This window comes from Flagellimonas aequoris (assembly GCF_003584165.1).
GTDB lineage: Bacteria > Bacteroidota > Bacteroidia > Flavobacteriales > Flavobacteriaceae > Flagellimonas > Flagellimonas aequoris.
Map to the genome: position 1 here is coordinate 1 of NZ_QXFJ01000019.1, position 57671 is coordinate 57671.

Below are 57671 nucleotides of genomic sequence, written 5' to 3' on the forward strand. Positions count from 1 at the left end.
CCGAACTATACCTTTTACCGGTACAATATGAACATCTATAACCCCGCTTTTGCGGGAAGTTCGGAGTCGGCAGAACTCTCGTTGGGCATCAGGAGCCAATGGGCGGGCATCCAAGGGGCACCGGAGAGCCAAAGTGCGATCTTCGGGATGCCGATGGGCAGGAACCTTGGCCTCGGGGTCTCCATCCTGAACGACAAGACCTTTATAGAGCACCAGACCTGGGTGGCCATCGATGTGTCCTATCACATACAGTTGGATGGGGACCATACATTGTACTTTGGTATCAAGGGGAGCGCGAATTCCTACGATGCCAATACCGATGGATTGATCACCTACGGAGTGGGGCAGGACGGGGCACTTGTGGGCTACGAGAGCCGTTTCACGCCCAATGTGGGCGCCGGGGTGTTCTTGAAGCACGACAGGTATTTTGTTTCGGTGTCGGCACCGAAGCTGTTGACCCCTGACCGTCTCCAGGAGCGTGATGGCAATGCCTACCTGGGTGTGGACCGTATGCACGCCTATCTGAGCGGGGGGTACACCTTTCTCCTCGGCAAGACCCTGGATCTGAAGACCATGGGGATGTTCCGTTACGCGGATGCCTCGCCCATGTCCCTGGAACTTACGGGGATCTTGGATTTCGGGGAGCGTTTTGAATTCGGTGCCTCCTACCGTTTCGATGAGAGTGTCAGTGGCCTGGTGCTGTTCAATATCAGCAACGGGCTGAACATAGGATATGCCTATGAGACCGCCCTGCAGAGCCCGATCAATGGGTTGGACAACAATACCCACGAGCTTTTCATGAGATTGAGGATGTAATTAAATAAATCGTTTGGTCTGTTTTGATTATTCCTTGAAAAGACAAGTTTTATGAACGTTAACCGCTTCCTGTACTCTTTTGAAATCGGTTACCTTTTTAGGTTAGGGAACTTAACATGGAAATAAGCTTTTCCTTGCTCAATGGTTTTACAATATAATCGGTGACCTCGCTTATGGCCTTGGCACGTTCCATGTCCGTAGGGTCAATGGAGGATGAGATTACATATATGGTTATTTTCTTGCCTATCCGGGGCTTAAGAAGGAGATAATTCTCAAGAAACTGCCATCCATCCATAACGGGCATGGTCAGGTCCAACAATATGATATCGGGAATCTGGTCAGGGTTGCCTATGGCGGCTTCCAAAAAATCGATGGCCAATTTTCCATTGGAAAAGATCTTAATGGATTTCACAAAATCAAGACTGGCCAAGGTCCTTTCAACAATGAATTGGTAGGTATCGTCATCATCCACCAAATAGAGGGTGTCAATTGCTTTCATATGGAATCGTTTTTAATGAATTGGACATAAAAGGAGCTTCCCTTCCCAAGTTCGCTCTCCGCATGGATGGAGCCTCCCATGGTCTCCACTTGGGTCTTGGTGATGAAAAGGCCGAAGCCCTTGGCATCATGGTTATGGTGAAAGGTCTTCCGTAGGCCGAATAATTTCTTTCCATTCGCCTTCATGTCTATGCCAATCCCATTGTCCTTCACTTCCATCCAAATGGAACCGTTTTTTACATAGCTTTTCACTTCCACTTTCAATTTTCTATCGGGCGAACCATATCGAATGGCATTGCTGAGAAGGTTCTGCATAATGCTCAATAAATATTTTTTGGGATAATGGATGGTAGGTACCTTGGTAAAATTGGAACGTATGGTACTATCGGGATGGATGATATTGATATTGAGGGATTCCACTACTTTGTCAAAGCAGTCCTGAAAGAAAAGGTGTTCCCTTGCTATTTCACCATCCTGACGAATCTGAAGTGATTCTATGAGTTCATTGAATATTTCATTGAGGAGATTGACGGGTTTGGCTACCCTATCAACAAGGAGTTTTTGCTCTTCAAAGCTTTCACATTCCTCGATCATAGATGTCAATAAAAGAAGGTTGGAAAGTGGCGCCCTTAGGTTGTGGGAAACGATAAAACAAAAATCTTCCAACTGTTTGGTCCTGTGTTTCAGTTCAAGTTCCTGTTTTTTCTGCTTGGTGATGTCAAACCGAATGGAGACATATTGATATGGTTTGCCACGGGCATCGAGATAGGGCACTATGGTAGTGGCGACCCAGTAATATGAACCATCCTTTGCCTTGTTCCGGATATCGCCGTTCCAGACCTTGCCCTTGGCTATAGTCCTCCATAGGTTGGTGAAGAATTCCGGCTCATGGTAGCCGGAATTGATAATACGATGATTTTGTCCGATCAGTTCGTCGTGTGAAAATTTGGAAATCTCACAAAACTTGTCATTGACGTAAGTGATATTGCCTTTGGTGTCCGTGAAGGCTACAATGGCGGATTGGTCCAGCGCAATCTTTTGTTGTTCCAAATCCGTAAAGACACTTTCCAGGTATTTGAACAATTGTCCTTTGTCCGGTTCCTTGTCTAACATAAGCTATTTTACTGCTTAAATTGGTTAAGGGGAGAACATTACACCCTAAAATTACATAAAAAAATGAAATGATTTCCTTTGAGGTCTGTAAGACAATTTTTATGCACTGATGCATTTAGAGATTTTGAGGATGAAAGAGCTTCCCGCACCATTCATAGTTTGTGCTACTTTTTTTATAAAAGTTATGATAGGAATTTAATCATCCCTAATGTGCACCTACTATGGTTCATTGGAATTTCCTGGACGTTTTAACGGATTAAAAAGCTTTGGTATTGTATCTTCATTTTCAGCAATTGATTTGACCAAAAGGCTTCAATTGGCCCAAATTGAATTCCTCGGAAATTGTTTCTGTTTTAATAGATGTTTTCAATTTTAAGTTCTTCCAATACCATTGTTTGAAGCATTTTTAACTCCTTGTTGTAATCCACGGTTTCGGCCTCGCTTTTCTTCAGTTCGGACAAGACTTCGAATTCGAAATGGCTCTCCCCATATTTGTTCCAATCATGTTGCAATTCTTTGATCCTGTGGTTCCCTAACTTGAGCTCCATTTTATGCCGGTTCCATTTCGACTCCATGTCAACACTATTGTCGATTAATACCCTACCGTTGACCAGATTTTTTACTTGGTAAACCCCCATGGGAAATTGCATTTGTTTATATGCGTCTTTAAATTCCTTTTTTGTCTTCATTTACTTAAACCAATCGTTTCATTACTGTTTTTCTATCTATAATCTGGATATGGACACCGACCCAATGATCCAAAAGGTGAAAATGGCCGTTCCTTTCGTTTCGATTTTTTGTTTTTTCAAGGAATGTCACAATTCCACAAAGGTTTTTTCCGGTCTTCATCCAAGTGGCCGCAATATAATGATCTTCCTCAATGGTAGCGATAATCTCATTCATATCAAGGAAAGGGTCATATGGGCCAATGCGTTTGATATATTCCGCATGGGTATACTGCTCAACTTTTCAAATCTGTTCCGTATTTTTCCCATAAAACCTCTTAGGAATAAGTCATTGTTTCTTGCCAGTTGTGCTTTCAAATTCAGCGGTTCTTTTTATTTGATCGTCCAAGTTCCATTCCAAGGGGAACCTTCTATTTTTCAAATATTGGGTCATTGGCTCCAGTCCAATTTCAGCACGTCTTTTATCGACATTTTCCGGGTCAACAATGGGCCAAACATCAAAGGTTTTGGTCTTGGGGTAATATTTAATTTGTCCTCCGTAGACCTGAAGCTCCCCGCGATCGGTAGCGATCCTGTCCTCCGTCCTTGCCAACAACCAGGGGCTTAAACGCTTATTCTTTGTGGCTTGTCGCATAAGTGTAAGGTAACCAAGGCGTATTTCAGGACTGCTGTGCTGAATTACGTTACAAATGGTCAAATTACCTTGTTCACCAATTTCTTCGTAATCTGGCCATCCATCTTTTAAGATTTCGGCTATTTTTTGTTCATTGACCTTATGGTTCCTTTTATATAGGGCTTGATATTTTTTATACGCCTCGGATTCATCGCCGGATGCATGGAATGCCGAATCCCTTTTTCTAATGGGGATTTGCTCGTTTTGCCATATTGTATCCAAGATTGTGGCCAAATCCATGGGGGTTGGTTGTTTTGTTTTTTTTTGTTCTTTAGGTTCGATTTTTCCATTGCAGGCCATCACGATCAACGCCAATAGGAAAATCCCTGTCCCGATTTTATTCATTGTTGATTTGTTTTTATGGTGCATTATATATTTCAACCGCTTTTCGGATAACCTTCATTTGGGTTTGAATGGAGTTTCTTCTTCGATAGATGCTATTGGTCTTAAAGGCCAAAACCACATCGATCTCTGGATAGACGGTAATGTTCTGTCCAAGGGCGCCTTGAGCGGAATAGGCATTTTTGAGCCTCAGATCCGTGGTATTTTCTATAAGCCACCACATGTAGCCATATCCCAAATCAAGCCCGTCTTTTTTTAGTAGTGGCACGCTTTTCTGTGCCTCCAAATAGGATGTCCGTTGTTTTAGAACCTCATGGACCCAGTCTTTGGGGATTATTTGTTTCTCTTTCCATTTACCGTTACGGAGCATTAAGAGTCCCATACGAGCCATGTCCCTGGTGGAAAACCACATATGGTATGCAGGGAACTTTGATAGTTCTTTATTACCGCTTTTCTTTTGTAGTCCCCTGTCCCAATCTTGCATTTGCAAGGGAAGGGCCAGTTGGGAATTGATTTCATCATAGATATTGCTTTGGGTCTCTTGTTCAAAAATATATCCCGCTACATTAAAGTCCCAATTGTTGTACAGCCAATGACTTCCTGGTTCGACCGAACCCCGCTCCGGGGCAAACCTTCTGAAATCTCCACCATTTGAAGCTCTTAAATAGACTCCTGAGCGGGCAGAAATCAGATCTTTTATGGTAGCCCTTTTTTCTATGGGCAGAAGCTTGGTAACATCATTGATTTTAAGGTCCTCCAAGGTCATATCCAAATCAATCATGCCATTATCAACATATTTGCCGTACAACAAGGCAAGGACACTTTTTCTACAGGAGGCGATGTAACTGTTTTCACTGATGTTTCCGTACTCCATTACAATTTGTCCTTTATGGACAAGCACCAAACCGGTTATATTGGTACTGTCTGCTATGAACCTTGTAAATTCAGAGCACGCAGTATTGGGCCAGCCCATGGCTTCTCGATTTTCCATACTTGACCATGTATTTCCCGGATAGATTTGTGCTTTGCTTTCGCAGCTTAACAATAGAAAACAGAATGAATAAATCATCCACAGTATTTTATGCATATCAGGTATGGTTCAAATTGGTTAGAATTTTATTGAGCGTAAGTTGCAGTTGTGCCAATTCTTCTTCGGTTATTCCAGCAAACGCCCTTTTTCTGTTTTCGGCTATGACCGGAGTCAGTTTTTCCAGTATTTCTTTTCCTTTAGAAGTTAATTCAATGTTGAATCGTCTACGATCCTCTGGTCTGATGGACCGCTTTAAGAACCTTTTCCTGACCATAAGTTCAATCATTCTGGTCAAAGATGCATTGTCTTTAAAAACCAATTCGGCTATTTCATTTTGACTAAGTTCAGGACGGTCATTTAAATACTGCAGTATCAACTTTTGATCTACGGTAATATCATTGACCACTTTTGAAAAATTTTGCTTGGAGAACCTTCTATACGTTTTAATGGTACGTTCGATGGTGTAGAAAACCGTTTTGGCAGGAATTTCCATGGTCTATATTTGATATATTTATAATTGATATATCAAATATATGAAAACCATATTTATAAAATCGATTTATGGATCGGTTGGCGCATGCTGGATAGTTTTGCTACGCAAATGTTACTGAAATAATCAAAAAAACAATTAGGGTTTTTTGTGGGTTAGTTGTCATAGTATTGAGCTACAATCAACTATGCTTGTGGCTACACTAATCAACCTCCATTATGCAAAAGCTATCCATTGCTTATGTAAAAAAAGCTTTTTTGTCCTTTTTCGGGACAAAGGCTGCTACCATCTATATTGCCCTATTTGCACTCAGCATAGGGGTGGCCACTTTTATTGAGAATGATTTTGGAACCAGTTCTGCCCAAAAATATGTTTATAAAACAGGTTGGTTCGAATTGCTCCTGTTACTATTTGCTGGTTCCATAATCTATAATATCATCCAATTCAGGATGATTCAGCAACGAAAGTGGGCCTTGTTCCTTTTTCATGCTGCCATTTTGGTCATCCTTTTAGGTGCTTTCATCACCCGATATTTTAGCTATGAGGGGGTTATGCATATTAGGGAGCACACCACATCCAATTCGTTTTTGTCTTCGGATAGTTATCTAAAGTTCAAGGTCCGGTCCAGTGGGCAGGATTATGATATGCAGGAACCGGTACTTTTTGCTTCCATGGGCAAGAACAAATGGAAGGAAAGTTATTTGGTGGACAATCATCTAATCAATATCGAATTGAAGGAATTTGTGCCCAACCCTGTTCAAAAAATCACCTCTGGTCTTATGGGTAAACCAACCCTAAAACTTGTGGTGGCCGGGAACAATGGTCGTGAAGAATATTTTTTGACACAAGGAGAAAACAAGCGCATTGGATCTGTACTTTATAATTTTAGTTCAGCAAAGATGCCCAATGCATTTAATATTGATTTTAGGGATGGGCAATTGATGTTCGATTCCAACAAGGATATGACCGTAACGGTCATGGCCACCCAAACCAGGGACACCATTCTGGCCCATGAACCTTCAAAACCTCTTCAATTAAGGGCCCTTTATTCTGATGGGACCAACAATGTGGTTTTTCCAGAATTCAATGAAAATGCGTCCACCACGTTGGTTTCAGCATCTCCAAAGGTCAGGAACGACAGCCAAGTGGCCATCCTTTTAAATGTTTCAGTGGATGGCGCGGAAAAGGAAGTACATATTTACGGGAACCGAGGTTATGAGGGAAAACCGGAGATCGTCAATTTTGATGGAACAACCATTGCCATATCCTATGGTTCCAAAACCTATACCGTACCCTTTTATGTGAGACTCAATGATTTCATCATGGACAAGTATCCTGGTACCAGTAGTGCATCTTCCTATGCCAGTGAAGTGACCTTGTTGGATGAAAGCAACCAGGTAAACATGGATTTTAGAATTTACATGAACCATATTCTAAACTATAAGGGGTACCGATTTTTTCAATCTTCGTTTGATCGGGATGAGCAGGGAACCTATTTGAGTGTCAACCATGATTTTTGGGGCACTACTATTTCTTACTTGGGATATGCGCTGCTCACTTTGGGCATGATCATGACCTTGTTCAGCAAAAAATCAAGGTTTTATGAATTGTCACAAAAAATAAGGAAGATAAGGTCCAAATCGGTGCTTTTGTTCCTGCTACTTTTTGGTACAAGTGTTTTTGCACAGAACCGATCAACAGTAGCTGAACCTATCCAAAAGGAACATGCCCAGGCTTTTAGTAAACTGGTGGTGCAGGATTATAAGGGAAGGATGAAACCGATGCACACCCTGAGCAGGGAAATTTTGCGTAAAACCTATCGAAAGGAAAGCTTTGATGGTTTAAATGCCGACCAAGTGATATTGGGTATGTTCTCCAGGCCACAGGAATGGTACCACAAAAAATTGATCAAGCTCGGGGAACATAAAGAAATTCAAAAAAAAATCAGTACCGGTGGCGGTTATGCTTCTTATGCCGATTTTTTTGACCAGGCCGGAAAATATAAATTGAACTCGGAGGTACAGCGTGCCTATGGGATGGATCCTGCGGATAGGGGTACTTTTGAAAAGGAATTGCTCAAAATTGATGAAAGGGTCAATATCCTCAATATGGTATTCTCGGGCACGCTTCTTCGATTGGTCCCAGATCCCGATAATTCCGACATGACCTGGTTGTCGGCACATACCCATCAATCGCATGGGAACGAGGCCACCGTTTCCGACCGGTTTTTTACCAATTATAAGGCAGCCTTGAACTCAGGATTGGATTCCGGAAATTATGCTGATGCGGATAAACTGGTTTCCGATTTAAAGGAATATCAAATTCAAAAGGGTGGGACCATAGTTCCATCCGACACCAAAATATCCCTTGAAATTTTATTGAACCAAATGAACATTTTTACCCGTTTGGCCATTTTCTATATCCTAATGGGATTGGTTCTTTTGTTCTTTCTGTTTTTATCCGTTTTTAAGCCGCAATTGAATCTTAAGAAGATACATGCGGTATTGTTGGTATTGGTGGTGGTAGGTTTTGTGTTCCATACCGTGGGATTGGGATTGAGGTGGTATGTGTCCGGACGAGCTCCTTGGAGCAATGGTTATGAATCCATGATTTATATTGGATGGACCTCTACCTTGGCGGGTTTGCTCTTTACCCGAAAATCGCTTGGAGGATTATCGGCGACCATGGTCTTGGCAGCCATTATTCATTTTGTGGCCACGTTGAGTTTTCTGGACCCTGAAATTACCCCATTGGTGCCCGTCCTGAAATCTTATTGGCTTACCATTCATGTTTCCTTGGAAGCAGGTAGCTATGGTTTTCTGATGCTTGGCGCCATCATAGGGTTGATCAACCTTATATTGATGCTGTTTCTGAACAAATCCAATTTGGACCGAATCAAGAAAATGATCACCGAAATGTCCTATATCAGTGAAATGACCTTGATTGGGGGACTGTTCATGGTAAGCATTGGAACCTATTTGGGTGGTGTTTGGGCCAACGAGTCCTGGGGTCGGTATTGGGGTTGGGATGCCAAGGAGACTTGGGCATTGGTCACCATTTTGGTGTATGCCTTTATTTTGCACATGAGGCTGGTCCCCCAGTTAAAAGGTTTGTTTGCCTATAACCTGGCCACCATATTTGGTTTATCATCCGTTATCATGACCTATTATGGGGTCAATTACTATCTCTCCGGTTTGCATTCCTATGCTACGGGAGATCCAGTACCTATTCCAACCTGGGTGTATATTGTAGTGGCATCCATAACCCTCATAAGCATTGGGTCATACCTTAAAAAAAGAAAGTTTCCGGAAATTTCTTAGTGGATCATTCTACAAGGACCCCATGCTCGAGGATAAGGTCATAGGCATAACCGGCACCAAAATCCTGATTCAGATGTACAACGGCACGCATGGTAAATTCCTTTCCCTCTGGGATATAGGAATCGGATGTGATCACTAGATCGTAATCATCCTTGCTTCCGTCTTTTACATGGATCCAGTTCCTATCCATGATGTTTGGGTTGATCTTGGTACATATTCCCTTAATTTGAATGGTATGGCCTTCAAACTTTTTTGGGTCGTTCACAACATCAGCAATCCTAACAGTTCCCTTGTGCACTAACTCTTGATCGGAATGCATGGGTATATCTTCCTTGGAATCCATGTTTGGAGATGGCATGTTCGAAGGACTGGCATTGTTGATATGTTTGGAATGATCTCTGGAAACCAAATTGGAAACCAGATAAATGGTATCGAACATGCGTTTGTACTCCTGGCTTTCAAAGTTGGTCTTTAATAGTCCACCTTGATAGAAGTAGTCTTCTCCAGGGGCCACTTCCATTTTTCGGGTTGCGATCCAGAAAGACTTACCAGCCTCCGTAACCTTAAGATAAACATAGCGAGTAGTGGGCAGCACTTCTTCCACCTTAACCTGATGAAGGGCATCTCCAAAGGGATTGGTGGCAGGTTTGACCTCGAGTTTTGGGTCTACTTGAAAAGGATTTTCCACATTGGCCACTCCTTTATCGGTACTCGGTTCTACTATTTTTGGACCATTGTTACAGGAGCTTGCCCAAACCGAAAGAGCAATCGTAATTCCTAGCTTATAGTGCATTTTATAAAACATTATCTTTTGTGTTTGCTGTGAAATCTTTGAACCAAACGGGTATAGACCCTATAGTTTTTGCTGTCATTGTACATGGAGAATTCTCCCGTGATACTGAATAAAAGTGTTCTGTTGATATTATAGGATACATCTGCCCCCATATAATGCTGCAACAGGTTATCCGTGATATTGGAATAATTGTACTGAACCAATCTATAGTAGAGATCCGTGTACAATCGATCATAAAAAAAAGAACGGGAATGCCGGACTGATGCTATATTGCTCAACAGGTAGTTCGATTCATTACGATTATAGGAAAATGACGTTCTTCCATCCATAAATGGGGTGTGGGATAAAGTCAGGTAACCGTAAATGTTGTCGGATTTGTTCTGTTGATCACTTTGGAATCTTTTACTATAACTAAAACCCGTTAAAATATTCTTGAAGGGTCTAAAATTCATTCTGCCCCGAATTCCTTGTCTGGCGAGGTCGTCATCCAACAATTGATCTAGATCGGTTCGGTAGGTTTCATAATATATGATTCGTTTTCGTGTATCATAGGAAACCATAAGGTTCACCGCCTTCGAAAAGCGATACCGCAAGGAGGAATAAAGGCTGGTCAACCTCAATTCATTTTTTGTGGTATAATCCACTTTGCTGTACAGGTCAAGTTCGGCGGAGGTGAAAAAGTTCAGATTTTTTGATAGGGTACTGGTATGCTGAACATAGGCATATCTTCTGTCAATATCGCCGTTTCCCCGTTGCTCTATTAAACCCAAAGTGGTTTGGGCGTTAATGTTTTTGGAATTGGTGTTAAAGCCATAATAAGCACCATACTCCAACAGGTCGGGGTTATAACCAAAATTGAAAATATCGGGCCTGGAACCCACCAGAAGCCCCACATAACTATTTCCAAATTGTTTTTCTGCCTGTAAACCATCTATGGCCCCCAACGAAGAAATCTTTGGGTTGATGTTACGGCCTAGCAGCAGATTAAGGGTAGGGGAGGCATCATAACCTACGGAAAAATTATAAACCCTTAAAAGTGAAGTGTTCTGCAGGTTGCTGGTGGGCTCGTCAAAAATTTGCCGAAAGTTCAAATACACATCAGCGGAAACCTTGGAATCGTTGATATGATCGGCATCTATGGAAAGCCTACTCATCAACCGGTGCCTATCTGCCCGGTCGTTGGAAACCAAACTATAGGTAGAAGCAGAAATCCTGGCCCTGATTTCCTGTAAATAAACAGGGTCCTCTTCCGCAAGTTCCACGGTATCACGCAATGAAGAGGGAACAATTTTTTCTTCGGCAACCACTTTCCTCTGTCCAGTTGGGGGGATGAAGGTAACCTTGGCACCCTTTTCGGCACCACAATCAAATAAAGGTACACAGACACAGGATGTGGAGGACATACTGCTGACCAAGAGACATGGACTTCCTGTTTTTCCATCCAATCTTAAGGAGTCACCCACTTTTATGGAAGCGGTATTTTCAAACCGAACGTAGATGTTGTTGGAAGTAACAAAGGAAACTTGTCCTGTCACCACTCCGTCCTGTGCAGAAAGCAATGATCCCACAAATAGGAAAAATATCGTTATTGCAGGTTTAACCTTTTTCATCAACTTCTCCCGTTCGGATGGCATTCGTAACATGCCATACTATTATAACTGTATCCGTTTACTTCACTGTGGTCATTGTTGGTCTGTGATTGTCCATGGCATTGGAAACAGGAGAATTCCGCATAATTACTCGAATTAATGTGGCAATCGGTACAATCGCTCCATGCCTGTCGGTGTGTTCCCGAGTATATGGGAAAATATTGGCCGTCATGATCAAATTCCGCAGGGGTCCATCCTGGGTTTATAGTATGGCACGCGGCACAATCGGTTGGAAAATTGGCGGCCAAGTGATTGGGATTGGAGGTTTGATCATAATCACTTTGATGACAAGTGACGCATTCCGAGGATAATCCTGAATACGTACCGTTTGTATGACAACGGGTACAATCCTGAATGTCATGCCCTTGGGTCAAGGGGAAAAAGTCGTGGTTGATGGTTGCCGGTGTCCAGCCAGGGCTAGTGGAATGGCATGAGGCGCAATCCGTGGAGAAGCCACTGGTTTGATGATTTGGGTCCTGTGTTGCCAAATAATCATCCTGATGACAGGAAACACATTCAGGGGAAAGACCTGAGTAAGTGCCGTTGGTATGACATTGGGTACAATCCTGAATATCGTGTCCCTGGGTCAGTGGGAAAAAGTCATGGTTAATGGTGGCAGGTCTCCATCCAGGGGCTGTGGTATGGCAATTGACGCAATCTGTGGAAAATCCGCTGGCTTGATGGTCGGGATCTTGGGTCGCTGCATAGTCATTTTGATGACAACTTATACATTCAGGTGAAGCATCTGCAAAATTTCCGGTCGTATGGCATTGATTGCAGTCTTGTATATCGTGACCTTGGGTCAGTGGGAAAAAGTCATGATCAAGCATCGCAGGCCTCCATCCTGGCAAGGTGGAGTGGCAATTGGCACAATCCGTTGAAAAACCTGCAGTTCCGTGATTTGGGTTTTGCGTGCTCGCATAGTCGTTTTGGTGACAGCTAACACATTCAGGTGAAGCATCCGAATAATTGCCAGTGGTATGGCATTGGGTGCAATCCTTGATGTCGTGCCCTTGTGTCAATGGGAAAAAGTCGTGGTTGATGCTTTCCGAATCCCATCCAAAGCCAAGTGGGTTATGGCATTCGATACAATCCATGGAATAGCCTGATTGTTGGTGGTTGGGACTTTGGGTCGCCAAATAATCATCGCGGTGGCAAGAGACGCATTCATTCCCGATCCTGTCGAACCTTAAATTCGTTTCAGAGGTATGGCATTCTATACAACTTAGGTTTCCATGGGACCCTACAAGTGGAAAGCCATTGGATTCATGTATTTCCGGAATGTTGGCCACCAACCATGTTTCGGTATCATGGCAACGCATACAGTCATTACCTACGGATTGACTGTGCACATCGGTATGGCAGGATACACATTCCATTGGCGCCCCTTTGAAGGTAAGATCCTGATGGCACATTTTACAGTCCACCAATTCATGGGACCCTTCCAATGGATAATCGGTTTTATTATGATCGAACTGTAGCGTTCTGTAGTCTATTTTCCAACCAAAGGGATTATGGCATTTCTCACAGGCCATTTTAAAGTTTTTCCCATGGGGGGATTGTGCCGAAATCGAGATAAGGCCAACAAAGAATACTATTGCAAATGACAGTCGATACATCTAAATTTTCCCAGTTTATAAATGGTTTCTATTTCTCCGTCCGCATTGGCCACTTCATGGCATGCACTACAAGCAATTTTTTCATGTTTGCCTTCCAGTGGAAAGTTGGTTAGGTCATGATCAAAACGTTTCGGGAACCAGCTATCCGTAACATGGCACCGCGTACAATCTGTAACACCGTCAATCTCAAATACCCTACCATGAACATTTTCATGGCATGTATTACAATCTGTACTTAAATTAGCAAATTCTTGGGTCCAACCTTTTGATTCTGTGGTATTTTCGACAAAATGACACTGTCTGCATTCCACTTCAAGGTGTTTGCCGTCCAACGGCCAATGGGTCTTGCTATGATCAAATTGTACACCGGTCCAGTTGTCGTTTCCATGGCAATAGCGGCAATCATCCTTAGGATAATATTTGGCATCGATATAACCTTCATGAATGTCCTGGTGGCATTCCACACAGGTGTTGCCCAAATTCCTGAAAGACCATTTTTGGGTGCGCTCGTCCACGTGACATGCAAAACATGGGGTGGCCATATGGGCACCCTGTAAGGGGAAATTGGTCTTTTGATGTTGCTCCAACGTAAAAAGGCTGTAGTCAAAACCGTGTTCCAAAGAATGGCACTCCACGCAGTCTGGCTGGATGCCATTTTTGGTAAATTCCCCATGGTGGTAATCGGTATGGCAATTTTTACAATCCGTAAAATCAATGGGGTCTTTAAAGCGTTGTTTGTGGCATTCACGGCAATCCACTCCAATATGTTTGCCTTCCAATGGATAATCGGTGACCGTGTGGTCAAAAAAATCCATGTTCCGCATGGAGAGAAAGCTTGTTTCCCGATGACATTTGGCGCAATCCAGTCCGTAAACACCATTGTGCACATCCTGATGGCACGTGGCACATTTGTTTTCGCTTATACCTTTTTTATCTTGAAATATACGCAAGGGGTCATGGGATTGGGAATGACAGGCAAAACAATCCAAGCTTTGATGGCTTCCCCGGAGTTCAAAGTTGGTGGTGTTGTGATCAAAATTTCCTTGACCGGAGAAGGTCGTAAAAGAGTTTTCTGTATGGCACTGGGCACATTGTCCCGGTAATTGTGCGTTGTGCGGGTCTTCATGACAGCTTACACAATCATTAAAGGCAACACCGGCAAACTCTTGAAATGTTGCTCCGTTTTTGGTGGTCATTGGGTGGCACTGCTTGCATTCCACATTTTGATGTTCTCCTTTTAAGGCAAAATCCGTGGCATCATGGTTGAACAATGGGGCCGGCTTAAACCCTTCCATATCGTGGCATTGTTTGCAATCGCCGGGTAAAGTGGCCTGATGGTAGTCTGAATGGCAGGTAAGACAGGTTTCATCCAATCCAAGAAACGTTTTTGGTTTCTTTTTCAGTTCCTTGTCCTTTATGTTGCCTGAGGTGTGACATTCCTTACATTCAACGGTGGCATGACTTCCTTCAAGTTCATAACCGGTGATCAAATGGTCAAAAGTTGCTTCATCAAAGCGCAGCATGTCAAATTTACGACCGTTGTGTTCGCCATGACATTCGGCACAATTTTTTCGTACCACATCCGGGTTTCCATGTAGGCCAGTTTTTCGGTTTACCAAGGATTGAATTTCTTTATGGCATTCCAAACATTTGGTATCCAATACCTTGTCTCCTAATTTGTGGCATTTGGTACAATTGGTCAACCCTTCAAGTTCCGCATGTGCATCGGTAAGGGGACCAGGGGAGATTTGTCCGAAAACGGGCATTGCCATCAACATGATTAAAAGGGCGATATGTTGGGCAACGCGTTTCATTTATTTTTTGTGGGATTTCATCACATGTCCGAATCGCTTGGAGATTTTAACCCCCGCATTTTCTAAAAATTTGGTGGGCAATTCACCTCCGGCAAAAATATATACCAGGTCATTGTCCATCTCCTCGGGTTCTTCATTGGATACCTTTATTAAGATACTTTTATCCTTGATAGACACCAAGTTAGAATTAAAAATGACTTGTAGCAAGCCTTCATTTATGGCGTCTTGTATCTTATCCCTATTTTTTGGTTTCAATCTGGAAAAAGTATCATTTCGGTATGAAAGGGTGACCTCATTCTGTTGCATAAGCAGCATTGCGGATTCAATGGCGGAATCTCCTCCTCCGACCACAACGATTTTTTTGTCATGGATCAATTCAGGTTCCAACAGTCTATAGGCAACTTTCTGACTTTCCTCGCCCGGAATACCCAGTTTTCTGGGAGTTCCTCTCCTTCCAATGGACAAAAGGACCTGATGGCACAAAAATTCTTCCTCGGTGTTCGTCACGATTTTGAACACATCATTTTCAATGGGAACTATTTTATCCACCTTGGTTTGCTCCCTAATATCCAATTGGTGTTCGGATATCACCTTTTTCCAGAGCTGTAAAAGTTCGTCCTTGTTGGTATCGAACAGTTTGACTTTTCCATATAAAGGAAGGTCCATTGGCGCGGTCATCACAATTTTGGAACGTGGAAAGGTATAAACTGTACCACCTAAGGAATCCTGTTCCAAAGTTACCGAGGTAAGACCGTTTTCTTTTGCGGCCAAGGATGCTGAAATTCCGGCGGGTCCTGCACCAATGATCACTAGGTCCAATATGTTTTCCTTGGAAGGTTTTTTGGATTTAAGGATGCTTTGAACGGCCATCTGCCCTTGCTCAACGCTATTTTTTATCAGCCCCATTCCGCCGAGTTCCCCAGCTATGTACATGCCCTTTATATTGGTTTCATAATCCTCACTTACATGTGGCAGGTCTACTCCTCTGGATTCCGTACCGATGCGAAGCGTGATGGCTTCTACCGGGCAAGCGTGAAAGCAGGCACCGTGTCCTACACAATTAGATGTGTTGATCACCGTGGCAACACCGTCCACAATGCCCAGAATATCTTTTTCCGGGCATGCGGTAATGCAGGCACCGCTTCCGATACAACTTTTAAGATCAATATGCGGATGAAGGGAAACAGGTTCGAACAGACCCTCGATCTTGGCGATGGCTACCTTTTCTTTGGTTCGCTTGTATTTCTTGTTCTTTCCCCAGAGATAAAAGGATACGATCAAGCCGCAAAGGAAAAAAACCGTTCCGTAGATGATCAGCTGCTCCAAGAATAGTGAATCCATTAGAATATCCATTTATATCCAAGTGCTACGGTAACGGACACATGGATGATTACAATGATCAACATGATAATAGCAAATGGCATGTGCACCACATGCCAATATTTAAAGAGCCTTTGCATTTTTTGCAACCTTGAAATTCGTTTGGAAAGCTTGAGTTCTTTTTTTGCCATTCCCAAGATTTCGCGCCTATCGGATTTTGGGAGGTCTTTTCGTCCCAAAACTTTTCGGAGATAGGACAGTTTTGTAGCACTGTCCACATCATTGTCCTCGCTCATAAGATTGGAGACAATATCGATGGTGTTGGTGGCCAAATCGAATTTTTGGTGCAGGACCACGGCAAAATCTATTTTCAAATCCTGAAGCTCGGATAGTGTCAATTCCCTTCCTTCGATGGTCCTTGGGATTTGGTTGTAGATAAATCGACCAAGGACACCACTCAGAACAACTGCCGTCATACTCCAGAAGGCAATGGAAACGATTCCCCCAAACTTGAAGGCCGTATGGAATAAAATCAATATTGGTCCTAGGGTACAAAGGAAAATATGGAATTCGAGCAGGTGTTTGAGTCGAATAAAACGGCCCAAAAAATTGTATCGTTTCCTTGCAATGTAAAGGAACACTCCAAGTGCAATCATAAAGGTTCCAATGACACCAAGCCCTTGACCATGGATCCCACTGGGTTTAAACCAGTGATGTTGGGGATGGTAGAAACGGTCTTCCAAGGGCAATGAATAATAGGTAAACCCAGTATATCCCAAATAAAAGGTGACTGCCATGGTTACAAGTACCATGGTCGCAACATAGATTTTATGTAAACTGTTGCTCAAGGTTGGGGTTATTTTTACGCCACAATTCTGTTAACGTATTTCTATTTTATTGACTTTTCCAGGTTGTTCTATCTACAAGACAACTGAAACCGTACTTACCCTACCTGATTTCTTAAAAAAATATTAAAAATTTTAATTTATGCCCAAAGTTTATGGTAATCAACCTCATTTATTGAAAGTGAACGGTAATTGATCCATTTTATCATGAAGGCTAAGAGTCCCTTGGATGTCCTGGTAAAGGGAAAAATACTGAAAACGTTTTTTAGGATATTCCTGAAGATTATTTACTTGAATTCTAGGAGGTCAAAGCCCAGTGGGGCCTTGATATGTTCCTATAATGTCCAGGATTTCCAATGGTTTGCCAAAAGGTTTGGGCCAAGGGTTTCACCCAGATGAATCCACTACCTTGTTATTTTACGTTTTTGATCGGAACATATGCGATAGATCATCCTTTCGGTTATTGTTCCATGCGGTGGTTTTTAATCCTTGATTTCCAGTCTATAAAACTCTTCCAGGTCGGTATTACTGTTCATATTGACGCCAAGATCTTTAATGATACCGGTTCCGACCCCATATACCCAACCATGAAGATGTAGTACCTGTCCCTTTTTCCATGCGGTTTGCACAATGGAGGTCTTGGCCAGATCGAGCACCTGCTCCCTTGTATTGAACTCAACAAACCGGTCAAAACGTAATTCCGTGTCCTCAATACCTTCCAAACTGTTCTGGTGAAGTCTATAGACATCCCTTATATGTCGGATCCAATTGTCCACCAATCCGTAGGAATGATTTTCCATGGCAGCCTTTACACCTCCACATCCATAATGGCCGCATACGATGATATGGGTTATTTTGAGCGCATTTACCGCATAATCAAGGACACTCAACATGTTCATATCCGAATGCACGACCATATTGGCAATGTTGCGGTGAACGAAGACCTCGCTGGGTTGGGCACCAATAATTTCATTGGCCGGAACCCTACTGTCCGAACAGCCGATCCACAGGAGAGGGGGTTGTTGACCCTTCTCCAATTTCTTGAAGAATTCTGGGTCTTCGGCCAATTTGGATGCCACCCATTTTTTATTGTTCTCGATTAAATTTTTATAGAATTCTGAGGCCATTACTGTTTTTTATAATCCCATGTCTGGGTTCTTACTAAGATCGATAACTAATTCAATGCCGCCTTATAGGTTAGGTCAATACCACCAACATCAATGGAAACACCGGATCCATGTCTTTTGGTCAAATAGGTGAATTTTTCCCCCCATTTGATTTCGTTGGCTTTATAGGAAGATTTTGAATACACTGTTTGCGAAAAAGACTCATCAAAGGCCTTTATGAAGATTAGGAACTCGGTATCCCTTTCCATCATTTCATCTGGGGAAATCCCCAACAATGGACTGTTTTCGGTAATTGGATGTACAATGGTCCACATCGTGGGAAATAGGATCACCTTGGATCTTTCAAGTTCCAATAGATGGAACTCCCGGGAATCAGGGTTGTCCTTTCGCTGCATGGAAAGGGTCACGGAAGCTTCGACTTCAATGAGTTGGTTGTTTTTGGGATTAACCACCCGGAACATAAAACCATTAATGTCCAGATAGGGGGCAATCAAGCCAAAAGTACTATATTTTATGGAGGCATAGGGTTTGGAGAACCGCCCGTACATCAGTCCAGTGGCCAAGGCAAACAGTAAAAGCCCCAAGAGGGATTCGGTGGCGGCCACAATATTGGCAGGAAGGTTCAAAGGGGCTACTTGGCCGTATCCCAGTGTTGTAATGGTCTGGGCACTGAAGAAAAAGGAGTCCAGAAATTTTTCCATGGTCGTAGTCCCACGAATTCCCGTTAAATGCTCGGTGCCAATAATAACATAAAGGCTTGCAAAAAATAAATTTATTCCAAAATAGACAGTGACGAGTATCGCAAAAAAAGAAGGCCATGACATGGTTACCAAGGAGTGGAACATGTTGATGCGCTCCAGCAGGGGAACATTATGTTTTCTTACATTGAATGTTCCATCTTTGTTCAGGGCCCGATATCCAGTGGTACCTGTTCGGGTATCCAGCCCTAGATCCTCGTATTTTGCTTTTCGTCTGGGTCTCAAAACCTCATTTTATTAAAATCCGATTAACGATTTTAAAAATACACATTTTGGTTTTGAAATTTTATTTTCATTAAGTGCTATGTATGGGTTACCCTACCTTTTTTATTACACAAGCGTATAGTTCTTGCTGGATTGGGTTTTTGTTTTCTGCACTCTTTTTGTTGATCGGTATTGATTGAATGCTATAGTATCAAGTGGAATCCGGACATTGGCCACTTCTATCCTGATAGGGATTCCCTTTAAGAGGCACCAGTGGCCTGATTGGAAGCCGTCCGATTTGAAATCCGATTTTCTGGAGCATCTTTAAAGCGCAGGATAAAGTTGGTGCCGTGGTCAATTTCACTTTCGCAGATCATCTCACCCCCGTTCATTTCCACAAAATCCTTGGTGATCAGCAAGCCGAAACCTGTCCCTTTCTCGCCTTTCGTGCCTTTTCTGGTTTGGGGCCTTTCTTCATCTTTAAGCTTGTCGTACCAATGGATGTCCATACCCATCCCAAAATCCTGTACCCCTATATCGACACTGCTGGCATTGCGCTGGGACCATATGATTATTTTTTGTCCGTTGGAACTGAATTTTATGGCATTGGAAATCAAATTCCGTAGCATGACCTTTAACATGTTCTCATCGATAAAGAGCACCGGATGGGAAACCTTGAGTTCAATGGTTATATTTTTATCATCGGCCATTCTTGTAAATTCTTGTTTTACTGATTGAAAGACCTCTTTCAGGTCGCATATCGTTTTGTCCAACTTTACCCCATCCAATTGCTTGTAGGACCATTGTAGCAATCCATTGACCATGGAAATCTTATCGACAATCTCCCCTTTTAACTTTCCGGTAATGGCTTTTAGGTCCGTATCCTCCAATTCGGCTTCGATCAATTCGATGATTACGATGAAATTATTCAGCGGTGCCCTTACATCGTGGGCAAGTAAGGAAAACAATTTGTTTTTGAGTTCACCGATCTTTTCCAGTTCCTCGTTCTGGGTTTCCAACTCCCTCTTTGCCATTTGAAGGCCCTTGGTCTGTCGGTCCACTTCTTTTTTAAGCTTTATGTTGGCCTCAAGCTGAAGGGTCATATGCTCGTCTTCCAAGGCCTTGAACTTAAACCCGATGAGCAGTGAAAAAAGGATCAATTGTACCGTTACCAAAATAGAAGTGCCAAGGACTATCGGATTTGCGTTGAAATCGTAATACCTTTTCATGAACCAAGTTCCAATATATAGGAGTGCAGCGAGTAAGATAGGGGCATACGAATAGAGATAATACCGGTTCAGTTGATGGGCATGGAACAAACGGAACCCCGAAAAGATATTCAGGAAAACCGAGGCCATGGCGGTAATCGCGGCCAACAATACAAAAAAGTCGTTCAACCAGCCGATGCCTATAACCATCTTGTTCACAATGTGAAAAAAGGGTAGGCAGATCACGATCCAGATAAATACGGTATAGGTCCCCGATAATCTTGGGTGGTGATCTTTATCAATATTCAAGTAATTCTTGGCGAACAGCAACAACCCAAGCGTTGTGATCATGGCCGTTGTGAGGGAGGCTCTGTCCGCAATCACGGATGTGTCGCCACCGAAGGAGTTGGTCACAAAAAAATAAAGGCTCCAATGCAGGGCAAGACCCAGAATGAGAATGAAATAATAGAGTAGGATCTTATGCCTTAACACTAGGAACGAAAGAAGGTGGTAAATTCCGAAAATGGCAAAAATGGATATAAACACTATGGTTGTTACGTCCCTAAAATCAAAAACATCCATATTTGGGATAGTAATGGGTTATTGGTGTTCGTTGTCAAAAATAAAACAGGATAAATTCATTACAATGTTCAAAGCTAAGATTTTATCCGTTTTGTGTGCAAGTCCACATGCATGGTAAAGCATTTGTATCTAAAATTGGACTTTTATCAGGACATAAAAGGGTTGTGTTCCATACCGTGCAGCATGCATCTCGGCTATGATAGGGCCATTGCCCTTGTAGTTTTTTTGATAAAGGTCAAACCACGGTGTTTTGGGAAATGGACCTGTTTACATTCCGCAACGGATCTTTCTCTTGATATACTTCATCAAGGCCTTTGGCCATCTTGATTTCAAAGACAGTTCCCTTGTTCGGTGTGCTCTGGACATCGATTTCCCCGTTCATGGCTTCCAGTTGGTTCCTCACCAAATAGAGCCCCAAGCCTTTACCGCTGGTTTTTCCGCTCAAACGCCCGTACATGTCAAAGATTTTTTTTCTGTTCTCTGGGGTGAGTTTCATCCCTCTTCCATTGTCGCGGACCTTGATGGAGACATGGTCTGGATGGTCTTTTATGGACAGTTTGATTTGAGGGGTTTCATCGGGTTTGGAATAAATGATCGCATTGGATAAAAGATGGTAAAGGATATTCACGTAATAGCTCTTGATGCCCTTTATGGTTTTCCTGTTCGAATGTACCTTCAGTTGGGCACCGGAATCTTGGATTTCCTGTTGCAACAAAGCAGTGACATCATCCATGATATCATCAACTTCCACATCCGTGAAATGGTTGGCATCGACCTCCTTTAAGGTAAGGGAATGGTTCAAATCCTTTATGGTGCTATCAAGGTCCTCACAGGAAGTCTGGATATGTCCCAAAAGGAAATCGTTTTCCTGATGGTGGCCATGCTCATAAAGATTGGCCAAGGCTAGCAGGTTCGATAGGGGCCTCCTGACATTATGCGAAATGACGTTCACGAAATGGCGTAGTTCCTTGTTCTGTCTCTCAATTTTTTGGTTTGACAATACCTTCTCCGTAACATCCTGGATCGTACCTGCCATTCGAACGGGTCTACCGTTACCGTCATGGAAGATCCTACCCTGTTGATGAACGAACCTGGTTTGTTGATTCGCCAAGATTCGGTAGACCATATCAAAATGTTGTCTGTTTCTTTTTTTAAGGCAACGTCCCATGGCGTAGTCGAACGCCCTTCGGTCCTCAGGATGTATTAGGTTTTTCAAGGTTTCATGACGGGGGACAAAGTCACGTTTCTTCTGACCGAAAATGGTAAATAGGTGATCCGACCATTCGATTATATCGTTGGCCATGTCCCAGTTCCAACTTCCCATATTGGCTATTTCCTGTGCCTCCATAAGGGCTTCCCTTCCTTTTTTGATCTCATCGGTGACCTTTTCCCGTTCCGTGACATCGGATCGTCTTATGATACATCCGATTACCTGTCCATTTTTTACTACGGGATCTAACCTAGATTCGTATACCTTCTGCCCGATTTTTTCCTGCGATATGGTGGCCGAGCTATTTTTCAGGGTTTTGTCATAGGCCGCTTGGTGCAACCGGAAACAATCCATTCCGTTGATGTCCATATCCAGCCTGGGGGGCTCATGGTACCTGTTCACATAAAAGGTTTCGAAGGCGCTGTTGAACATGGATAGACGTCCATTTCTGTCCACGGACCAAATCAATTCTTCCGTGCTGTCCACCAATGCACTTAGACGTGTTTTTTGATCGATGATCTCTTCCAGGCTTTTTTTGAAGCCCGCCTGCATCGGACGTACGATAACCACATAGCTCATGTACGTGAGGAACAGAAAGGAGACGGCCAATCCGATGACAAATAATTTGAACCGTGACATGATATTTTCCCGCTCCAGCTGGTAATTGGCAACGAGCGTGTTCACTCCCCTAAGGTATTTGGATTCCCATCGGATCACGCTGTCCAAATTAACCTTATGGTCCATGTCCTTATTTTCCACATTGAAGAGAGCTGCCAGTTTCTTGTGTCCCATGTCCAGGTCTTGGTAAGCTTTTCTGGAAGATGCGATCCTGGATTCGTCCATAAGGGTCACCGTCTTCGTTCCATGGGCAATGAATGCCTTATGGTCATGGCTCCATTCTTCGAGCCTATCCTTGGATAGATTGGCACCTTGGCCCAATCGGTTCAGGGAATATTCGGTGACTACACTTTCACAATCTACACCAAGATCGGTGGTGTCCGCGATCCTTTGTGAGTTGTGATCGAGTATATCTAGGAAATAGGTCATGCCAACATATGAAAACACTGTCGCTATTAGGATAGCGATATGCTTTGCTTTCAAAGCAATCTTGTTTTTTCTGAAAAACGCTAATTGTTGGTGTTGGGTCGGTGCCATCTTGACCGTTTTTTATAGTGCTGTATGTTCACATCCCATGGGATGCCTATACATGTGAGGGTTCGAGGTTTTGGATGGTCGATCCATTTCCCAGAAACCTTTGGATGTCGCCAATGGTCAAAGGCTTGTCCAAATGGCCCCTTACGTATTTCGGATATGTGGTCACTTTTTTGTGGTCCCCAGGGTGGATGGAAGAGCTGATGATGACCACATCGATGGTCGTTGGCAGTTCCTCCAAGGACATGAACTCCAAGAATTCGAACCCGGTCATCTCAGGCATGTTGATATCCAAGAATAGTAGGATATGTTCTTCGGGGTTTTCCCGGAACCGAAGGTGGTCCAGGGCAAGTTCAGGATTGGTGAAGCTTCTGACTTTATCCTCAAGGCCCATTTTCCGGAACATGAGGGCATGTATGGTATTGATGAGTTCCTCATCGTCTACCAGATATATTTCCTTGTACATCTTTATGGATTAAGATGATGAGAAATTAACCCTTTATTGGATTGGACCCAATTAAATGTTGTGTAAGCCTAAGGTTTATCAATGTAGAACAAAAAAAGTGGTGTGTAGGAGCACAATGATATTTCGAAAGGGCTCTTTTTAGGCATGTCCACATGGGACAAGGCTTTCTGTTGCATGGACTTTCCTTAGGGCAAAGGTTCTGGCTTTTCACTGCAATCCCCCCATGCGATTATAAGCTTCACACAGCACGTATCTGGATTGGGTTGAGCCCTGAAGGACATTTTGGAATTTTTTGAAACGGATAGGATCACTCGTAAATAATGTAAAGCATTAAAGGCTTTCACCGCGAATAAACCTCTAGGTAACATAGGCTCGGTTAAAAATGTGCTCGAAAACAATTTTTTAGTGTGTTCGAGCACATTTTTATTGGTTTTGCTTTTTTCTTGTGTAAAAAATATGTAAGTTCGGCTAAGATTGGACATAAAAATGAAGAATATTGTCTGTAAAGGCAAGATTATCAATATTATAGAAATCAAATGCAGAAAAAAGTAAAACCTACATTGGTGGTCTTGGCCGCAGGCATGGGAAGTCGTTATGGAGGTCTTAAACAAATAGACTCATTTACCCCCCAAGGGGACACCATAATTGACTTTTCAATCTATGATGCATTACAGGCTGGTTTCGGAAAGTTCGTGTTCATCATCCGAAAGAGTTTTGAGCGCGAGTTCAAGGAAATCTTCAACCCAAAATTACAAGGGAAGGCTGAGGTAGTCTATGCATACCAAGAACTGGAAAATGTTCCAAAAAAGTATATCAACCCAGATAGGGTAAAACCATGGGGCACAGGTCATGCCCTTTTAATGGTCAAAGATGTGGTAGACGAAAATTTTGCCATCATCAATGCGGATGACTTTTACGGGAGGGAAGCCTTCATGGCCATGGCTCAGGCTTTGGGTACAACGGACAAGGAATCGTACAACTTTTTTACCATGTCCTACCTGTTGAAAAATACCATATCCGATCATGGTTTCGTCTCCAGGGGAGAATGTCAGGTGGACGAAGAGGGATATCTGACCGATATAAAGGAGAGGACCCATATTGAAAAAATTGATGGGCGGTTAATGCGAAAGGATGAAAATGAACACTTCGTTCCCATTGATGGGAATACTGTAGTATCCATGAATTTTTTCGGGTTTACCCCTAAATGTTTTGCGTTTGCGGAAAACCTATTCTTGAAATTCTTGGAAGAAAACCAGGAAAGTCTAAAGGCGGAATTTTATATCCCATACATCGTGAACGAAATGTTACAGTTGGACTCGGTGACCGTAAAGGTTTTAAAATCGAATGCCAAGTGGTTCGGTGTCACGTACAAAGAAGACAAGGAAATCGTTCAAAGATCGATCGATGAATTAAAAAGACAACACATTTACCCAACGGAGCTTTGGAAAATCTCCAAAACAAGATAGACTAGGAATGAAATTGACCATAACAACTTTTGCAGTACTGACCCTGACCATGTTCAACACGTACTCCCAAAATGGGGATAAGCTTGATCTGGACATTATGAAAGGTGAATATTGGTGGGGTGGCCTAAGCACTGAAGGGCACAATACACCATATGATGTCAATTCTGAGGTAAGTCATGACCAATGGGCCAATGATGAAGGCAATCAAGCCCAACCCATCCTGCTTTCCAATAAGGGCAGGTATGTTTGGTCCAATACCCCAATTAAATATGTCTTTGATAAAGGCCACATTCAGATAACGACCAGGGTTGGTGAAATTCAGTTTGGCAGTGCTGGTAAGAATTTACGCGATGCATACCAATATGTGGCGCAAAACTTCTTCGCTCCAAATGGGAAGATTCCGGAAGAAAAGTTGTTCACCCATCCCCAATACAATACATGGATAGAGCTGATCTATGACCAAAATGAAGAGGATATCCTGAAATATGCCCAAGGCATTTTGGATAATGGGTACCCCCCAGGAGTATTGATGATCGATGATAACTGGCAGGAAGACTATGGGACTTGGAATTTTTCACCTCGAAGATTCAAAGATCCCAAGGCAATGATCGAGAAACTCCATGACATGGGGTTTCTGGTCATGCTATGGGTATGCCCCTTCGTTAGTCCTGATTCGGAGGTTTTCCGTTATCTGGCAAAAGAAGGCATGCTATTGCAGGCTCCACAAGAAACACAGGAGGTACAATGGAAAAACACCCAGGATACGGCAGCCATCATACGCTGGTGGAACGGTGCCAGTGCTTGTTTGGACTTGACCAATCCCAAAACCAATACATGGTTCAAGGAGCAGTTGAACCACCTGGTGGACGAATATGGGGTGGATGGATTTAAATTCGATGCGGGTGATGCCCAGTTTTATGAAAATGGCATCGTTTCATTTGAAAGTGTTTTGCCTAACGACCATACGGCCCTGTATGCCAAATTTGGATTGGACTATCCCCTGAATGAATATCGGGCGTCATGGAGAATGGCAGGTTTGCCTTTGGCACAACGATTAAGGGACAAAGGACATAATTGGGAAGATCTGCAAAAGTTGATCCCTGACCAGATGTCCCAAAGTTTGATGGGGTATGCGTACACATGCCCGGACATGATAGGGGGAGGGGAGTATGGTTCTTTCATAGACCTTGCCTCCATGGATGAGGAATTGGTTGTACGATCTGCCCAGGTCCATGCCTTGATGCCCATGATGCAATTTTCAGTGGCACCATGGCGTGTGTTGTCCAAAGAAAACGCAAGGTACTGTTTGGAAGCCGCAAAACTCCATGAAAAGATGGGCCCCTATTTTCTTGAACTGGCCATTCAGGCTTCAAAAACAGGGGAGCCTATTGTAAAACCAATGGCATTGGCTTTTCCGAATGATGGCTACGAGACCATTAAGGACCAGTTTGTTCTAGGCGATGGAATCATCGTAGCTCCAGTGGTGACAAAAGGATCCTTGAAGCGAAAAGTGGTTCTTCCCAAAGGAAAATGGCAAGACGAAAAGGGAAAAAATTATAAAGGGAACAAGACCGTTGAAATTGAAGTGCCGTTGGGCAGACTTCCGTTTTTTACCAAGGTTGGCAAGTAGCTAATATTTAAACAAAATATAGGTAGCGTTTTAAAATGAATAATTAAAATGGTGGTGCCATGATGGTAGGCACTTGCAACATGAAATATTAAAATTAGTTTTGAGTTGTTAGTTAGTTTTTTAGCAAGGGCTATTAGGGTGGTATTATTTCATCGTGATAGCCCTTTAATCTAAGTTTAATTGATGTGCAACACCCTATTGACAGTCGCTCAAATGTTAAAAGGACCTTTTAAAATCTATAGTTTGTCCTTTCAATAATCGGCCACAGGTAATGACCAAATCTTCATTGCCATCATAATTGATAGTGAATTCCTTTTCTTCATTTGGCAGCACAGTTCTAAGGGATGTGGTGGATTTATTACCGTTAATGGAAAGATATGCATCGTAATAAATGGGAGCTGTTCCAATATTTCTAACGGTTAGAAGAGATTTATTTTCGGATTTTACAAATTTTGTGACTTCAAACTTATAACCCGTATGGATACTGGCCTCTTTTATTCTATCCAGGGATTGATATTTGTATTGGTCATTTCCGATCATGTAGGTAGTATGGAACCGTTTTATGAACGATTCATAGGACTCGCCATGTGGACCATTGGGAGATAAAACATTTTGCTGGTCATAATCCGTATAATAATTAAATTCGCCCCCAACCGGATTGTTGACATAGCGGGTTTCCAGTCCCAAAAATTTAAAACGCTGTTCGTTGACCGTTGCATGTTCCTCGGACATGAAGGAATCATCGAACAAACCAAATGATAAATTCAATAAGGAAGGATCATCACGAAATGGAGTAACATTGCCATCCTCAACATCAATGGAAATGGACCAATGAAGATCAGTGAACAAAGTGTTCATTCTATTCAAAAATAGGGTTTGGTACTCCTTTGAAGGGAACGTCTTTCCCAGCGTAAATGGACCATCATAAATATGGTATTCGCCCCATAATCCAAAACCTACCTGCAAGAAGGCCAATCGGTTATCATGATCGTATCGTTCAGCAAATTTTTCATAGAATTCCAAGGTAAAGTCCTGTAATTCTTGATGCGACCAATCCGGAAACCATGTTTCCCTACCTTCACTGATTCCTTGTGTTTCATAGTAATCCGGTAAATCTTTAATGTATTTGGGCACCGATGTTCGTTGCCCTACATAGGTATATCTGAAGCGGAGGATGGCTTGATGGTTCCGCGAGGCGATATCGTTCAATTTAGTTTCAACAACCGTCCAGTCATAGACCCCTTTTTTGGAAACCACATCTTCAAATAGCATATAGGAATATTCCAAGGTGTGCGCTCCGGAGCCGGCATTCGGATTTCCATCCCACACCACGATTCCGGTCATAGGTTGTACTTTGGTAAAACTGCTCACACCGCCACCATTTAATACCTGTTCCTGACCTTCGGGGTTTTCATCGGGATTGCCATTGTTTCCACCACCACCACAAGCAACGAGAAAACAGTTTAAACCAAGAAAGAACAAAAGATTTTTCATAGGATAGTAGCTTCTTTTAGCCAATGATTATATTCTGATAAATAGTTTCTTTTTATACATCCAATAGCAAATGAACCATAGGAAGAAGAGCACTACGATACTCAATAGTATCTGGGCACTCAGTTCTCCCGTCCACCCGAATAGTGCGTTTGAAAATGGTAAGAATATTTTTCTGATCAGCTCTGCCCCACCAACATGCGCGAACAAATAGATAAACAATGGGTTCATGCCTACAACGGCAAAGAACAATACTCCCTTCTGATATTTTTTGACGTCTATCACCCAATAGCATAATGCAAGGGCTAACAACGACCATCCACCACCTACAAAAACAAAAGTACTCGTGGAAATACGTTTTATGATGGGCGTTACATAACTGAAACCATATCCTATGATCAAGGCCGTGACACTCCCAATGACCAAAAGCTGGATTTTTTCCTTGACAGTCCTCTTACTGATTAGCAGTTGGCCAGCCAGTACGCCCCAAATAGTATGTGCCGCGGTGGGAATGGCATTGAACATGGCCCAATGACCACTGTCTTCTTCTCCTGAAATCAAAATATTGAGCCATGCGCCAAAATTTTCCCCGGGCACAAAGGCATGGTTAAAACCTTCAACGGAGAAGAATCTATAAATGGCCTCACTGATTAAAATAAGGATGATAGAAAACCCGATTTGTACGATAGGTTTTTTACGGATGACCAAAAATGCAAGGAGGTAGGTGACCGAAAGTTGTGCCAGTACATTCTGGAACCTGAAAACAATTTTTCCAGGATCGATGCAATATAAAGCCCATCCTAAAACCAGCATTAAAAAAGCTCTTTTAAAAGCATGTTTCTGCAATTCTTTGTATGTATCTCCCTTTGCCATTCTTTTTGAAAAGGAGAGAGGCATGGAAACACCCACAATGAACATAAAAAATGGTTGGATCAAATCCCAAAAGTGCAGCCCTTCCCATTCCACATGATGAAACTGTTCCCCAATGGTATGTATAAGGGTACCGTGAAGTTCTGGAGCAACCAGGAATTCAAATAGACTTGAAAATTCTGCAATAAGCAAAAACATAGTCAGACCTCTATAAAAATCCAGGGACAGTAATCGGTTATTGTTGTGTTCCATAATCTACTTTTTAAGTAAAAACCCTAATAAATGTTCAAGCTATCTATTAGGGTTTTATTGTTTCTAATGTGTTTGATAAAATTTATGTACAGGATCGATACCGATCAATAAGACTCCTGTTAACCAAGAAATGCAGTTGTTCTGATTGCGTTTCTGTACCTATTTTTGGATTTCTATATTGAGGGCCGGACCAGCGGTATCTGAAGGATAGTACTCAACACCCCAATTCAACCACATTCCAAAATCAATGCTGTCCCCTACAGTCCCAAAAAAGCTTTTTGGGAACCTCATTTCTATGGCATTGGTGCTGCCATCAACGGCAATAACCCCAGAGGATTCAAAACCGTGGCCATCAAGTCCTATCCAGTCCCATGCCCAGCCGCCGCTGCCACTTGCTGGGTAACTGTAAAAACTTCCCCATGAACCCAATACAGGTGGTCCTTCAAATAGGTATTCCGCACCAATATTCCATGTTTCATTATATCCTGTTCCGTTGTCTTCATCCACATTGAAAAGCATGTCCGTAATCTCCAAAGTCATGTCTGATCCACCTTCAAAGTAGATGTCTATGTTGGGTCCTTTGGTGTAGTACTTCATTTTTTTGACGGTACCTGCAAATTCATAGTAAACTGGAACCTCTTCCCAGTCCTCAAAATCCCCATCAATATCGATATTGGCATTGATGATTACCGGGGCGCTGATCATTTTTGATACATGGGCCTCTTCCCCGGATTCATTCATTGCCGTTAACGTGACGGTTAGCTCGCCACCAACTATGGAATAGGTGTAGGTGGGATTTTCTTCGTAGGAATAAAAATAAAGGTCGCCAAAATCCCATCGGTACGTGGTTGCCCCTTGGGATAGGTTGGTAAAGGTAAACGTACTTCCATCGCTTGTAAATGAGAAGTCGGCCACAATGCTGCTTTCTGAACTTGTGGAATCGTCCGAATCACATCCTGCAAGTAGTGAAACGACCAAAAGACAATATAAAAGCTTGAATTTTTTCATGACTTATGTGTTTAGAAATTATGGTTTTAGTTGATTATTAGTGTGTGTAATAATTCGTTCATGCCGGTACTGGCCTCCCAAGTGCCTGAATTTGCCAATTGAATGGAATATTCGGGTCTATCCTTCAAGGATGGGGAAGCGTCTTCGATCTTTAAATACAAGGTATAGCTCCCAGCAGGTATACCGGATAGGTTCACGGTTTCTGTTAAATCGTATTCTGCACCAGGCACCACCTTTCTGATATCAAAGTCCAACGATTTGCTATGGATGGTCCCATCATCAGTGGATTTCAATATCAAAGAGGCATTCTTTTTATTGTAAACGGGGGCAAAACCCACATTGTCCATGACCAGGTCCAAATCAAAATTGCCATTGGCTTTAATCTCCTTTTTTAGACTGGCGGTTTTGAGCAAAAGGCGATACCCCAATTCTCTTTGAAAATCCTCGAAGCAATCATTGTTTCTCCATTCCTGCAGTACGGGACCATAATAATCAAGGTTCAAATAGGTCCATTTCAACAATGCCATTTCCGTATCGGCAGTAGTGCAACTGGCGGTTGGCACCCCGGATGGGGGACAGGTTTCCCCGCCAGTGGGTACAAAAAGGGCCTCTTTGCTTATGTATTGTTTTTCTATGGGGATGTTCTGGTAGGTCCCGTAGTCATCAGGACTGGCTAAAAAACAATCGTTGTGGAACCCCACACGGGCAATATCGCTGTCACCGTATCCCACAGTTGCATCCATTGCGGTAGAGTAATTGAAGATCTCCTGTTTGTACAATGGGGTCCTAACCTGTACCTTGATTTCTTTTGGCAATACTTCCAATAGTTTGTTGAGTACAGCCGTCTTATTTTCAAGCGTGGTCAAATTGTTGGTCGTGTAGTACCATTCTCCCCAAGATCCTATAAAACCTGCTTGAACAAAAGCAATCACATCATAATTGTCGGTCAAAATGGGTTTCAATTGGTCCAAATGCGAAATGACCCTGGACAACGGTGCATCGGTTTCATTTTGGTCGCTATTGTAGGCAAATCGCAGGATACATTTAATCCCGGCGGTTCTCATTCGTTCAAAATCGGTGGTTATCAAATCCAACTCGGCTTGACTTAGGTCCGCATCCTTAAATGCGTCCAAATAATATATCCGATTGATGATCGTGACCTTTTCGTTTTTCAAACTGTTGAGCATGGCCGTACTGACCGGCATGCCTTCGGATTCAACTGCCCAGTGGTGCATAAATCCCCTTTCCGGATTCGATATGACATCAAATGAGGCCACATACGTTATATTGCTTATACTGTTATCCACGGGTTCTGGCTCCGGATCAACGGGAACTTCACCGTTGCTTTCACCGCCACAACCAATTGTGCACAAAACCAGCAGATATATCAATTTATATTTCATAGTGTATACTTGGTAAATAGTGGATTAATAAGTGTCTTTGATCCAATCATAAGGCTTTCTTTTGATCCAGTTGCCCCTAGTGAAATCAGGGAAGTCCTGTGGTTCCCCATTATTTTCAATGGAAACCTCGGACAATGGTGTAATTGCACTCCAAGCGGCGGCATCATAGGCGTCCATTGGTGGTGCCACTCCCAATTTGGCAGATTCCACAAAAGCGTTGATCACGAAGAAATCCATACCGCCATGTCCGGCGCCAGTGGCCAGCTCCCCATATTTTTTCCATAGGGGGTGGTCATATTTTTCCAGCCATTTGTCGGCACTGTCCCAATGGTGTGCCTCCGTGACCCCGGCTATATGGATCCTATTCCCATCAACTTCCCAGAGACCATTTGCCCCCTGTACCCTGAAACCTAGGGAATACGGTCTTGGCAAATTGGTGTCGTGGGTAACGATAATGGTTTCTCCGTTTGCTGTTTCTATTGTGGATGTCACAATATCTCCCAGCTTAAACTTTACGCTTGCATTGGGGTGGTCTTCTCCTCCGTTCTTGACAATATAATTGTGCAGACCTACGCTTTTTGTAGCATGGGACGTTAAGGACAAAAACCGATTTCCCCTGTTGATGTCGCACATCGCGGCAATAGGACCCACACCATGTGTTGGGTACAGATCGGCATTTCGGGTTACGGAGTGTTGTGTTCTCCATCTTGCTTCTGAAATTGCCTTTTCGCCAAATTCCACACCACCGCCATAGGGCTGCTTCCCATTATTGAACTTGACTTCGCGTAAATCATGTTGGTACCCGCATCTGAAATGGACCAATTCCCCAAACACGTTCTGTCTCACCATGTTCAATATGGCGAGTATGTCCCTTCGATAGTTTACATTTTCCAAGATCATCATATGGGTCCCGGTTTCTTCGTGTGTATTCACGAGATCCCAACATTCCTCAAGGGTATTGGCAGCCGAGACTTCCAAGCCTGTGTATTTCCCTGCCCGCATTGCATCTTTGGCCATGCGGGTATGCCATAACCACGGGGTGGCAATAATCACGGCATCTATATTGTCCAGGGCCAGAAGATTTTTATAGTCATGTTCATCTTTGCCGAAGACCAAAGGTTTTCGACCACCCTTTTCCGTTACTTTTTCAACCGCAAGTTTTGTTCTGCTTGGATCTATGTCACAAACGGCGATTATATTCACATCATCCCTTAGCAAAAGGTTTTCCAAATGATTTGTTCCTCTAAGACCCACACCGATCATACCAATGTTCAGTTTGGTCATGTTCGGGGAAGCCCCAAAAACAAAACTTGGAACTACCGATACTCCTGCTCCCAATACTGCGGTTTTTTTTATAAAATCTCTTCTAGAATCCATGTACTATAGTTGCTTTGTATTTATTGTCAATTATGGTTTTATGCCTGAACCAAATTATATTAGTTGTAACCTGGATTTTGCAAGAAAGCTCCCTTGCCCTCACTAATTCTTTGGAGCGAAAAGGGGTATAGCTCTTTGTAAGGAGCCGCTTGACTTGCCGCGCCGTTCAACTCTATGGAATGCTCCACAAACTTTCCGTGCCTGATGAGGTCGGATCTATATTGCCCGTTCTCGCACCAGTATTCATGGGATCTTTCCACAAGAATCATTTCATTGAATGCATCTATAGTGGCAAAATCCGCTAATAGGATGGGGTCTAGACCGGCTCGCTCCCTGATTACATTTACAAGGTCAATGGCCTCCTGATTGGGTGCATTGTTTTTATTGGCTATGGCTTCGGCCTTAGATAGAATCACATCTGCATATCGATATAAAATGATATCCACGGTGGTAAGGGCAGTGTTCCTATCTGCATCTTCAGATATTTTTAAAGGAAGGGGCCCCATTTGCATCACATTTCCTGGATTACTTCGGTTGTAGGTAACCCCATCGGTCCCGGTGTATTCTGCTATTAAATTGGTCTTTCTAACATCATTGGATTCAAAGGAATCATAGAACATCCAAGAACTTTGTATGGTGGCCCATCCACCTCTAACAGGATAGTTGGAAGGCAATACCATCATTTGCCACTGATTTTCACTGGTACCAGCATAATCCGCTGGGACAGCGAACATCACTTCTTTATTATCGGCCTGTGATTCCGTGCTGAACATATCCACATAATCGTCGGTCAACTCATAATAGTTCATGGCCATTATGGCGTTGGCCTGTGCTTCTACATCTGCCCACCTTTTTTCATGTAGGTACAACCTGATCAAGAGCATTCTTGCGAAGCCTTGGCTGAACCTTCCATAAGCTGCCTCTGAGGGAGAAGGTAGATCCGCAGCTGCATCCAACAGGTCCTTCTCAATAAAACTTACCATTTCATCATGACTTAGCCTTGCCAAAGGCGTTTCGATCAATGGGTTTTGCAAAACTTCCAGTGGCGCCACCACGATGGGGCCATACATGTCAAAAAGTTCATAGCTCAAAAAGGCCCTGGCACACTTGAGTTCTGCAATCCCTCTCTTTTTGATGTTTTCATTAACGGTGGAATTTTCCAATCGATCGATACTCAAGGTGTTGGAACTGATCCTGTTGTAAAAATCGTCATAAAATCTGGTAACTCCCTCACTAGTAGGGATGTAGCTGCTTAATGTTGCCAATTGTTGTACCCCAAAGTTTCCCTGAAGGATTTCCGTGGTAGCATCATTGACGAACATGATCCCCCGTTCCGATGTGGTGTGTATCCCATTCCACCAGGAGCCCCTTAATGGATAGTAGGCCGCTACCACAAGAGCTTCCACGTCTGCCTCGGAAGCCGGAAAAATAGCTGGGTTGATCTCATCATAATTTATGGATTCCAGTTCTGGGTCACACCCAAACATTGTGCTTATCAGTAACCCTAGCAGTATTAGTTTTACATTTTTCATAATCATTATTTTTTAAAATTTTAAATCTATCCCGAGTGTGTAGGTCTTGACGTTAGGATATGCAGCCACCAAGTTTGTTGGGTCTTGGTCGGTACCTTGTAATCTAGGGTCATATCCATTGGTTTCAGGATCTACACCTTTGAACGGTGTGATCACGAACAGGTTTTGGGCATCAAACCTGATGGCCGCACTGTGCAATAGCTTTCCGGTCAATTTGGAAGGTAAAGTATAGGATAGGGATAGGTTTTGTAATCTGATGAACCAAGCATCTTGCAAGAAGAAGTCTCCTGCACTATATGGAGTATAGCCATAATGCGAGGCAGGTCTTGTGTTTGTTGGATTGTCCGGTGTCCATCTATCATAAATGTTTCGAAGGGCATTACGTCCATTTTGCCATACCCCGTCTGCTGAAACCCCCAAGGCAAGATCGGTGGCATCAACGATCTCTCTTCCGAACATACCGTTGAAATGGAAGTTCAGTTGAAAGTTTTTGTATTGAAAACTATTGCTGAAACCAGCTATGAAATCAGGGTCGGTCGATCCCATTAAAACGATATCCGCTTCATCAATAATGCCATCTGGCTCCCCTGTTGCAACAAACCTTCCGTTTTCGTCAACTATTGGGTTCCCTTCATTGTCCCTAGAAAACCCATTGATGTCCTTGATCTTTATTTGTCCTGGGAATAGATCGGGCTGGGCAGGGACGGTTTCCCCAATCTGCATCACGCCATCGGACAGGTAGGAGTACCTAGCGCGGATCGGGTCATCCTCTTTTTGATAAATACTTGGTTTCCAATCCGGGGCTCTTTCCTTCCATCTATCCCTGAATTTGGAAAAGACAAGCGTACTGCTCCATTTAAAATCTTTGGTATCGACGTTTACCGTATTCAATGTCAATTCCAGACCCTTGCTTTGGGTGGAACCTACGTTGGCCCATACCTCATTGATCTCATTATAGGAATTGATGGGTTTTATTTGCAACAAATCCGAAATCTCCTTATTGTAGACCTCGAAAGAGCCTGATAGTCTTCCTTTCAAAATTTCAAAATCCAGACCAAGGTTGATTTCTTTTGTGGTCTCCCACTTCAGATCAGGATTTTCCAACCGCGATGGGAATACCCCGATCAGGATGGACTCATCCGGGTTTAGATAGGCAGGTTGCGCATAGTATGCTGCGAAGGCGTTGGAGCCAATGTCGGCATTTCCTGTTTCCCCGTAGCCCACTCTCAGTTTCAATTGGGATATTTGGTCACTTAGGTTTTTCATGAAGGGCTCGCCCGCAATGTCCCATCCCAAGGCTATGGAAGGAAATACCGCAAACCTATTGTTTCTGGAAAACACACTGGAACCATCCCTTCTGACGGTTGAGGACAAAATATACCTGTCCTTGTAGGTATAGTTCAGTCTACCAAAATAGGATACAAGGTTGTTTTCGTACTTGGCTGAGGCCAATACCTTGGTACCTGCCCCGGCATTGATATTGTTCCATAGAAAAGCATCGGTGATAAAATCACTGTTTCCGGAAGAAGCACTTTCCGATCTGTATTTTTGCCTGGAATAACCTACCAAGAAATTGAAATGGTGGTCATCATTGATAGTTGTGGTATAGTTCAAGGTAAAATCAAAAAGAGCATCGTTCTTTTTTTCATTTGCTATTGTGGCTTTACCGTTTTCCAAAGCACCGTACAGCGTTGTTCTGGGCAAATAGGTATTTCTACTGGTATAACCTTGATCCATACCCGCTTGCAACCTGGCCACCAAACCTTCTATGGGTTTTACTTCCATAAAAAAGTTTGTGAGGGTCCTGTCGATTACACCTTTATCTGTAATCGTAAGTAGGGAATATGGGTTTGGTTCTTGGGAATTATCAGGATTTATGGGATAATTTCCATTTTCATCAATAGCCTGTATATGGGGCCCGTATTGCAATGCCGACCTCAAAAGTCCTGAATTCTCATAGCGATCTCCACCCAACTGGCTATTGTCGTTATTGATCCTACTCATGGTAAGGTTCATCCCAACAGAAAGAAAATCATATAGTTTTTGATCCAGGTTGAACCTTAGGGACGCCCGCTCAAAAGCGGAGTTCTTCAATACCCCTTTTTGATCGAACAAGTTACCTGATAGGAAGTATCTGGTGGTTTCGGTACCTCCCCTTAAGGAAAGGTTATGCTGTTGCGTACTACCGTCCCTGGTTACCAAGCCCAGCCAATTGGTGCTTTGCCCGGCATTATTTATTTGGTCGTCTGAATAAAATCTTGTGAATGCCACTCCATTAACCGGATTGGCTATGGCCTCTTCCAAAGTTCTGCTGCTGGTATTTCCACTACTGTAAGGTTCAACCCTGTTTTGGAAAAGCCAATTTTCATAAGCGGCATCATTTCGCAGTTTCATCCATTCCTGTAGGCTCAACACGTCAAAATTGTCGTTATAGGCCTGCAACGAAAGAGAGGATGAGTAACTTACCTCCACTTTTCCAGAAACCCCTTTTTTGGTAGTGATCAAAATAACCCCGTTTGCAGCCCTGGCCCCATAAATTGAGGTGGCACTGGCATCTTTTAGAACAGAAATCGATTCAATGTCATTGGGGTTAAAAGAGTTCAAGATACTTTGCGTTCCCCCACTATACCTATTACCGGTCCCTGGTTGTTGGAAATCGGTTATTGGAAACCCATCAACAACTATCAGCGGTTGGTTACTGGCATTTATGGATCCCGCGCCCCTGATCTGAAAATTCAGCCCACCACCGGGTTGTGCGCTGTTCTGGGTAATTTGCAAGCCCGAAACCTTTCCTCTTAGCACATCGCCAATAGAAGGCGATGATGACAGTACCAACTCCTTGGTCTCTACTGTTGAAATGGCTCCTGCGATATCTTTTCTTCTTTGTGTACCGTAGCCGACCACGACAACTTCGTCCAGCAAGGTATTGTCAGGTACCATAGAGGCATTGATGACCGAGTCATTGCCTATCGATTTCTCTTGGGGTATATAACCAATATAGGAAAACACAATAGTGGTCGCCCCGCCTTTTATGGTCAAGCTATAATTTCCATCAAAATCTGTTGAGGTACCTGTGGTGGTACCTTTCACAAACACGGTGGCCCCGGGTAGCGGAACCCCCATTTCATCTGTAACAGTACCCGTAATCACTCTATCTTGAGGCTGAGCAGTCTCAATTACGGAGTTCTCATTTGGTGAATAGGTTTCTGCTTTTACATTGAAAAAGAAAACCAACATCGCTAAAACGGTCAGCTTTATTTTCAAATCAAAAAAGAACCCAACACCCTTTCCTCTGAGTAGTTTCATATTTTTTTTCATATTTTACGTTGGTGATTTATTAGTTATTAGGAGATTTTTAAGTCACGTTTTACAGCCGGAAAATGCCGCAATATTTTCCGGCTTCTAAAATCGGTTCAGAGTCGTTGGTTTTTTTCATGTTTCATTTTAGTTTGTTATTTGATTGTTTCTGGTTTTAAGTGCATCTCCCTTTTTGGAATTGATTGTTTTCCAATAGGCAATGGATCATCATTATTAAATTAATCGGTCGCTACGGATTCAAGTATTCTTGCCCCGGAGTCCACGCTTACTTCATAGGCCGCTATTCCCCCTGCATTTAGAATACCTTCAATTACCCGTTCTTTACTTTCTTCCGGGGCCAGTACCACAATACTGCCACCTCCGCCCGAGCCCACTATCTTGGCCCCATAGGCACCCGCATTCAAAGCTCCTTCGATCATTTTATCAATTCTGGGTACGGTAATTTTCAGAATGTTTTTGAGGATGTCATGGTGTTCGTTCATCAACGCGCCGATCCTTTGAAAATCCGGTTGGGGTTTTCTGAATTCTGTCAGTGCCTTTTGGGTTATATCGTGATTGGTTATGGCCGCGTACAAATAGCTTTTCAGATCATCGGGAACATGGACCAAATATTTTTCCAAGTCTTCCTTTTTGGCGGTTTTGATATCAAAATCCTCGATTTTACTTTCTACCGCCTCTATGGACAACTTCGCCTTGGTCCTTAATTCGCTCAAGAGCCCCAATGTTTTCTTCGGAATGCCAGATTCCCCGATGATAATGCCCTGTAAGGGTTGATTGATCACTTCAAACGAGAAATCATCTCCCGTCTCGATGAATACGATATTGCCCAACCCAATGCTATACTGGTCCATTTTTCCACCTGGGGCCTTTTGTTCCAATACTTCCGACTCATAGGCCAACTGGGAGATCAGTTCCGGTGTCACCTCTGCATCGATTCCAAAGGCTTCGATCAAAAAGTTGACCCAGGACACGACAACAGCGGAAGAACTTGATGTACCTGCATTGATCGGCAGGTTTCCCTTTATCTCTATGTCATAACCTTTATCGGGTACACAATTGTAACGCCTAAGAACTTTTAGGGCATGCAATAGATGATCTCCCTTTTCTATGTTCTCAAGGTTCCCATTTATGGGAATGATCCTTTTCTGGTTGATATCCGGTTTGTTGATGTTAAAGACCTGTAGTCCATTCTCAACAGCCGTTAATTTTATTCTCCTGCTAATGGCACATGCAATGACAGGCAGACCCAGATAATCCTGATGATCTCCGAACAGACATGTTCTTCCAGGGGCAAGTGATATTATTTTCTTCATTTATGTATTTGAAAATGTGTTGGTTAAGAGTCTTATCGTCATTAAATTTTTGTTAAAAAATCGTCAAATTTAGACTCGCGTTGCTAACGAATGTATCTGTTTTTTTTTAATAAAAAAAGAAATTGGACAAAAAATGTGTTCGAACACACAAAAAAATGTTTTCGAGCACACCAAAATTGTGTTTTCGAACACATTATTTTTTGTCAACGAACATTGTTATATATTTGCCTAAATATGAAGAAATACACGATCAAGGATATTGCTGAACAGGCAGGAGTATCAAAAGGCACTGTGGATAGGGTGATCCATAAAAGGGGCAAGGTTTCCCAGAAGGCCTTGGAAAAGGTCACCAAAATACTTGAGGAGATAGACTACAAGCCCAACCCAATAGCACAGAGCTTAAAAAACAATAAGGTTTACCTAATTTGTGTTGTTTTGCCGGACCCCAAGGAGGACAACTTTTGGATTCCTTGCGTTGATGGTGTAAATCAGGCCATAGAAGAATTTAGATCCTTTTTGGTGGACATCAAATTGTTCTTTTATGGTCCCAGTAGTACCCAATCCTTCAAGGAAGTCAATGAACAGATATTGAAACTGACACCCGATGCTGTGCTACTGTCCCCACTATTTCAAAAAGAGAGTATAAATGCCATAAAAAGTTTCAGATCTGCCGGTATTGTCGTAAGTACGTTCAATAGCCAAATAGATTTGGAGCAAGCCGTCAGTTTTGTGGGACAGGATTTGTATCAGAGTGGGAGGGTGGCCGCTAAGTTGATGCATACCATTGTTCCGGATCACCATGACATTGTGATTTGCCATTTCAGTGAATCCCTGAGCAATGCCATTCATATGCAACAGAAGGAAAAAGGTTTCAGGGACTATTTCAATGGATTGAAAGGGGCCGACCATACGATATTGACCTTAAGTGTAGACCAAGCGGACCCTGACCAATCCTTGGTCAATTTTTTGGAATCGAACAATAAAGCCTTGGCTTTTTTTGTGACCACCTCCAAGTCATACAATTTGGTGGAGATTCTTCAAGGGCTTAACCGCAAGAACACCAAGGTAATCGGTTATGATCTTTTGGATAGGAACAACGATCTTTTAAGGAAGGATAAGATCTCATTTTTGATACACCAGAGCCCAAAGACCCAGACCTATATTGGATTGACGTATTTGATAGAACATTTTTTGTTCAACAAGGAAATACCCAGTAAAAAGTTGTTGCCCATTGGTATAGTGAATTCTGAAAATTTGATTACTTATCTGGAAAATTAGGATTCCTATCCCCAAGTATCAGTGTACCAAATGATGAGGCTATATGAAAATTGGGAGTTTCCGTTTTGGGATCCACCCAAGAAATCCAAATGGACTCATATACGGAAGTGTCCACTTTTTCATATTTTGCCCTAAAGATTCCCGTTTCAATTTTATTGTTTTGGATCAAGTTCAGTTTTTCTAAAGATACCCTACTGATGCTACCTTCAACAATGAATCCATTTGTATCGCAATGGGATTTTACGATCAAATGGCTTTCGGGCCATTTCCAATTAAAATCAAAGACCCTTTTAGGAAGTGCCTTGAAATCCATAATTCTAGGAGTCGGGTCGATCTCCAAACAATAATAAGGGGTAAGGGAATCGTCTTGTCGGAAGAACAACTCCACCCTGTCGGAAACGTTTATGCTCTCATTGCCAATGCCCTTTTTGTCTATATGGATACTGGTGTCCGAAACCCGGAACATGAAATATAGATTTTCATCATCCCATAAGGCCCTGAATTCTGTTGTTGTGTTATGAAGCTTACGCCAAGGTGAGCCAAAGTCGGTTAAGATATGGGCCATTTTCCATAACGGATCATCTGCCTTTCCGGTAATACTCAATTGATCGGAGGAGATATGGTTGACTACATATTCTTTCATTTATCCATCAATGTTTCTTATCATGAATTTCAGAATAATTTTAAAACCATTGGGTTTGGGTTATTGTTTTTATTTCATGAATGTTCCATGCAGTAGTTTAATCAAAAACCGTGTCCGATGTCTCTTTGGGACCTTCAAATTTTCGAAGATAAATGAACATCGAATTTTTATACCAATTCTTTTTTAGGTCTTCCTTGGTCGTTTCTGGGTTGATTTGACTTTTATGACATTTATGAGAAAGGTAAGCCTTGTCCAGATCTTCATCGGTGAACGCCACTTTGGTGGTCAAATATTTTCTTTCCAATCCGTGCAACATTCTTTCCTCTGGGTTTTCGATCAAATCGGAAGGAACACCACAAAAATAGAGCGACATAGGTTTTTCCCAGTTTTTGGACAGATACACCTGTGTGACCGAGGCGCCAACAAGACGGTGGTCCATGTGGTTGGACCAACCATCAGGCCCCCAGGTAATCAAAACATCGGGTTTTACTTCCTCAATAATGGCATTCAAGTCCTTTATGATTCCTCGTGCTTGGGGTATATGGCCATCATAGCCTTCCGCGGCCCTTAATTGATCATGATAATCCAGATGGCGAAGTTTGGCCCCTAAAATTGCTGCGGAACATTTTAATTCCTCTCTCCGTATAGCAACCAATGTATCACCTTCCATATGGTTATTGAATTCGTTGGAACCGTACCTGCCGTCAGTTACCGTGACCAGATGTATTTGGGCACCTTCCCTGGAATATTTGGCAAGAATGGGGGCAACGGTTCCCTCATCATCGGGGTGTGCAAAAATAGCCATCAATACCTTGCCTTCAAGAGGTTTTTGACCATGAAGTTCATGCTGAACGGATAGCATCAGAACAAGGGTTAAGGCTGAACTAAATAAAAAACGGAAATTTGGTTTTTTCATAAATGGAAGTGTTTCAATTTACAACATAGGTTTACTTTACACAGGCAATTTGAATTGGTTAAGCTATTAAAGATAATGGTTCTGTTGTAAGTATGTACGAAACACTTCTAATTACCTCCAAATCAAAGTAGTTTCCTACAACTCTCATGGAATTGAAGAATTTAAGGTGTATTCCATACATTTCTGGCTATATTTAAAACATGGTTTTGAAGATGTAAGTACTTGACCATATGAATTTGTTAAAAGTAAGTATTGTATGAACCGTAGGGACTTTGTGAAAAAAAAGATGGTTGTATCCGCTGCTTTAGGTTTGGGCGGAGCAGGGGTATTGTCCGCTGCCGAATGGAATCCCAAGAAGGAACAAAAGCCATTCAACCTTAATTACGCCCCCCATTTAGGAATGTTCAAGGAATCTGCAGGTAATGACCCCAATGACCAGTTGAATTTTATGGCGGATATGGGCTTTACCGCTTTTGAGGACAATGAGATGAAAGGCAGGGATCAAAGCCTTCAGGAGAAAATGGCCAAAACCATGATGGAAAGGGGTATTGCCATGGGGGTATTTGTGGCCCATGAAATTTATTGGGACAAACCCAACCTCGCTAGTGGAGATGTATCGCTGCGTGAAAAGTTTCTGAAGGAAATAAAGGAGTCCATCGAAGTTGCCAAAAGGGTCAACGCCAAATGGATGACCGTGGTACCGGGCCATGTGGACCTTAGATTGCGAAAAGGATATCAGACTGCCAATGTCATAGAATCGTTGAAACGAGCTTGCTCGCTTTTGGAGCCCCATGGGTTGACCATGGTTTTGGAGCCCTTGAACTTTCACAACCATCCTGGCCTATTTTTAACGGATAGCCCACAAGCCTTTGAAATATGCAAGTCCGTGGATAGCCCTTCCTGCAAGATACTTTTTGATATCTATCACCAACAGATCCAAGAAGGTAACCTAATTCCCAACATAGATGCATGTTGGGATGAGATCGGTTACTTTCAGGTTGGTGATAACCCTGGTAGAAATGAACCTACTACTGGCGAAATAAACTTTAAAAATGTTTTCAAACACATACATTCCAAAGGATTTACGGGTATTGTGGGTATGGAGCACGGTAATTCCATGGAAGGGAAGGAAGGTGAAGCGGCCGTAATCGAAGCCTATAGGGTATCTGATTCATTTTGATTTATGGATCAAATAAAGATTATTTCAGCATTCTACTCTACTGATTTTTATATTCTGTCGGCAATTTAGACCTTGTTGATTTATTGATTGTCAAGTTTTCCTTAGTTCAAAACCACAATCACCCAAAGAAGAGTTTGACATCAATATTAAGGTTTCCTATGGGAAGGCCTGTTTTTTCAATACTTTGAAAGAGCGTATTGACAACTGTGCATGGTGAAACAGGAAAGCCGACAAGCTTAAATATTAACAAAGTAATTATTATTGGGTCGACAAAACTGTCCTAAACCCCAAATGTTCCATGCCGGAGTCTGGGCTGGTGGCCATACGGGCACTTATGCGGTAACTGGCACAATAAGAGGCACTGCAGAGGAACGACCCACCCTTGATGACTCTTTCCTTAGCATATGGGTTAGAGGAATTATAAGCCATAAGAGCCCCTTGGGGGTTTTGGACAACCTCATTTTTGTCGGCAAGTTCCTTGTAATAATTCGTGTTGTACCAATCGCTGGTCCATTCCCACACATTCCCGGCCATATCATAAAGGCCAAATCCATTTTTTGGATAGCTCATCACGGGAGCTCTGCGTTCAAATCCATCTTCCTTGGTATTTTCAACTGGAAATTCCCCTTCCCAAGAATTGGCGTGGGTGCTCAACTGAGAGATATCGCTTCCCCAAAAGAACAGTTCGTCCTTTTTGTCTGCCCGTGCGGCATATTCCCATTCGGCCTCGGTAGGCAACCTTCTTCCTGCCCACTTACAATAGGCTAGTGCATCTTCGAATGCGATGTGGACCACAGGTTCGTTCTCTTTGCCCTCAATGGTGCTCTCTGGGCCATTGGGATGTTTCCAATTGGCCCCTATTTTCCATTCCCACCATTGCGAGTAGTCATACAGGTTAGGCACGCTGGACTTGGTCTTTTTGAACACCAAGGATCCTGGTTGTAAAATGGAGTCGTGGGGTTTTGGTGTACCTTGGGGCAATTGTTTTTTCATTTCTTCCCAATCTATTTCCCTTTCGGCCACGGTAACATATCCGGTCTCCTTGATGAACTTTGCAAATTGTGCATTGGTCACCTCGTGGATATCCATAAAAAAACCATCAACATGCACTTGATGTGCCGGTTTTTCGTGCATCATGGCCATATTGTCCTGCGGAACGGCTCCTTGCATGAAATTCCCACCTGGTATCCATACCGTACCCTCAGGTGCTTCGGATGGCGGATTTATGGATTTAGGAGTCTCTTGTATTTCTAATGTTCGAATGGGTTCATTTGCCCCATCTGTTCTGGACTTGCAACTTACCAAGAAGGCAAACAGGATGATATAAACTGTGGATTTATGTTTCAATGCCATTGTTTTAACTTTTATCAGGATATTTTGACTTGGTCTATTCCGCTAATTTCGGGTTTTTAAATATTCTTGGTACTATTTCTTAAGAGAGTTTCCAATATTCGATCAACGGGTTGGCTTTGAAATTTTCATAATATTCCTCAAGGTAAAATGATGAAAATGATTGAAGAGCAGCCAAGACCTGACTTCCATGGCTTTGTTGATTTCATCAGTGTTTCCGTGTATGCCACTATTCAATTTAGGCTGTACATTGTATAAAAATATTTTATGAAATTTCCTACATAAAATATAAAAGGTTATTTTTAGATGGTATCGAAAATAGAGACTTTATGTCCGACCGTCTGTTCTTTTTTAGATGAAGTTTATTCAATCATTCTGGTCCAAGCCTTTTGAAGATGACGATAATAGGAACAACTGGAACTATCGTCATCATGGCGGCTTTCCCACCTCCTTTATTTTTTATTGTGTTTGGTGCTATAGTTGTTTGTCAATTAAAAAATATTATCCAAGTCTTCATTTGATAACGGATGAAGTAGGTTTGTATATCTTTCAAGAACTTCTTGGATTGCCATATGAGTCATTTTCCAGGGATTTGGATGCTTTGGATGATTATGACAAGAAACTTTGGGCTCTTGGCAAACTTCACGCTTACAGAATACAGGAGGAACCTTTTTGTCATGTGGATGGGGATGTGTTTTTTTTTGGTCCTGTCCTAAATGCTGTTTTAGCTGAGCAGGTTTTCTGTCAAAGTTTTGATCATAACATCGATCAGTATACAGAGATCCATTCCTATGTCCATGATCATTTTAATAGTGTACCCATAGAGTTCAATGCCACGCTGGACGACAAGATAAAACTAATCAACGCGGGAATCATTGGAGGCACTGATGTAGAACTTTTCCGTTTTTATACAAAAAAGGCATTCGAACTTATAGACCATAATCGTGATAAAATCAAGGATATCAATGTTGGGATACTAAACCTATATTACGAGCAATTTTTGTTCAGCAACATCCTTACGGAAAAACAGATAGAACCTTCCTCGCTTTTTAAATCCAACGATAGGGGCCAAAATTTTGCGGCATTCCATGATATTCCCGGGAAATCGCGTTACATACACCTTATCAGTCACTTTAAGAAGTCAACTGAATTTTTGGAGCTTGCCGTTGCAAGACTGATCAGTGAATATCCAGAGTACTATGATCGAGTGAAAACTGCTTTTGATAAAGGATGGTTATGAATACAAGAAGGTATTTTATGGAATGGGCAGAAACGGCAAATATAAAGGGAGTCCAAAACATTGAAATGGCACGCTTTCTAAACATTAGGGAAAAGAAGTATGTATTTGAAAGTCTGCATAGTATGAATGATAGTGTTGATACTCAGGAGTATTTTCAAGATTTTATTTCATTGGAGGTTCAGCGGTATCACATTATGGAGAATTCTATTATTGAAGTTGAAAATGCCTGTGAAGAAATAAGTTTAGCGGTTGAATTTTGTGCCAAATCTCCAGAAGAAAAACAAAAAACCAGCTTCAAGATAAATGCAAATCTCAAGGACTACTTGGTAAAAACCGACTTTTTATGGACAAATCAGGAGAACACCGCACCTTTTGCACAAAAAACACACTATTTGTTTATGCCAAGTTATTTAAAATTGGCTCCCAAAGAACTAAGTCTTATTGGCTTGAATAGCATGTTACTGGATTTAATGGATTATTCTTCTGAATTTTCATTTCATGATATCTTAAATCTAGTATCGGATGCCCTAGGTGAGGAGCCAGGGAACATGAGGGACATCTTGTTGGAATACATAACGGGCCAAGTTTTGTATTACCGTACTTTTCTGGTAGCCAAATAAAAAAGCCCGAAAAACTTTTCGGACCTTTTGGGGATTGCATCTAAATCAAAAAAAGATTTAACGACCTGACCTTAGGGGCAGCAACATGCACTAGGGTTTACATTGGCACAGTAGTAAGCACCGCAGTAATACTCCGGATAACATGCTCCACCAGCGGCTCCCTTGATGTTTTTCATTTCGGCTTCTTTTAACGCCCTTTCCTTGAGATTTTTAAGACTGAATTGTCCCATAACTTTAGAATAAGAATTCCCTACAATTTCAATATGTGGCTTGAGGGATATACCAGAAATAACTCACTTAAAAGTAAGCTAAAACATGTTAAAAATTTAATTTATTATTATAATAATTATTAACAACAGCTAATTTTTAACAGTTTACAGGCAATATGCATATCCGCGGTTTAAATGAAAGCCTTTTGGTTAAGGGGCTTCATTCAACTCCTCCTTGAGAACATCAATGAAGTCCTCTAGGAAATCGGCACTGTAGTAGTAAGGCACAATGGAGTTGTCTATGACTATTGTAGGGGTTTGATACAGATGGTTCTTTTCACACCAATCGCGATGCTGGGACAAAAGGGCTTTTCCTTTTTGAGAATCTTGATGGATAGATTTCCCCATATTCTTTTTTAAATACCATGTTTTCAAAAGCTCTAAAAAATTATCAGGGGAGTTGACCTTGTAGGAGTCGATCAGAAAATTGGCCAAATGGATAAACTTAGGATCCTCTGTATCATATTGGTTAAATATTATTCTGAAGCGTATTTCATTCCCTCTTTTTAGATAAAGAGCGTAAAATTTTAAAAATGAATTTGTACAAAAACTGCAGGTAAATGAAAGGATAATGGTGATTTGAAGTCTAGCTTCCATATTTCCGAAAACGATCTGTTCCGCTCCATTTGGGACTGGTAGTTGCTCCGCATCCTTTAAAATGAACCGCATGATTTTTGGAAACCTTTTGAATTTGAGTAATTCCATCTCCGAAAGGCCAAGACTGAAATTTTTTTTCTGGATATCCCTGTACTGTCGAACTGCAATTAGATAGGTACCGAACAATAAACCTAACAGGACAAGTTGAAATGCAATCGGCTTGAACGTGAAACGTTGTTCAATGGTGTGGTAAAAAAAATATGTAAGCACCAATACGCCTTGGAGTAATAGCACTGCACTTGAAACAAGACAAAGCCTGCACCAAGTTTTAACGATAAACGCCTGTATGCCAATGGTAATGAACAATACGAGTATGGCCAAGGAATGAACAATCAAATGGGGCAAGGTAAATTCTTTACTGATAATGAGCAGCGTAGTGGAGGAAAGTAGAAAAGCAAAAAGGAAATCATTGGGTGTAAAAACACCAAGATTATATTGGTCAGAATTGAGTATTTTGGCACAACCCTCACCATCTTTACCTCCGCATACCTTTTTGCCAAAATTTGTACTTCTATTATTTGAGGTGGCAAATATCTCCAGTGATATGTACATACCCGCCAAGCCTAAGGTAGAAAACGCCAATTCCAATGGTCTGTCCCAGAAAAAGACCAAGAGCAACGCTAAAAAAAAGTACCCAATAAGATTTGGGAAATAGGTTTTCTTGGAGTTATATACTTCTCTCTGTTCCGCTAATAATACAATCCCATCCCATATCTGAAAAAACTCCTCCCTACTGATTTTTCTTTTTTCAGCCTTTAAGTGAATGGTCACCCCCTTTTTTTGTGCATGCGAAAAATATGGGGAACCATCCTCACCATCAATAAATACAATGAAATGCTCCGGAAGTTCATCCAATTGGTGAGGTTCTATTTTAACAGCAACATTATCGATGCCTAAAAAATCCAAAGTTTCGGAGATTGCATAAAGGGAAGGGGTGTGTGGATTACTGAAAAGCTGTAGTTCCAGTTCCTCTGTTGAAACTTGAATATTCAATGCCTTTAAATAAGACTTGATCGCTTTTAAAAGCATTACATCCATAGAACTGGTTTGTAATTTATAACTTTAAATATAATAAGAAAAATATTATAAAATAAGAAGTAAATATAATACAGTAAAATTGATTTTAGAGTATCTGATACTACCAGTGGTGTTCGGGAAGTTGGTCTTGAAACCGACCTATTGAAGGATTTCGGAACCTCTCAAATGGAATTAAAAGAATCTATAATTCTTAATGGGGCAGGAATATGATCAACTAATTGGTGAAGTTCATTTGTGGTTTTGGGCAGCTTTGGCTTGATTTGGATTGTACCTGATAGTAGAGATATGGTCTACTCGAGTATACGTGACTTAACATCATCCAAATAACTACGCCCGATCACATATCGTTTCCCCCTAATTTCCACGCTGTTGCCTTCCAAGACATCAATTTTATCTATTGAAACGGTATAGGAACGGTGGATCCTGATGAAATTATCGTTGGAAAGTTCATCAGTGAAAGCACTAAGGGTCTTATGTACGATATGATTGTCCTTGGTGGTAATGATCTTGATATAATCCTTTAAGCTTTCAATAAGGATGATGTCATCCAAATAAATTTTTTTCATCTTCTTTTTATCCACTTTTACAAAAATGTGGTCGTGGTATAGATCTGTTTTGGCATGGTCCTTCATTTTGGACAAGGCCTTGTTAACGGCTTTGATGAATCGAGGTAGAGATATCGGTTTTACCAAATAATCCAATACCTCTTGGTCAAAACCTTTGGCCGCGTGTTCCGCATGCGCAGATGTGATGATCACTAAGGGTTTGTCGTCCAAACTTTCCAAAAAACTGAAACCATCGATAATGGGCATGTTCACATCCAGAAAAAGAAGGTCCGGTTTGTTTTCACGTAAATATTCCATACTGTCTATGGCATTGTTGAAAACAGCCACTGTCTGGAGCTCCTTTATTTGTGATATATGATTTTCAATGACCTTGACCGCTAAAGGTTCGTCATCGATAATAACGCATTTTAAAATCATCTAAGCTTGAGCATTAAATTAACAACATATTCATCCAACTCTTCATGGATACTCAATTTGTATTCATCTTCCCCATACCTCAACTTTAACCTTTTTTCCACATTGGAGAGGCCTATCCCTCCAGGGGACTTTTTCGGAATTGTACCAGGATTTTTTGGTTTGGTATTACCGACCCTAAAGTATAGAAACTTTTCTTCAACATGTACATCGATTCCGATCTTAACTTTTCCTATGCTTTTGTTGGCACCATGTTTAAAGGCATTTTCTATAAACTGGACCAGCAGCAAAGGAGCAATTTTTTTCCCTTTGGATTCTCCAGTCACTTTAAAATCCAACTGTAGGTTCTCATTATATCTCATTTTCTCCAAGTCCAAGTAGTTGTTGATGAAAATAATTTCCTTTCGCAAGCTTTGGTTGTTTTCCTTGGTTTCATACAAAACGTAGCGCATCAGATCGGAAAGCTTTATGATGGTGTCCGGGGTCTTGTCAGATTTTTCAAGGCTCAACGAGTAGATGTTGTTAAGGGTATTGAAGAAAAAATGGGGCGATATCTGGGCGCGTAGAAATCTAAGTTCCGTTTCCAATTGTTCTTTCTCCAATCGTGATGCTTTTCTTGTTTCCCGTAAATAATCCATGGTGAATTTGAAGGAAGCCACAAATGTGATCACATAGAGTTCCCCCAACATCATGACCACGGTAAAGTTCAAGGTCATACTATAGGTCTCCGGCCCCTCTGGCCATACATTGTAACTGATCAAAAAATGGGTGAGCAGGTATTTGATGGTGACCATTACTAATATGCTGAGGAACAGTATTACAATAAAGGAGATGTATTTTCTTTTGAACAGGAACCTGGGAATCAAAAAATAGATGGTGAAATAGGAAAGCGTAATATGGATGGGGAACCCCAAAAGATTTGATTTGAAAGAATATATGTAGTCGTTGAAGTAACTGCCCCACCTCAAAAAATTGAACATGAAATAGATGGACCAGAATATTACATGGTGTATTGGTCTTATCTTGTACTCGGTCACCGCATTGACCAGAAAGTTGTTATTAACTTGATTTTGTGCGCGCATTAACAGGAATTCTTACTTTTTTGAACATTTGGCTTTTGATAATGGTCATTGGTCTAATAAAGGATCCTAAATACGGATGAAATTAGGAATTTTTCCAAAACATCTGCTTTGGGCCTTGGTCTGCGGGATTTTTGCCGAAGCAAATCAAGGCTTTTTAAATGACCTAGCAACCATTTTCTTGGTGATTACGTATGAAAGTAGTTTGGTGTAAAGCGATAAAAATTGATTTCATTTAAATGCAAATTATAGCAAAAAGGGTGGTTTTTGTACTTGGGCTCATGGCCCATTTTGTGGCTATGTCCCAGAAAACGACCGTACCCAAGTCCATAGTGGTATACAAGACCCAAGAGTCTATAAATGTGGATGGTATGGCAAAAGAAGCAGCTTGGGGAAATGCCATGATATCCGATGGTTTTATGGATATTGAAGGAGTTACGGTACCGACCTACCGGACCAATGTGCGAATGCTATGGGATGAGGAATACCTTTACTTTTTTGCGGAATTGGAAGAGCCACATGTGTGGGCCACCTTGGATCAAAGGGATACCGTGATTTTCTACAATAACGATTTTGAGATTTTCATCGACCCCGATGGAGATACCCATAACTACTATGAATTCGAAATGAATGCCCTAAACACCGTTTGGGACCTTTTGTTGGTAAAACCGTACAGGGAACAAGGCCCCATAGTGGATAGCTGGGATATTCTTGGCCTAAAAACGGCCGTTAAGGTAAATGGAACCTTGAACGACCCTTCCGATGTGGACAAAGGTTGGAATGTGGAGATTGCCATGCCTTGGTCAGTTCTGACCGAGACAAGTGAAAGCAATGAAGTGCCCAAAGGTAAATTTTGGCGTATTAATTTTTCTAGGGTGAACTGGGATTTCCAGTTGGAAAATGGAAAGTATGGAAGAAAAAAGGATTCGGATGGAAAGTACCTTCCAGAACACAACTGGGTATGGTCCCCCCAAGGGGTCATCAACATGCATGAACCAGAACATTGGGGCTACGCCTATTTTTCACCTAGAGTAGCAGGAAACCATGATGAATTCAGCATCCCAAGGGATGAAGAGATCAGATGGATGCTCTATAGGTTTTACAGGGAACAAAAGAAGTTTTTTGCCAAAAACGGGATGTATGCAAGCAAATTGGAAGATTTAGGGGAAGAACCAATATTGTCCGATGGGACCAAGATTGAACTTGAAATGGAGCTGCATAGGACGGGATGGAACATTTGGGCAAAAAGCCCATTTACCGGCATTTTGTACACCATTCGTGAGGACGGAAAATACCAACACAACATAAACTGAGAAAGATGAAATTACATTTGATTTTAGCGTCGTTATTGGCCGTGGTCATGTTTTCGTGCCTGGACAATATAGACAGGAAACCACAGGTAGGGGAAAACCAAACCCAAAAAGAACAACCTTTTAAATATTGGACTTGGATCACGGCAGATCCAAAACGGGATGATGCTTCATACATTTCCGAATTCAAAAAATACAAAGCGAATGGGTTGGATGCGGTTTTGATCAACACCAATACAGACCCGGTCCTTTTAGGTCGCTTGGCCCCATTGGCCAAAAAAGAAGGCTTGGAAGTACACGCCTGGATCATGGCAATGAATCGGCCTGGGGATTCCATTGTACGCCAACATCCAGAATGGTATGTGGTAAGCAGAAAAGGAGAATCTGCATATGATCACAGACCCTATGTGGGGTATTATGAATTTTTATGCCCAACAAGAGAGGCATCCCGCAATCATGTGTTGCGATTGGTGGAAGGTCTTTCCAAAGTAGAGGACGTGGCCAGTGTACATTTGGATTATATCCGGTTCCCCGATGTTTACCTTCCCGTAGGCCTCTTGCCTAAATACGATTTGGTACAGAACGAGGAACTTCCTGAATATGATTTCTGTTATTGTGATGTCTGTATCGAGGAATTCCAGAAAGAATACCATAAAAACCCGAGGGAAATGGAGAATCCTGCCATTGATATCGAATGGAAACAGTTCCGACTTAATAAAATCAGGAATGTGGTCAACGAAGCCTATCAAATTGCACACAAGAACAACAAGATTTTGACGGCCGCGGTGTTCCCTTATCCCGAAATGGCGGATCATATGGTGAGACAACGATGGGATAAATGGGATATTGATGCGGTTCTACCGATGATCTACAATGTTTTTTACAACGAAGGCACCGATTGGGTCGGTTTTGCAACCAAACAAGGGGTGGATGATCTTAAAGATAAGGGAACGGAACTCCACACCGGGATCTATGTTCCGGGAATGAGTCCTGAAGATTTGGCCAATGCTATTCGGGAAGCCAGGAAAAATGGGGCAAAAGGGGTTTCCTTTTTCGATGGACCTGCCATAACCGATGAACAATTTGAAGTGATAAAATCCTCCAAGCAGGAACAATAAGGGTAACGATTTGGACGGGAACCAAGTAGGGTTGATTCCCGTTCAAAATTTGAAATGGGTCTTTTGTGCAAAAGGGATTGAAGTATACGGCTTTTCACCTTTGCCAAGAGGCCTTTTTTAATGGGATTGGTTGTCATGGGGCGATGGACAAGTGTATTTGTAAACACTTGTAAGAAATGCACACCCATTAATTTTGTTGGGGTTGGTACAGACTTCTTGTGCAGGCAAAAAATATTTTTTAAGCTTTCAATCGTTATCGTTCCCAAATATTCGTTTTTCTAATTTTTTTTAAAAGCGCAATTCCTCCCTTCGGCTTTTCGCTACCGTTGTTGGTCGAAATTTTTTCTCATTTGGTATAGTAATCGGGATTTTCACTAAGGTTAACTAAATGTTAACACTAACAAAACTAAATACCTTAATTAACGATCAAAAAAACTAACATGATTCAAAAACTTAAGTATGTATTTGTTTTTGCCATATTGTTTTCCGTACAGGCGGCAATGGCACAAACAGTTACCGGGACGGTTTCTGATGGAACGGGGACACCGCTTCCAGGAGTCAACATTGTTGAAAAAGGAACCAGCAACGGAGTCACTTCCGATTTCGACGGGAACTATAGCATTACTGTTTCGGACAGCAATGCTATTTTGGTATTTTCCTATTTGGGATTCAAGCCTTTCGAGGCTTCCATATCCGGTAGGAGTACCATCAGTGTTTCCTTGGAAGAGGATACGCAGCTCTTGGACGAGGTGGTAGTAACCGCCTTGGGCATCAGTAGGGAGAAAAAATCCCTGGGATATGCCGTGACCGAGGTAGAATCTGAACAGATCAACACGGTAAAGGACTACAACGTGGCCAATTCCTTGGTTGGTAAGGTTGCCGGTCTGGTAGTCAACCAGTCAGGTGGCGTGGGATCGGGTTCCAGGATTGTACTTCGAGGTAACAACTCCATTACAGGAAACAACCAAGCACTTATCGTTGTGGATGGTATCCCAATCGATATGTCTGGCACCGAATCTGGTGGTAGCGTTTACAGCAGTAGCGTTACTGGTGGGGGTATCACCGATTTGAACCCAGAGGATATCGAGTCCGTTTCCGTATTGAAAGGTCCTAATGCGGCAGCTCTTTACGGTTCGCGTGCAGCAAGTGGTGTATTGTTGATCACTACCAAAAAAGGAACCAAGGGGAAAGGCTTGGGCATCTCCTTCAACTCGAATGTTACCTTGGAAAACCCAATGTTCCTGCCTGAGTATCAAAACCAGTACGGACAGGGTAGCAATGGTACCCCTTATGCGGATTTGGCCGGTATGGGAACTGCTTCCTGGGGCTCTAGAATGGATGGGTCACAGCAACTTTACTACACAGGGAATACCAAGGCTTACTCAGCACAGCCCAACAATGTGGAAGATTACTTTGAGACAGGGGAAAAGCTGATCAATTCCATTTCCTTGGATAAAGGAGGGGACGATTATAGCATGCGTTTTTCCTACACGAACAATTATACCACTTCCATTATTCCAAATTCCAAATTGCAGAGCCATAACTTCAATTTAAGAACATTGGTGGATATCTCCGATAAGTTGAGCTTTGATGGTAAGGCAACCTATTTTACCCAAGATTTGACCAATAGGGTGAATTTGGGTTCTGAAGGTGTTTTGGGCTACGTATATTATATGCCCAGAAGTGTTGATGTGAACGATTTGAAGACCTATCAAATCGATACCCCATCCTTATATGACCCTGCCAACGGTCTTAGCGATTATGATGTAATCAGCTACTCAGGTAGTGGAAAGAGCATTGGTAACCCGTATTGGATCCAATACGAGGACAGGAACAACCAAAGGCGCGATCGCTTTATCGGCTTTGGAAAGCTTAACTATGAATTTACCGATTGGTTATCCGCCTTCATCAGAATGGGGGGCGATGTTACCAATGTAAGGACCGAGGTGGTCAATCCAGTGGGGCATCATTTCAATAGGTACGGGTATCTTTCCTTCACCGATGATAAGTTTACAGAACTTAATTCTGATTTCTTGATTACGGCCAACAAAAATATCACCGAGAAACTTAACATTACGGCAAACGTTGGGGGCAACTTGTCCAAGCGTACCGTTGAAAGTATGAACGTAACGGGATCGCAGTTCAAAATACCTACAAGGGCCTTGTTGGCGAATACCAACATTCAGTCCAGCACCCACACACCCATGCAGATCAAGAAGGTAAATTCTTTATATGGATCGGTGTCATTGGGTTATGATAATTTCATGTATTTGGATTTGACGGCAAGGAATGACTGGTCGTCTACCTTGGCAGATAACAACCGCTCCTATTTTTATCCATCTGTGAGTTATGCAATTCTTGTGGACAGGTTCATCGATCCCGATAAGGATGTGTTGGATATGTTCAAGCTAAGGACCAGTTGGGCGGAAGTAGGTAATGATACCGGGGTATACCAATTGTACCAGACCTTTGATGTACCACAACAAGGATATTTGGGATTGACCACCTTGAGTGCTCCCGATATCCGATACAATGAGAACTTAAAACCTGAGAGTGTTAAATCATTGGAATTTGGTGCTGAGGCAAAGTTGTTTAGCAACCGTTTGTATTTTGATTTTTCATTGTACAACATCACTACCAATGACATGATCTATGATTTGCCTGTGCCTGCGGCAACCGGTTATAATTATTACAAATCGAACATTGGAGAGGTGCAGAACAAAGGGGTCGAATTCCTGATAGGAGGTGTACCGATCAGGACCAAGGATTTTTCATGGGATGTATCGTTCAACTTCTCAAAGAACAAGAATACGGTAAACTCACTGATCGAAGGGTTGGATGGAACCGTTCTTAACACGACCAATTCAGGAAACGTGGCCATCACAGCTAATGTAGGTGGTGGTATTGGGGATATTTACGGTACCGTTTGGGCCAAGGATGACGCAGGAAACAGATTGGTGAATGCGGAAGGTATTCCTTATGCATCTTCTGAAAGGGAGCTTTTAGGGAACTCACAACCAGATTGGATAGGAGGTCTAACCAACACCGTTTCCTATAAAAACCTTTCCTTGCGCTTTTTGATCGATGGTCGTGTGGGTGGAGAAATCTATTCCGCAACCTCGGCCAGTTTGGATGGTTCGGGTGTTTCTGAAAGAACATTGCAATATAGGGATGGCGGTGTAGTGGTGGATGCCATCAATTCCGATACCGGAGTGGCCAACACAGAAAGCATTAGGGCCCAAGAATACTGGGGCGCCATGTCCAGTATAGCGGAGAATTATGTTTATGAACAGACCAATGTTAGATTGAGGGAATTTGCGTTCACCTATAACTTTAACAGGGATTTGGTACGGAAGATAGGCCTCAATTCTGCATCCTTGGGAGTGATAGGAAGAAACATGTTCTTTTTCTACAAAAAGGCAAAAGACATCGATCCTGATGCAACTTTGGGGACTGGGTTGACCGGACAGGGTATATCCATTAACAACGTGCCCACGGTCAGGAGCCTTGGGTTGAACCTTAACCTGAAACTATAAAAAAATGATGATGAAAAAAGAAATAATGAGAATAGGATTGGTATTGTCCTTCCTATTGTTCGCAATAAGTTGTTCCGATTTTGACGAAATCAACGAAAACCCCAGTGCCTTCACATCGGATGAGGTCAGTGCCAAATATTTTGTTACTGAGACACAGATACGTCTGTATGCACCGGATAGGTACCCCTACTGGAGGGCACAATTGATCCATTGGGATCGTTTTGCAGGTCAATTTTGTTTTGGCTTTAATGGCAGTTGGTGGGACGATAGCCTTTCATACAATTACAATTCAGGGTATACTGATGCTGCTTTTGATTATTTATCGGGATATGTGACAAGTCTCAGCGCCTTTTTGAACTTCGTGAAAGAAGGGGGCGAACTTGAAAACCAGAACTTTTACGCCATTGGATTGATCATGAAAGGGTTGTATTATCAAACCTATACCGACGTTTTTGGAATGGTACCCTATTCAGAAGCACTTAACCCGGATATCATAACCCCTGTTTATGATTCACAGGCCACTATTTATCAAGGTGTCATCAATGAATTGGATGAGGCCATGGAAATTATAGGGTCATCTACCGAAACTGGTGAAGGTGTAGAGCTTTTGTCCGACAATGACCTCTTCTTCGGGGGAGATCTTCAGCAGTGGAAGAAACTGGCCAATACCCTTAAGCTCAGAATGGCGTTAAGGGCCCAGGGTGCCCCAGGAGCTGATTTTGCCAATGCAGCCATTAGTGAGGCCATGTCGGCCGATCTTTTGGTAGCGGAAACAGATAACGCCCTAATGGAAAAGGATACAGAAATATCCCAGTGGTCCAATGCCGCTTATGGAGATGTATGGCATAATTTTGGTGTAGGATCGAACTGGACAGTAGGCAAAACCTTGGTTGATTACTTGCAAAGCAACAATGACCCTAGATTGCCCATGTACGCACAGCCCATCGATGGAGGTGAAGTGGTTTTCACCCAGCCCGCTGAGGGAGAGGGTGCTACTCTGTTCACAAAACATGTCGATTTTATCTTGGCTCAGCTTGACAACGCTGGGGTCAGCTATACGAGGGCAGATGGTGCCAATGGCG

General features: G+C 42.3%; 45 protein-coding genes and 1 pseudogene (1 of these 46 running past the window's edge). 12 read left to right on the forward strand and 34 right to left on the reverse strand.

What is annotated here, in order from left to right:
• Nucleotides 1-816: PorP/SprF family type IX secretion system membrane protein (locus tag D2U88_RS08335; RefSeq protein ID WP_147378556.1), on the forward strand; the 816-nt coding region annotated here is incomplete at its 5' end.
• A 97-nt stretch (nt 817-913) separates the two neighbouring features.
• Here the strand turns inward: D2U88_RS08335 and D2U88_RS08340 are convergent.
• The 7 genes from D2U88_RS08340 to D2U88_RS08370 all read right to left on the reverse strand — a co-directional run bounded on the left by D2U88_RS08340 (nt 914) and on the right by D2U88_RS08370 (nt 5651).
• The gene (locus D2U88_RS08340; protein WP_119639904.1) at nt 914-1315 is read right to left on the reverse strand and encodes a response regulator; all 402 of its coding nucleotides are present in this window, start codon (nt 1313-1315) and stop codon (nt 914-916) included.
• On the reverse strand, nt 1312-2427 hold the full coding sequence (locus D2U88_RS08345; RefSeq protein ID WP_119639905.1) for a PAS domain-containing sensor histidine kinase: 1116 nt from the start codon (nt 2425-2427) through the stop codon (nt 1312-1314). The genes D2U88_RS08340 and D2U88_RS08345 overlap by 4 nt, the downstream gene beginning before the upstream one ends.
• A 353-nt stretch (nt 2428-2780) precedes the next feature.
• Nucleotides 2781-3065, reverse strand: a complete 285-nt coding sequence (locus D2U88_RS08350) for a GIY-YIG nuclease family protein (protein WP_147378563.1) — start codon at nt 3063-3065, stop codon at nt 2781-2783.
• A gap of 55 nt (nt 3066-3120) precedes the next feature.
• Complete coding sequence (locus tag D2U88_RS08355; protein ID WP_119639907.1) at nt 3121-3330, reverse strand: hypothetical protein; 210 nt, start codon at nt 3328-3330, stop codon at nt 3121-3123.
• Between the two features lie 111 nt (nt 3331-3441).
• Nucleotides 3442-4131, reverse strand: a complete 690-nt coding sequence (locus D2U88_RS08360) for a DUF6624 domain-containing protein (RefSeq protein WP_235855756.1) — start codon at nt 4129-4131, stop codon at nt 3442-3444.
• A gap of 13 nt (nt 4132-4144) precedes the next feature.
• On the reverse strand, nt 4145-5119 hold the full coding sequence (locus tag D2U88_RS08365; protein WP_182859137.1) for a serine hydrolase domain-containing protein: 975 nt from the start codon (nt 5117-5119) through the stop codon (nt 4145-4147).
• 97 nt (nt 5120-5216) lie between these two features.
• Nucleotides 5217-5651 (reverse strand): MarR family winged helix-turn-helix transcriptional regulator, encoded by a 435-nt coding sequence (locus D2U88_RS08370; RefSeq protein WP_119639910.1) that lies wholly within the window; start codon nt 5649-5651, stop codon nt 5217-5219.
• Between the two features lie 215 nt (nt 5652-5866).
• Between D2U88_RS08370 and D2U88_RS19815 the strand changes: the two genes are divergently transcribed.
• Nucleotides 5867-8968, forward strand: a complete 3102-nt coding sequence (locus tag D2U88_RS19815) for a cytochrome c biogenesis protein CcsA (RefSeq protein ID WP_119639911.1) — start codon at nt 5867-5869, stop codon at nt 8966-8968.
• A gap of 4 nt (nt 8969-8972) precedes the next feature.
• Here D2U88_RS19815 and D2U88_RS08380 read toward each other — a convergent pair whose 3' ends face one another.
• From D2U88_RS08380 to D2U88_RS08435, 11 genes are all read right to left on the reverse strand, one after another.
• Nucleotides 8973-9761 (reverse strand): GW dipeptide domain-containing protein, encoded by a 789-nt coding sequence (locus D2U88_RS08380; protein ID WP_182859139.1) that lies wholly within the window; start codon nt 9759-9761, stop codon nt 8973-8975.
• Nucleotides 9762-9772: 11 nt separating this feature from the next.
• Nucleotides 9773-11371 (reverse strand): hypothetical protein, encoded by a 1599-nt coding sequence (locus tag D2U88_RS08385; protein WP_119639913.1) that lies wholly within the window; start codon nt 11369-11371, stop codon nt 9773-9775.
• Entirely contained in the window at nt 11371-12945 is a 1575-nt protein-coding gene (locus D2U88_RS08390) for a cytochrome c3 family protein (protein ID WP_147378565.1), read from the reverse strand. Before D2U88_RS08390 ends, D2U88_RS08385 begins: the two co-directional genes overlap by 1 nt.
• 59 nt (nt 12946-13004) lie before the next feature.
• The gene (locus D2U88_RS08395) at nt 13005-14843 is read right to left on the reverse strand and encodes a cytochrome c3 family protein (protein WP_119639915.1); all 1839 of its coding nucleotides are present in this window, start codon (nt 14841-14843) and stop codon (nt 13005-13007) included.
• Nucleotides 14844-16184 (reverse strand): NAD(P)-binding domain-containing protein, encoded by a 1341-nt coding sequence (locus D2U88_RS08400; RefSeq protein WP_119639916.1) that lies wholly within the window; start codon nt 16182-16184, stop codon nt 14844-14846.
• Nucleotides 16184-17011 carry a hypothetical protein gene (locus tag D2U88_RS08405; RefSeq protein WP_235855757.1) on the reverse strand — a complete coding sequence of 276 codons (828 nt, stop codon included), beginning with the start codon at nt 17009-17011 and terminating at the stop codon, nt 16184-16186. The genes D2U88_RS08400 and D2U88_RS08405 overlap by 1 nt, the downstream gene beginning before the upstream one ends.
• A gap of 479 nt (nt 17012-17490) precedes the next feature.
• Complete coding sequence (gene can / locus D2U88_RS08415; protein ID WP_119639918.1) at nt 17491-18135, reverse strand: carbonate dehydratase; 645 nt, start codon at nt 18133-18135, stop codon at nt 17491-17493.
• 47 nt (nt 18136-18182) lie between these two features.
• Nucleotides 18183-19118: an ion channel gene (locus D2U88_RS08420; RefSeq protein ID WP_119639919.1), complete on the reverse strand. Its 936-nt coding sequence runs from the start codon at nt 19116-19118 to the stop codon at nt 18183-18185.
• Between the two features lie 239 nt (nt 19119-19357).
• Nucleotides 19358-20887, reverse strand: coding sequence for a sensor histidine kinase (locus D2U88_RS08425; protein WP_119639920.1), 1530 nt, complete (start codon nt 20885-20887; stop codon nt 19358-19360).
• A gap of 235 nt (nt 20888-21122) precedes the next feature.
• A complete protein-coding gene (locus D2U88_RS08430) occupies nt 21123-23252 on the reverse strand; it encodes an ATP-binding protein (protein ID WP_119639921.1) in 2130 nt (709 codons plus the stop codon).
• 46 nt (nt 23253-23298) lie between these two features.
• Nucleotides 23299-23715, reverse strand: a complete 417-nt coding sequence (locus tag D2U88_RS08435; protein WP_119639922.1) for a response regulator — start codon at nt 23713-23715, stop codon at nt 23299-23301.
• A 536-nt stretch (nt 23716-24251) separates the two neighbouring features.
• On the opposite strand from D2U88_RS08435, the gene D2U88_RS08440 reads away from it, so the two are divergent.
• Complete coding sequence (locus tag D2U88_RS08440; RefSeq protein ID WP_119639923.1) at nt 24252-25181, forward strand: sugar phosphate nucleotidyltransferase; 930 nt, start codon at nt 24252-24254, stop codon at nt 25179-25181.
• 7 nt (nt 25182-25188) lie between these two features.
• Nucleotides 25189-26811: a glycoside hydrolase family 31 protein gene (locus D2U88_RS08445; RefSeq protein WP_119639924.1), complete on the forward strand. Its 1623-nt coding sequence runs from the start codon at nt 25189-25191 to the stop codon at nt 26809-26811.
• Between the two features lie 216 nt (nt 26812-27027).
• On the opposite strand, the gene D2U88_RS08450 is transcribed toward D2U88_RS08445, so the two are convergent.
• From D2U88_RS08450 to D2U88_RS08485, 8 genes are all read right to left on the reverse strand, one after another.
• Nucleotides 27028-28305 (reverse strand): DUF4832 domain-containing protein, encoded by a 1278-nt coding sequence (locus D2U88_RS08450; protein ID WP_119639925.1) that lies wholly within the window; start codon nt 28303-28305, stop codon nt 27028-27030.
• Between the two features lie 27 nt (nt 28306-28332).
• Nucleotides 28333-29424 (reverse strand): acyltransferase family protein, encoded by a 1092-nt coding sequence (locus tag D2U88_RS08455; RefSeq protein WP_119639926.1) that lies wholly within the window; start codon nt 29422-29424, stop codon nt 28333-28335.
• A 159-nt stretch (nt 29425-29583) separates the two neighbouring features.
• The gene (locus D2U88_RS08460; protein WP_119639927.1) at nt 29584-30432 is read right to left on the reverse strand and encodes a PKD domain-containing protein; all 849 of its coding nucleotides are present in this window, start codon (nt 30430-30432) and stop codon (nt 29584-29586) included.
• A gap of 26 nt (nt 30433-30458) precedes the next feature.
• Nucleotides 30459-31835: a DUF4832 domain-containing protein gene (locus D2U88_RS08465; protein WP_119639928.1), complete on the reverse strand. Its 1377-nt coding sequence runs from the start codon at nt 31833-31835 to the stop codon at nt 30459-30461.
• Nucleotides 31836-31859: 24 nt separating this feature from the next.
• Entirely contained in the window at nt 31860-33212 is a 1353-nt protein-coding gene (locus D2U88_RS08470; RefSeq protein WP_119639929.1) for a Gfo/Idh/MocA family protein, read from the reverse strand.
• Between the two features lie 59 nt (nt 33213-33271).
• Nucleotides 33272-34744 (reverse strand): RagB/SusD family nutrient uptake outer membrane protein, encoded by a 1473-nt coding sequence (locus D2U88_RS08475; protein ID WP_119639930.1) that lies wholly within the window; start codon nt 34742-34744, stop codon nt 33272-33274.
• 12 nt (nt 34745-34756) lie between these two features.
• On the reverse strand, nt 34757-38050 hold the full coding sequence (locus D2U88_RS08480; RefSeq protein ID WP_182859141.1) for a SusC/RagA family TonB-linked outer membrane protein: 3294 nt from the start codon (nt 38048-38050) through the stop codon (nt 34757-34759).
• Between the two features lie 230 nt (nt 38051-38280).
• The gene (locus tag D2U88_RS08485) at nt 38281-39375 is read right to left on the reverse strand and encodes a mevalonate kinase family protein (protein WP_119639932.1); all 1095 of its coding nucleotides are present in this window, start codon (nt 39373-39375) and stop codon (nt 38281-38283) included.
• A 234-nt stretch (nt 39376-39609) separates the two neighbouring features.
• Here D2U88_RS08485 and D2U88_RS08490 point away from each other — a divergent pair, with 234 nt between their 5' ends.
• On the forward strand, nt 39610-40653 hold the full coding sequence (locus tag D2U88_RS08490) for a LacI family DNA-binding transcriptional regulator (protein WP_119639933.1): 1044 nt from the start codon (nt 39610-39612) through the stop codon (nt 40651-40653).
• Here D2U88_RS08490 and D2U88_RS08495 read toward each other — a convergent pair.
• Together D2U88_RS08495 and D2U88_RS08500 are read right to left on the reverse strand one after the other, a co-directional pair.
• On the reverse strand, nt 40634-41296 hold the full coding sequence (locus tag D2U88_RS08495) for a sugar-binding protein (protein WP_119639934.1): 663 nt from the start codon (nt 41294-41296) through the stop codon (nt 40634-40636). The genes D2U88_RS08490 and D2U88_RS08495 overlap by 20 nt on opposite strands.
• Nucleotides 41297-41393: 97 nt before the next feature.
• Nucleotides 41394-42158: a PIG-L deacetylase family protein gene (locus D2U88_RS08500; RefSeq protein WP_182859143.1), complete on the reverse strand. Its 765-nt coding sequence runs from the start codon at nt 42156-42158 to the stop codon at nt 41394-41396.
• Nucleotides 42159-42468: 310 nt separating this feature from the next.
• Here D2U88_RS08500 and D2U88_RS08505 point away from each other — a divergent pair, with 310 nt between their 5' ends.
• Nucleotides 42469-43392 carry a hydroxypyruvate isomerase family protein gene (locus D2U88_RS08505; protein ID WP_119639936.1) on the forward strand — a complete coding sequence of 308 codons (924 nt, stop codon included), beginning with the start codon at nt 42469-42471 and terminating at the stop codon, nt 43390-43392.
• A 258-nt stretch (nt 43393-43650) separates the two neighbouring features.
• Here D2U88_RS08505 and D2U88_RS08510 read toward each other — a convergent pair whose 3' ends face one another.
• Nucleotides 43651-44745 carry a formylglycine-generating enzyme family protein gene (locus D2U88_RS08510; RefSeq protein WP_119639937.1) on the reverse strand — a complete coding sequence of 365 codons (1095 nt, stop codon included), beginning with the start codon at nt 44743-44745 and terminating at the stop codon, nt 43651-43653.
• A 352-nt stretch (nt 44746-45097) separates the two neighbouring features.
• On the opposite strand from D2U88_RS08510, the gene D2U88_RS08515 reads away from it, so the two are divergent.
• Both D2U88_RS08515 and D2U88_RS08520 read left to right on the forward strand, forming a co-directional pair.
• Nucleotides 45098-45982, forward strand: coding sequence for a DUF6734 family protein (locus D2U88_RS08515; RefSeq protein WP_119639938.1), 885 nt, complete (start codon nt 45098-45100; stop codon nt 45980-45982).
• Nucleotides 45979-46602: a hypothetical protein gene (locus D2U88_RS08520; protein WP_119639939.1), complete on the forward strand. Its 624-nt coding sequence runs from the start codon at nt 45979-45981 to the stop codon at nt 46600-46602. Before D2U88_RS08515 ends, D2U88_RS08520 begins: the two co-directional genes overlap by 4 nt.
• A gap of 71 nt (nt 46603-46673) precedes the next feature.
• On the opposite strand, the gene D2U88_RS19510 is transcribed toward D2U88_RS08520, so the two are convergent.
• From D2U88_RS19510 to D2U88_RS08535, 5 genes and pseudogenes are all read right to left on the reverse strand, one after another.
• Nucleotides 46674-46832, reverse strand: coding sequence for a hypothetical protein (locus D2U88_RS19510; protein ID WP_182859145.1), 159 nt, complete (start codon nt 46830-46832; stop codon nt 46674-46676).
• Nucleotides 46833-47021: 189 nt separating this feature from the next.
• Nucleotides 47022-48146 (reverse strand): vitamin K epoxide reductase family protein, encoded by a 1125-nt coding sequence (locus D2U88_RS19860; RefSeq protein WP_262696592.1) that lies wholly within the window; start codon nt 48144-48146, stop codon nt 47022-47024.
• A 72-nt stretch (nt 48147-48218) separates the two neighbouring features.
• A pseudogene (locus D2U88_RS19865) lies at nt 48219-48572 on the reverse strand (cysteine peptidase family C39 domain-containing protein); the annotation flags it as partial.
• Nucleotides 48573-48856: 284 nt separating this feature from the next.
• On the reverse strand, nt 48857-49549 hold the full coding sequence (locus D2U88_RS08530; RefSeq protein WP_119639941.1) for a LytR/AlgR family response regulator transcription factor: 693 nt from the start codon (nt 49547-49549) through the stop codon (nt 48857-48859).
• Nucleotides 49546-50628 carry a sensor histidine kinase gene (locus D2U88_RS08535; protein ID WP_119639942.1) on the reverse strand — a complete coding sequence of 361 codons (1083 nt, stop codon included), beginning with the start codon at nt 50626-50628 and terminating at the stop codon, nt 49546-49548. Before D2U88_RS08535 ends, D2U88_RS08530 begins: the two co-directional genes overlap by 4 nt.
• Before the next feature lie 236 nt (nt 50629-50864).
• Between D2U88_RS08535 and D2U88_RS08540 the strand changes: the two genes are divergently transcribed.
• The 4 genes from D2U88_RS08540 to D2U88_RS08555 all read left to right on the forward strand — a co-directional run.
• Entirely contained in the window at nt 50865-51938 is a 1074-nt protein-coding gene (locus D2U88_RS08540) for a carbohydrate-binding family 9-like protein (RefSeq protein ID WP_119639943.1), read from the forward strand.
• A 5-nt stretch (nt 51939-51943) separates the two neighbouring features.
• A complete protein-coding gene (locus D2U88_RS08545) occupies nt 51944-53053 on the forward strand; it encodes a glycoside hydrolase family protein (protein ID WP_119639944.1) in 1110 nt (369 codons plus the stop codon).
• A 440-nt stretch (nt 53054-53493) separates the two neighbouring features.
• Complete coding sequence (locus tag D2U88_RS08550) at nt 53494-56589, forward strand: SusC/RagA family TonB-linked outer membrane protein (protein WP_119639945.1); 3096 nt, start codon at nt 53494-53496, stop codon at nt 56587-56589.
• 10 nt (nt 56590-56599) lie between these two features.
• Nucleotides 56600-57671 carry the 5' portion of a SusD/RagB family nutrient-binding outer membrane lipoprotein gene (locus D2U88_RS08555; RefSeq protein WP_119639972.1) on the forward strand. It continues 638 nt past the right edge of the window, so only the first 1072 of its 1710 coding nucleotides appear in the window; it begins with the start codon at nt 56600-56602; its stop codon lies off the right edge, out of view.

Bases quoted from the DNA above. Each gene is read 5' to 3' on its own strand.
- D2U88_RS08340 (WP_119639904.1), bottom strand. From the start codon at position 1,315: ATGAAAGCAATTGACACCCTCTATTTGGTGGATGATGACGATACCTAC.
- D2U88_RS08540 (WP_119639943.1), top strand. From the start codon at position 50,865: ATGCAAATTATAGCAAAAAGGGTGGTTTTTGTACTTGGGCTCATGGCC.
- D2U88_RS08490 (WP_119639933.1), top strand. From the start codon at position 39,610: ATGAAGAAATACACGATCAAGGATATTGCTGAACAGGCAGGAGTATCA.
- D2U88_RS08475 (WP_119639930.1), bottom strand. From the start codon at position 34,744: ATGAAAAATGTAAAACTAATACTGCTAGGGTTACTGATAAGCACAATG.
- D2U88_RS08385 (WP_119639913.1), bottom strand. From the start codon at position 11,371: ATGAAAAAGGTTAAACCTGCAATAACGATATTTTTCCTATTTGTGGGA.
- D2U88_RS08450 (WP_119639925.1), bottom strand. From the start codon at position 28,305: ATGAAAAATCTTTTGTTCTTTCTTGGTTTAAACTGTTTTCTCGTTGCT.
- D2U88_RS08550 (WP_119639945.1), top strand. From the start codon at position 53,494: ATGATTCAAAAACTTAAGTATGTATTTGTTTTTGCCATATTGTTTTCC.
- D2U88_RS08530 (WP_119639941.1), bottom strand. From the start codon at position 49,549: ATGATTTTAAAATGCGTTATTATCGATGACGAACCTTTAGCGGTCAAG.
- D2U88_RS08535 (WP_119639942.1), bottom strand. From the start codon at position 50,628: ATGCGCGCACAAAATCAAGTTAATAACAACTTTCTGGTCAATGCGGTG.
- D2U88_RS08470 (WP_119639929.1), bottom strand. From the start codon at position 33,212: ATGGATTCTAGAAGAGATTTTATAAAAAAAACCGCAGTATTGGGAGCA.
- D2U88_RS08390 (WP_147378565.1), bottom strand. From the start codon at position 12,945: ATGGCCTGTGAGAAATGCCATAATCCCTTTGGTTGGAAAATAGACTAC.
- D2U88_RS08435 (WP_119639922.1), bottom strand. From the start codon at position 23,715: ATGTACAAGGAAATATATCTGGTAGACGATGAGGAACTCATCAATACC.
- D2U88_RS08345 (WP_119639905.1), bottom strand. From the start codon at position 2,427: ATGTTAGACAAGGAACCGGACAAAGGACAATTGTTCAAATACCTGGAA.
- D2U88_RS08350 (WP_147378563.1), bottom strand. From the start codon at position 3,065: ATGGGGGTTTACCAAGTAAAAAATCTGGTCAACGGTAGGGTATTAATC.
- D2U88_RS08380 (WP_182859139.1), bottom strand. From the start codon at position 9,761: ATGCACTATAAGCTAGGAATTACGATTGCTCTTTCGGTTTGGGCAAGC.
- D2U88_RS08505 (WP_119639936.1), top strand. From the start codon at position 42,469: ATGAACCGTAGGGACTTTGTGAAAAAAAAGATGGTTGTATCCGCTGCT.
- D2U88_RS08510 (WP_119639937.1), bottom strand. From the start codon at position 44,745: ATGGCATTGAAACATAAATCCACAGTTTATATCATCCTGTTTGCCTTC.
- D2U88_RS08445 (WP_119639924.1), top strand. From the start codon at position 25,189: ATGAAATTGACCATAACAACTTTTGCAGTACTGACCCTGACCATGTTC.
- D2U88_RS08440 (WP_119639923.1), top strand. From the start codon at position 24,252: ATGCAGAAAAAAGTAAAACCTACATTGGTGGTCTTGGCCGCAGGCATG.
- D2U88_RS08520 (WP_119639939.1), top strand. From the start codon at position 45,979: ATGAATACAAGAAGGTATTTTATGGAATGGGCAGAAACGGCAAATATA.
- D2U88_RS08430 (WP_119639921.1), bottom strand. From the start codon at position 23,252: ATGGCACCGACCCAACACCAACAATTAGCGTTTTTCAGAAAAAACAAG.
- D2U88_RS08485 (WP_119639932.1), bottom strand. From the start codon at position 39,375: ATGAAGAAAATAATATCACTTGCCCCTGGAAGAACATGTCTGTTCGGA.
- D2U88_RS08480 (WP_182859141.1), bottom strand. From the start codon at position 38,050: ATGAAACTACTCAGAGGAAAGGGTGTTGGGTTCTTTTTTGATTTGAAA.
- D2U88_RS19815 (WP_119639911.1), top strand. From the start codon at position 5,867: ATGCAAAAGCTATCCATTGCTTATGTAAAAAAAGCTTTTTTGTCCTTT.
- D2U88_RS08465 (WP_119639928.1), bottom strand. From the start codon at position 31,835: ATGAAATATAAATTGATATATCTGCTGGTTTTGTGCACAATTGGTTGT.
- D2U88_RS08455 (WP_119639926.1), bottom strand. From the start codon at position 29,424: ATGGAACACAACAATAACCGATTACTGTCCCTGGATTTTTATAGAGGT.
- D2U88_RS08545 (WP_119639944.1), top strand. From the start codon at position 51,944: ATGAAATTACATTTGATTTTAGCGTCGTTATTGGCCGTGGTCATGTTT.
- D2U88_RS08500 (WP_182859143.1), bottom strand. From the start codon at position 42,158: ATGCTATCCGTTCAGCATGAACTTCATGGTCAAAAACCTCTTGAAGGC.
- D2U88_RS08515 (WP_119639938.1), top strand. From the start codon at position 45,098: ATGAAGTTTATTCAATCATTCTGGTCCAAGCCTTTTGAAGATGACGAT.
- D2U88_RS08460 (WP_119639927.1), bottom strand. From the start codon at position 30,432: ATGAAAAAATTCAAGCTTTTATATTGTCTTTTGGTCGTTTCACTACTT.
- D2U88_RS08365 (WP_182859137.1), bottom strand. From the start codon at position 5,119: ATGGAAAATCGAGAAGCCATGGGCTGGCCCAATACTGCGTGCTCTGAA.
- D2U88_RS08360 (WP_235855756.1), bottom strand. From the start codon at position 4,131: ATGAATAAAATCGGGACAGGGATTTTCCTATTGGCGTTGATCGTGATG.
- D2U88_RS08400 (WP_119639916.1), bottom strand. From the start codon at position 16,184: ATGGATTCACTATTCTTGGAGCAGCTGATCATCTACGGAACGGTTTTT.
- D2U88_RS08495 (WP_119639934.1), bottom strand. From the start codon at position 41,296: ATGAAAGAATATGTAGTCAACCATATCTCCTCCGATCAATTGAGTATT.
- D2U88_RS08395 (WP_119639915.1), bottom strand. From the start codon at position 14,843: ATGAAACGCGTTGCCCAACATATCGCCCTTTTAATCATGTTGATGGCA.
- D2U88_RS08370 (WP_119639910.1), bottom strand. From the start codon at position 5,651: ATGGAAATTCCTGCCAAAACGGTTTTCTACACCATCGAACGTACCATT.
- D2U88_RS19510 (WP_182859145.1), bottom strand. From the start codon at position 46,832: ATGGGACAATTCAGTCTTAAAAATCTCAAGGAAAGGGCGTTAAAAGAA.
- D2U88_RS08425 (WP_119639920.1), bottom strand. From the start codon at position 20,887: ATGGATGTTTTTGATTTTAGGGACGTAACAACCATAGTGTTTATATCC.
- D2U88_RS08355 (WP_119639907.1), bottom strand. From the start codon at position 3,330: ATGAATGAGATTATCGCTACCATTGAGGAAGATCATTATATTGCGGCC.
- can (WP_119639918.1), bottom strand. From the start codon at position 18,135: ATGGCCTCAGAATTCTATAAAAATTTAATCGAGAACAATAAAAAATGG.